Source organism: Bradyrhizobium centrolobii (genome assembly GCF_001641635.1).
In the GTDB taxonomy this organism is placed as follows: Bacteria; Pseudomonadota; Alphaproteobacteria; order Rhizobiales; family Xanthobacteraceae; genus Bradyrhizobium; species Bradyrhizobium centrolobii.
Window position 1 is genome coordinate 1 of record NZ_LUUB01000057.1, and the last position, 49,105, is coordinate 49,105.

Annotated in this window: 34 protein-coding genes and 5 pseudogenes; 11 read left to right on the forward strand and 28 right to left on the reverse strand. The window is 58.5% G+C overall.

All coding sequences use genetic code 11. The annotated features are described in order from the left end of the window. Positions 1-165: 165 nt before the first annotated feature. Positions 166-1,494 carry a group II intron reverse transcriptase/maturase gene (ltrA, locus tag AYJ54_RS18105; RefSeq protein WP_082905706.1) on the reverse strand — a complete coding sequence of 443 codons (1,329 nt, stop codon included), beginning with the start codon at positions 1,492-1,494 and terminating at the stop codon, positions 166-168. Between the two features lie 513 nt (positions 1,495-2,007). Between ltrA and AYJ54_RS18115 the strand changes: the two are divergent. The 4 genes and pseudogenes from AYJ54_RS18115 to AYJ54_RS18135 form a co-directional block, all read left to right on the forward strand. Next, positions 2,008-2,274: pseudogene (locus AYJ54_RS18115) on the forward strand (transposase domain-containing protein); the annotation flags it as partial. 44 nt (positions 2,275-2,318) lie between these two features. After that, the gene (locus tag AYJ54_RS47315) at positions 2,319-2,873 is read left to right on the forward strand and encodes a YecA/YgfB family protein (protein WP_245329062.1); all 555 of its coding nucleotides are present in this window, start codon (positions 2,319-2,321) and stop codon (positions 2,871-2,873) included. A gap of 3,161 nt (positions 2,874-6,034) precedes the next feature. Then, the gene (locus tag AYJ54_RS18130) at positions 6,035-7,099 is read left to right on the forward strand and encodes an HlyD family secretion protein (protein WP_430641437.1); all 1,065 of its coding nucleotides are present in this window, start codon (positions 6,035-6,037) and stop codon (positions 7,097-7,099) included. 28 nt (positions 7,100-7,127) lie between these two features. Further along, a complete protein-coding gene (locus AYJ54_RS18135; protein WP_063700783.1) occupies positions 7,128-9,284 on the forward strand; it encodes a peptidase domain-containing ABC transporter in 2,157 nt (718 codons plus the stop codon). A 123-nt stretch (positions 9,285-9,407) separates the two neighbouring features. Here AYJ54_RS18135 and AYJ54_RS52445 read toward each other — a convergent pair. The 3 genes and pseudogenes from AYJ54_RS52445 to AYJ54_RS54005 form a co-directional block, all read right to left on the reverse strand. Beyond that, a pseudogene (locus AYJ54_RS52445) lies at positions 9,408-9,594 on the reverse strand (P-type conjugative transfer ATPase TrbB); the annotation flags it as partial. A 122-nt stretch (positions 9,595-9,716) separates the two neighbouring features. Continuing rightward, complete coding sequence (locus tag AYJ54_RS47335) at positions 9,717-10,334, reverse strand: GNAT family N-acetyltransferase (protein WP_082905709.1); 618 nt, start codon at positions 10,332-10,334, stop codon at positions 9,717-9,719. Between the two features lie 249 nt (positions 10,335-10,583). Next, a complete protein-coding gene (locus AYJ54_RS54005) occupies positions 10,584-10,766 on the reverse strand; it encodes a LysR substrate-binding domain-containing protein (RefSeq protein WP_082905710.1) in 183 nt (60 codons plus the stop codon). 7 nt (positions 10,767-10,773) lie between these two features. Between AYJ54_RS54005 and AYJ54_RS18145 the strand changes: the two are divergent. Further along, positions 10,774-11,453: pseudogene (locus AYJ54_RS18145) on the forward strand (ATP-binding cassette domain-containing protein); the annotation flags it as partial. 92 nt (positions 11,454-11,545) lie between these two features. On the opposite strand, the gene AYJ54_RS18150 reads toward AYJ54_RS18145, so the two are convergent. The 3 genes from AYJ54_RS18150 to AYJ54_RS18160 form a co-directional block, all read right to left on the reverse strand. Next, positions 11,546-11,875, reverse strand: coding sequence for a helix-turn-helix domain-containing protein (locus tag AYJ54_RS18150; protein WP_051311156.1), 330 nt, complete (start codon positions 11,873-11,875; stop codon positions 11,546-11,548). A gap of 11 nt (positions 11,876-11,886) precedes the next feature. Next, positions 11,887-13,218, reverse strand: coding sequence for a type II toxin-antitoxin system HipA family toxin (locus AYJ54_RS18155; RefSeq protein ID WP_063700788.1), 1,332 nt, complete (start codon positions 13,216-13,218; stop codon positions 11,887-11,889). An 837-nt stretch (positions 13,219-14,055) separates the two neighbouring features. Then, positions 14,056-14,376 carry a hypothetical protein gene (locus AYJ54_RS18160; RefSeq protein ID WP_136623778.1) on the reverse strand — a complete coding sequence of 107 codons (321 nt, stop codon included), beginning with the start codon at positions 14,374-14,376 and terminating at the stop codon, positions 14,056-14,058. Between the two features lie 1,357 nt (positions 14,377-15,733). Here AYJ54_RS18160 and AYJ54_RS47350 point away from each other — a divergent pair. Next, the gene (locus tag AYJ54_RS47350) at positions 15,734-15,979 is read left to right on the forward strand and encodes a hypothetical protein (protein ID WP_082905713.1); all 246 of its coding nucleotides are present in this window, start codon (positions 15,734-15,736) and stop codon (positions 15,977-15,979) included. 328 nt (positions 15,980-16,307) lie between these two features. On the opposite strand, the gene nifA is transcribed toward AYJ54_RS47350, so the two are convergent. From nifA to AYJ54_RS18235, 14 genes and pseudogenes are all read right to left on the reverse strand, one after another. Further along, positions 16,308-18,134, reverse strand: coding sequence for a nif-specific transcriptional activator NifA (gene nifA, locus AYJ54_RS18165; RefSeq protein ID WP_082905717.1), 1,827 nt, complete (start codon positions 18,132-18,134; stop codon positions 16,308-16,310). Between the two features lie 732 nt (positions 18,135-18,866). After that, on the reverse strand, positions 18,867-19,811 hold the full coding sequence (fcl, locus tag AYJ54_RS18175; protein ID WP_063700790.1) for a GDP-L-fucose synthase: 945 nt from the start codon (positions 19,809-19,811) through the stop codon (positions 18,867-18,869). Then, positions 19,792-20,860 (reverse strand): annotated as a pseudogene (gene gmd / locus AYJ54_RS18180) (GDP-mannose 4,6-dehydratase). Before gmd ends, fcl begins: the two are co-directional and overlap by 20 nt. Before the next feature lie 361 nt (positions 20,861-21,221). Then, positions 21,222-21,863: an FkbM family methyltransferase gene (locus tag AYJ54_RS18185; protein WP_082905714.1), complete on the reverse strand. Its 642-nt coding sequence runs from the start codon at positions 21,861-21,863 to the stop codon at positions 21,222-21,224. Positions 21,864-21,981: 118 nt separating this feature from the next. Then, positions 21,982-23,160, reverse strand: a complete 1,179-nt coding sequence (gene noeE / locus AYJ54_RS18190; protein WP_063700791.1) for a nodulation protein NoeE — start codon at positions 23,158-23,160, stop codon at positions 21,982-21,984. 105 nt (positions 23,161-23,265) lie between these two features. Then, positions 23,266-24,270 carry a nodulation protein NodZ gene (locus tag AYJ54_RS18195; RefSeq protein WP_063700793.1) on the reverse strand — a complete coding sequence of 335 codons (1,005 nt, stop codon included), beginning with the start codon at positions 24,268-24,270 and terminating at the stop codon, positions 23,266-23,268. Between the two features lie 48 nt (positions 24,271-24,318). Then, entirely contained in the window at positions 24,319-26,385 is a 2,067-nt protein-coding gene (locus tag AYJ54_RS18200) for a carbamoyltransferase family protein (protein WP_063700794.1), read from the reverse strand. Between the two features lie 511 nt (positions 26,386-26,896). Continuing rightward, entirely contained in the window at positions 26,897-27,685 is a 789-nt protein-coding gene (locus AYJ54_RS18205) for an ABC transporter permease (protein WP_063680000.1), read from the reverse strand. Then, the gene (nodI, locus tag AYJ54_RS18210; protein ID WP_347337219.1) at positions 27,678-28,649 is read right to left on the reverse strand and encodes a nodulation factor ABC transporter ATP-binding protein NodI; all 972 of its coding nucleotides are present in this window, start codon (positions 28,647-28,649) and stop codon (positions 27,678-27,680) included. The genes AYJ54_RS18205 and nodI overlap by 8 nt, the downstream gene beginning before the upstream one ends. Next, complete coding sequence (gene nodU, locus AYJ54_RS18215) at positions 28,583-30,298, reverse strand: nodulation protein NodU (protein ID WP_063700796.1); 1,716 nt, start codon at positions 30,296-30,298, stop codon at positions 28,583-28,585. The genes nodI and nodU overlap by 67 nt, the downstream gene beginning before the upstream one ends. 21 nt (positions 30,299-30,319) lie before the next feature. Further along, the gene (nodS, locus tag AYJ54_RS18220) at positions 30,320-30,922 is read right to left on the reverse strand and encodes a nodulation methyltransferase NodS (RefSeq protein WP_063700798.1); all 603 of its coding nucleotides are present in this window, start codon (positions 30,920-30,922) and stop codon (positions 30,320-30,322) included. 35 nt (positions 30,923-30,957) lie between these two features. After that, entirely contained in the window at positions 30,958-32,313 is a 1,356-nt protein-coding gene (gene nodC, locus AYJ54_RS18225; RefSeq protein WP_063700800.1) for a chitooligosaccharide synthase NodC, read from the reverse strand. Between the two features lie 15 nt (positions 32,314-32,328). Next, a complete protein-coding gene (gene nodB, locus AYJ54_RS18230) occupies positions 32,329-32,985 on the reverse strand; it encodes a chitooligosaccharide deacetylase NodB (protein ID WP_063700802.1) in 657 nt (218 codons plus the stop codon). Next, positions 32,982-33,578 (reverse strand): NodA family N-acyltransferase, encoded by a 597-nt coding sequence (locus tag AYJ54_RS18235; RefSeq protein ID WP_063680034.1) that lies wholly within the window; start codon positions 33,576-33,578, stop codon positions 32,982-32,984. Before AYJ54_RS18235 ends, nodB begins: the two co-directional genes overlap by 4 nt. An 888-nt stretch (positions 33,579-34,466) precedes the next feature. Here AYJ54_RS18235 and AYJ54_RS18240 point away from each other — a divergent pair. Next, positions 34,467-35,411 carry a LysR family transcriptional regulator gene (locus AYJ54_RS18240; RefSeq protein ID WP_063700817.1) on the forward strand — a complete coding sequence of 315 codons (945 nt, stop codon included), beginning with the start codon at positions 34,467-34,469 and terminating at the stop codon, positions 35,409-35,411. A gap of 125 nt (positions 35,412-35,536) precedes the next feature. Here the strand turns inward: AYJ54_RS18240 and AYJ54_RS18245 are convergent, their stop codons facing one another. From AYJ54_RS18245 to metC, 3 genes are all read right to left on the reverse strand, one after another. Further along, positions 35,537-35,995 carry a MerR family transcriptional regulator gene (locus AYJ54_RS18245; protein WP_082905716.1) on the reverse strand — a complete coding sequence of 153 codons (459 nt, stop codon included), beginning with the start codon at positions 35,993-35,995 and terminating at the stop codon, positions 35,537-35,539. Positions 35,996-36,205: 210 nt separating this feature from the next. Next, positions 36,206-36,406: a hypothetical protein gene (locus tag AYJ54_RS18250; protein WP_245284093.1), complete on the reverse strand. Its 201-nt coding sequence runs from the start codon at positions 36,404-36,406 to the stop codon at positions 36,206-36,208. Positions 36,407-36,918: 512 nt separating this feature from the next. Then, a complete protein-coding gene (gene metC, locus AYJ54_RS18255) occupies positions 36,919-38,217 on the reverse strand; it encodes a cystathionine beta-lyase (protein ID WP_245315715.1) in 1,299 nt (432 codons plus the stop codon). A gap of 1,013 nt (positions 38,218-39,230) precedes the next feature. Here metC and AYJ54_RS18260 point away from each other — a divergent pair. Together AYJ54_RS18260 and AYJ54_RS47360 are read left to right on the forward strand one after the other, a co-directional pair. After that, on the forward strand, positions 39,231-39,452 hold the full coding sequence (locus AYJ54_RS18260; RefSeq protein WP_063700806.1) for a hypothetical protein: 222 nt from the start codon (positions 39,231-39,233) through the stop codon (positions 39,450-39,452). 1,741 nt (positions 39,453-41,193) lie between these two features. Next, positions 41,194-41,568 carry a hypothetical protein gene (locus tag AYJ54_RS47360; RefSeq protein ID WP_430641435.1) on the forward strand — a complete coding sequence of 125 codons (375 nt, stop codon included), beginning with the start codon at positions 41,194-41,196 and terminating at the stop codon, positions 41,566-41,568. A 439-nt stretch (positions 41,569-42,007) separates the two neighbouring features. Here AYJ54_RS47360 and AYJ54_RS18270 read toward each other — a convergent pair whose 3' ends face one another. Further along, positions 42,008-42,427: a DUF7694 domain-containing protein gene (locus AYJ54_RS18270; protein WP_063680008.1), complete on the reverse strand. Its 420-nt coding sequence runs from the start codon at positions 42,425-42,427 to the stop codon at positions 42,008-42,010. 663 nt (positions 42,428-43,090) lie between these two features. Here AYJ54_RS18270 and AYJ54_RS18275 point away from each other — a divergent pair. Beyond that, entirely contained in the window at positions 43,091-43,441 is a 351-nt protein-coding gene (locus tag AYJ54_RS18275; protein WP_063680009.1) for a hypothetical protein, read from the forward strand. 408 nt (positions 43,442-43,849) lie between these two features. On the opposite strand, the pseudogene dctA reads toward AYJ54_RS18275, so the two are convergent. Together dctA and AYJ54_RS18285 are read right to left on the reverse strand one after the other, a co-directional pair. Next, positions 43,850-45,181: pseudogene (gene dctA / locus AYJ54_RS18280) on the reverse strand (C4-dicarboxylate transporter DctA); the annotation flags it as partial. 277 nt (positions 45,182-45,458) lie between these two features. Then, positions 45,459-46,337 (reverse strand): electron transfer flavoprotein subunit beta/FixA family protein, encoded by an 879-nt coding sequence (locus AYJ54_RS18285; protein ID WP_063700818.1) that lies wholly within the window; start codon positions 46,335-46,337, stop codon positions 45,459-45,461. 724 nt (positions 46,338-47,061) lie between these two features. Between AYJ54_RS18285 and AYJ54_RS18290 the strand changes: the two genes are divergently transcribed. Beyond that, positions 47,062-48,048 carry a clostripain-related cysteine peptidase gene (locus AYJ54_RS18290; RefSeq protein WP_063700810.1) on the forward strand — a complete coding sequence of 329 codons (987 nt, stop codon included), beginning with the start codon at positions 47,062-47,064 and terminating at the stop codon, positions 48,046-48,048. On the opposite strand, the gene AYJ54_RS18295 is transcribed toward AYJ54_RS18290, so the two are convergent. Beyond that, positions 47,981-49,105 carry an ISL3 family transposase gene (locus AYJ54_RS18295; protein WP_430641436.1) on the reverse strand — a complete coding sequence of 375 codons (1,125 nt, stop codon included), beginning with the start codon at positions 49,103-49,105 and terminating at the stop codon, positions 47,981-47,983. The two genes, AYJ54_RS18290 and AYJ54_RS18295, sit on opposite strands and share 68 nt — an antisense overlap.

Here is a 49,105-nt window from a genome sequence, read left to right on the forward strand (position 1 = left end):
GGTAGAGTCGACGACTGGCGCGGTGACCGTAGGTAGCGAGGCTTTACTGTTTCCGGCTGCTTTCGCCAGTTGCCGGTGTCGCAGTTCGCACCATAGTTCCGTTTCCAGTCGCCGCTCGTCAAACCGGGCATGCGGATTTGCCGCACCCGGCTTTCACTTGTCTCATCAGGCCTTCGCGCTCGATCGGTCGTTACGACGAGTCGGGATGCGGAAGAGTTTGAGGGTATCGTGCAGGTAATCCTGCGGATACTCTTTGAAGCCCCTGCCACGTTTTCCTGTTCGTTGTATCAACCAGTGCCGCAGACGCCGATCGACGTATTGCCTGATGAAGTCATAGGTCTTCATGACAGGGCCTTGGTCGAAGTAACCGCACCAGCCACGAAGAAGGCGACTGATGACGGCGACGGTGTTCTCCGGTGTGTCCGGGTACCACTGTGGCGTCGTGCGTTCGTGGATTCGTCGGAGCAATCTCATGACCGCTTTCTTGGACGGACGCGTGCCGATGAAGGCTTGTCCATCCTTTCCGTAGAACCGCCCGATCGTGTAGCCTAGGAACGTAAATCGTTCCGACGGCAATAGAGCGATGCGGGTCTTGGTCTCGTTCACCTCCAGCCCGAGCCTGCTCATCAGTACCGTCATTCGCTTCATCGCCGCCTCGGCTTGGCCGGGGCGGCAGCAGATCACGAGATCGTCGGCATAGTTGACGACGTAGGCGTCGAGTTGTTCTTGGTGTCCGTGGTCGCGCCAGGCCAGCAGAAAGCGTCGGAAGTAAATGTTCGCCAGCAATGGACTCAGAGGAGAGCCTTGCGGGGTCCCTTTCTTAAACTTTCGCGCATCTGCCGTCTGTATCGTCCGTCTTCCGCTCCGTTCAACTACCGGGACTGTCAACCAGCCTTTGATGGTCGAGAGGAGTCGTCCATCGGCGATCCGTCGTGTCAGGCATCGCATCAGCGGACTGTGTGGAATCGACGTGAAATAGTCGCGTAAATCTGCATCGACTACCTCGCGGCGTCCCCGGTCCTTGATATGCCAAAACACGCGGCGCACGGCCATCTTGGCGTCAAGCTTCGGGCGAAATCCGTACTGGTTGTCCAGCAGGTCCGCGTCGAAGATGGGACCGATCACTAAGACCGTGGCCATCATGACGATTCTGTCACGAATACACGGGATTCCGAGTGGTCGGCGTCCGCCATTGCTCTTTGGTATCCATACTCTCAGAAGGGGCTTGGGACGGTAAGTGCCCTCCTTCAGCTCCTGTCTGACACTTTCCAACCACTGCTGCTGTCCCTCGGTTTCGATCTGTTCGAATGTTATGCCGTCCACCCCGGGGGCACCGTCGTTTTCACGGCACCTTTGGTAAGCTTCTTCCATGACATCCGGTCGGCAGATTTTGTCCCACAGAGAGTAAAAGCGGTATGTCGGTTCGGTCTTAGCTTTCGTCTGTAGCGAGCTCTGCAGCTTCTGAACGCGCATATCCGGTGTTGTTAGACTCATCGTCAATCGCCGTGCTCTTTGCTTCGTTCTCTCGCTTGAGGCAAGTCAGGGTCCCTTCCCTCTTCCGGCGTTACCCGGTGTCATAGGTAGTACGGACCCATCCGCCATCTGCCGCTGCCGACGCTGGCCCTCACGGGTTCGTCGTTGTCCGGATTCGTCATCCTTCCTCGGCGACAGACTTCCCTTGTTGCCCACTGTCCATGTCCCGCGCGTGCTGCCACCACTACCCCGGTGGGATCCTGGGGTGCTTTTCTCGCTCGCTTCCCCCCGGACGTCGGCCTTCCCCGTTGCTATGGCGGGTCGGCTCCCACGATGACGCTTTCGGAGCCTGCTCGGTGTTCACTCGCAAGTTGCGGCCCGCGCGGACCGATGACCCCCAGAAGGGGCCTTTTCTCAGAGTGCTTCAGGTCATTCGTCGCCTCCTGACCCGCTCCGAGTACTTCCGGCTGGAGCGAGAGTTTGCCGGCCTGGACTTCCACCAGGGAGAACAGTGCGCCTTGGCAAGGCACACACAGCAACACAGTCGAGCGTTCCATGCGCCCGATTGCGATGGGAAGACGCAACTCATTGTTCAGCGGCAGCGAGGGCGGCGCCGAGAGCTGGGCGATCCTGGCTTCGCTCGTGAACACGGCAAAACTCCATGAACTCGACCCGCAGGCCTACCTGACCGATGTGCTGGAGCGCATCGTGTCCGGGCGAACCAGAAGCCATCAGCTGCGCGAGCTGCTCGCCTGGAACTGGAAGGCGGCGCGCCATCGCACCGCACAGGCTGCTGCATGAACGCGCGTCGCCATAAAGCAGCATCGTCGATGGCGTCAGCCGCGATGCCGCTTGCGGAGCTCGAGCGATGGCTCCAGGCTCGCGTCGATCGGCATCCTGCCGCCACCAGCATTCCCATGCTCGACGGCTATGCCGCCGCGATCGTAGCCGGACCGGTGTCGATGAGCCCGCTCGGCTGGATCTGCCCGCTGCTCGCCATCGACGCCGATGCTTTCAACCACGGCGGCACCCCGGAGTTCGCTGCGATCTCCGCTGTCGCGCTGCGCCATAACGAGATCAGCAACACCCTCTCGACCGCGCCCGATCGGTTCGAGCCGATGCACCGGCGCGAAGTCAATGGCGATATCGATCCGCGTCCGTGGTGTCAGGGCTTCTATGCCGCGATGCAGCTCAGACCGTCGGCGTGGGCGCCGTTGCTGGACGCCGGCAACGTCAATCACGGCCTGCTGCTGCCCATCCTGCTGCATGGTCGCGATGATCAGAGCCGTCCGCCGCTCGGATCACCGCAAGGCGGCCGTAACGCCTACGCCGAGATCCCGGCGGCCGTCGAGGCCTTGCGCCAGTATTGGATGCCTATCCGCTACCCACGCACACGCTGATCACCGCGGACGTGGGAGCTCATACCGGTTACCCTTGAGTCGCTCTCTTTTCGCGCCGGCAGGAGCCGCCGACTGGCGTCGCTGAATGATCTAATCATTTGAAAAGGAGACATCAATGAAGACCGATATGTCAGGCTATGGTGTAACCGAACTAACTTCTGAAGAGGCGTCTGCAACTTCGGGAGGAGGGTTATTTTGGCCAATCTTTTTCGGAGTTATGGGCCTAGTAGGCCTTGCAGCTGTCATTATAGGGGCGGAATGGCTAATAAGGACGCGCGGTTAGAACATAAGTAGTGCAAACATGGCGGCGCCGCGCCCTCGGGGTCGAGAGCGCGCGAGGCGGGCGGCAAGTAGATTCAGTCGCATGAACATGACGTCGCCGGATCGCTATTTCTTCATGGTCCTGGACTTGCACGATCTTGCTCGTTGCCGCTCTCCCGCCGCGCACGCAGTTCAGCCCTTTCTGGGGCTTTTTCCTGGTTGGCATGACGGTTGAATTACTCTCTTTTCGCGACGGCAGCGGCTGCCGACCGGCATCACTGCCTGATGCTCTCATTTGCAAAGGAGATAACAATGCAGACCGATATGTCAGCCTATGGCGTAGTCGAATTGACCCCTGAAGACGCATCCGCAATTTCGGGAGGGTGGTTCTGGGCGGCTGTGGCAGTTTTGGCGGGCCTAGCAGCAGCCATTGCAGCTGGACTCTTCCTCCCTTGACCCCCCATTCATGCGAGAAGCCTAGAAAGTCGAATGCGGCTCCGGCTGTCGCGAGATGACGCCAACCTTGGCGTTTGAATTGGAAGTCTACGAAGCGGATCTTGGTCGGATGGAGTTTGAGCCATACCGCCGAGCCATTCGTATGTCGATACCCCCGGAAATCCCAAGCCCTAATAGAGGGACGCGCCAAGCTGGGGCCGAGCGGGACGTGTTCACTGATACACCCAGCTTGCTCGGCTTGGAGACGCAGCTGGAAAACGCAATGTCGGCATGAAGAGCCTGCACGCTCTCAATCTTTTGGCAGCCAGCGACACTGTCGTTACGGCCTCGGCATTGCGATTGAGGATGAGGTGTTCAGACCGAAGATTCGCGACCGCTTTCAGGAAGAGATTGTCCGAGCTGGCAGTGTCGCGCACTCGCGTATAGATCGTGCGCGCGGGCGCCAAGTACATCCAACCGCATCGAGTGACCTCATGAATCGCAACTTCTTCGTAGTCTGGGCCTGCACCATCTACTCGCCGCCGCTCTCCTACCTTGCGTTACCCGCTTGTCGGGTTTGTCGCGTCCGCGACACCGTGATGTTCGGCCGTCGCACCGCTGCCCCTCAGTTAAGCCGTTGAATAGAATACAGAACGGTTCTTCCGAAGATTTTTTTTCGCCGTTGGCACGACTCTTGAGTTTCTCTCTCGCGTGACCTCGGCGACTGCCGACCGGCATCGTTGACGGATCTACTCGTTTGAAAAGGAGACAACAATGAAGACCGATATGTCAGCCTATGGTGTAACGGAACTAACTCCTGAAGAAAAATCCGCAACTTCGGCACGAGGGTCCTGGCCGATTTTGGGAGTTGTGACGGGGTTAGAAGCAGCCTTATACACGCGTGAATTCGCGACATTTTGTCGTCCCGCCCCCGCCTATCCCCACCAGGGCGTTTGAACGTGAAGTCTACGAAGCGGGTCTTGGTCGGATGGAGTTTGAGCCCATACCGACCGAGCCACTCGTATATCAATACCCCTGGAAATCCTGAGCTCGGAGCGAGCCAAGCTGGAGGCCTGGCAGGACGCACTCACTGACAACTTAGCTTGCTCAGCCTGGAGGCACAGCTGGAAAACCAAAGAGGGAGTGAAGCGCTTGCACGCTCTCCAGCTTCTGGCAGCCTGCCGCGGCACACAAGCAATGCTGCCATGACGAGCCTCGGCAATGTGATTGGGGATAAGGTGACAGACCGAATCGAGATTGTCCGGCTGCCAGTCCGCTCGCATGCCGATCGGGGCGCCAAGTTGCGTTGAGTTTGTCGCGTCCACCACACGGTGATGTTCGGCCCGCGTACCCGCGCACTCTCAGTTAAGCCGTTGGATAAAATGCCGCACGGCTCTTCGGGGCTCTTCCTGCCCGGTTGGCACGAAACTTGAGTTTCTCTCTCTTCGCGGCGGCAGGAGCTACCAATCGGCATCGCTGACTGATCTTTTCATCTGAAAAGGAAGCAATAATGAAGACCGATATGTCAGCCTATGGAGTGACCGAACTAACTTCTGACGAGGCATCTGCCACTTCGGGGGGATTTTTTGGGAAATAGCTTTCGCAATTGTGACGATGGTAGGCCTTGCAGCTGCAACTATAGCGGAAGGGGCAATACGGATCCGACTTGGCAAATAAGTGGCATAAACTCTCCTCTCTCTGCAGATTAGCAGTTTCCATGGAAACTGCTAATCGTCATAAGGAAACGCCCCCGTGACACGACCGATGTCTTAATCCTTCTGAAATTGTCGGCTACCGGCGCCATTCGCCCCACCAGAAAACCGAATCGTTCCGCCTTCATCTACTCGTTTCCGCTCTCCCCGCGTACTTGCGTTGCCTCCTGCGGTCGGGTTTGTCGCGTTCGAGACACGGTCATGTTCGGTCGGCGTACCGCCGCGCTCGCAGTTAAGCCGTTGAACAAAATGCAGAACGGTTCTTGTGGGGCTCTTCCTGCGCAGTTGGCACGACACTTGAGTTTACCTCCTTTGCGGCGACAGTAGCCGCTGACCGGCCGTCGCTCACGACGAACTACTCATTCGAAGAGAAGTCAAGAATGAAAAACGAACCCATGGAGACAGATATGTCAGCCTATAGTGTAACGGAATTAACTCCTGAAGAGGCATCTGAAACTTCGGGAGGGTGGCCGATTCTGGTGGTCGGGTTTGTGGCGGCCGCAATCGTTGCAGGCGGACTTATAGCGCGTCGGTTTCACGGGCACCGCTAGATTTGAAGAGCGTAAGTGACGCAAGTTCTCCAGGCACCATACTGAATACCGATTAGCAGTTTCGATCGGAACTGCTAATCGTCATAACCAATGAACTTGTGACATGACCGATACCTTACTTCCTCCTGAAATTGTCAGCTACACCGCGGAGAGCATCCTCTCGCGGCGATCAGGACGATCTTTGGCGATCTACAAGATCGTTATGCTTTCTGTGGTTGCAGTATTGGTGTCGCTCCCACTCACCACCATAACAGTCTCTGTTCAAAGTGCCGGTGTCATTCGCCCCACCATCGAGAAGACGCCCCTGATCGCGCCCGTGTCCGGCCGCATCTCGCGTATCCTTGCCGTTGAGAACGAGCTGGTTACCCAGAGCCGAGAGATCCTCGCCCTCGATGATGAGGTGGTTGAGGAAAAGCTGCGGGCACTTACAGGCGAAATTCGCGCGAAGAGTGATCTTGCCCATGACCTCGAAACCCTGATCTCCTTCGGCGCAGAGGCCAAGGACCCGATCGGCCTCCTGACCGAGTCCGCCACGGCCGAGAGGCTGCACTTTCTCAACCTGCTGCGGGAGAACGAATATGCTCGCAGTAACGCCGCGGCAGAACTCGATCGCGCCAAACGACTGGTCTCCGTTGCTGCAGCGCCCGCAAAGGCCGTCGACGATAAGACTTTCGTCCTCCAGAGCATCGAGGTCAAAGGCGAGATTCTCGCCCGGCGCAAATCCGCCGAATGGAACCAGCAGCTTTTCGACACGAACCTGCGCTTGAAGGAACTCACAGCCACCTTGCATCAGCTTGAGAACGAACGGGATCTGACCCACATTCGAGCCCCCGTGTCCGGTGCTCTAGAGCAATTTTCCGGCCTCACCGTCGGCGGCTATGTCCAAGCGGGGCAAACCGTCGCTCGAATCTCGCCGGACGGCGAGCTGGTGGCGGAAATCTACGTCTCGCCCAACGACATCGGCTTCGTTCGGTCGGGCCAGTCGGTGCGTCTCCAAGTGGATGCCTTCAACTACAATCAATGGGGTGTCATCGAGGCAACAGTGCTCGACGTGGCCCAGGACTTCACCCTCCACGACAAGACCCCGATCTTCAAGGTCCGCTGCGCGCTCTCTCGCAGCTACCTCGCTCTCAAAAGCGGGGTGATGGGTCAGCTGAAGAAAGGCATGACCGTGCGGGCCCGCTTCCTCGTCGCCGACCGCACTCTCCTTCAACTCCTCTACACTGAGGTTGACGATTGGCTCAATCCGCTCCTGGCGCCCCGTTAATTCTTCATTTTTCGAACAGCAAGCCGACATGTCAAGCAAGGTGATCAAGTGCAAGCAGCGCGACATCACCGATTGCGGAGCCGCCAGTCTTGCTTCTGTCGCTGCCTTCTATGGCTACAAGCTGCCGTTGTCGCGCATCCGCCAGTATGCCTCGACCGACCGCTCCGGCACTACGGTGTCGGGCCTCACGCAAGCGGCTCAAAAGCTGGGCTTCATCGCCAAGGGCGTAAAGGGTGGGTTCGACAGCCTGTACAAGATTCCCAAGCCCGCCATCGCGCACGTCATCGTCAAGGAGGTCCTGCACCACTTCGTCGTCATCCAGAACATCGATGCTCGGTGGGTCACCGTCATGGATCCCGCCTATGGCGAAATCCTGAAGCTGTCGCACGAGGACTTCAAGGCGCAATGGACTGGCGTCCTGGTGCTCCTGGTTCCGGCTGACGCCTTCAAGCGCCGCGACGAAACCACTTCACCCCTCGCCCGCTTCGCCCGCCTACTTGCGCCACATAGGGAGGTGATGGCGCAGGCTCTCATCGGGGCGCTGGTGACGACGATCCTCAGCCTCTCGACGGCAATCTACGTCCAGAAGATCGTCGATCATGTGATCACAGCGGGGAATCGCAACCTGCTCAACCTGATGAGCGTTGCCATGCTGCTGATCCTGGTGCCGCAGATCCTGATCGATCTCCTCAGACACCGGTTTACCCTGCAAACCGGCCAGAAGATCGATGTCTACCTGATCCTCGGCTACTACAATCACATCCTAAGCCTGCCGCAGAAGTTCTTCGACAGCATGCGCATGGGCGAAATCGTCGCCCGCATGAACGACGCGGTGAAGATCAGGAGTTTCCTGAACGACGTCTCGATCACCATGTTCGTCAACGTGCTGGTGATATTGTTCTCGTTCGCCCTGATGTTCGTCTACTCGTGGAAGATCGCCTTAGTCGTGGCGGCCTCTATCCCACTCTACCTCTTGGTCTATTGGACCATCAACCGGCTGAATAGGAAGCGCCAACGCGCAATTATGGAGGATGCTGCCGATCTGGAGGCGCAACTGGTTGAATCGCTCGGAGCTGTGTCCACGATCAAGACGTTCGGCATAGAGAGCTTCGCCAATCTCAAGATGGAGACCCGCTTCGTCAAGATGCTGCACTCGGTCTATAGTTCCGGCCTCATTTCGGTCTTCGGAGATAATGCCTCGACCTTTCTCTCCACCCTATTCACGATCGTGCTGATGTGGTTCGGGACGACGCTTGCGCTCGATCAGACTGTCACGCCCGGCGAACTGCTGTCCTGCTACACGTTGCTCGGCTATATCACCCGGCCGATTGCCAGTCTGATCCAAACCAATCGGATCGTTCAGGATGCTTTTATCGCGGCGGATCGCCTGTTCGAAATCTTCGACCTGGAGCCGGCAAGCGGTGGCAGCATTGATGCCACCCAGTGCGACCTAGGCGACATCCGCATGGAAAACGTCACCTTCCGCCATGGCGCGCAGCCGTGCCTTTTCCAGGATATCAACGTCACCTTTGGCCGCGGCAAGACGACCGCCGTGGTTGGGGAAAGCGGCTCAGGCAAGAGCTCCCTTGCGGCACTGTTGCAGAATGTCTACCCGCTTGAGGGTGGACGCATCCGGATCGGGCCCTATGACCTCCAGGACTTCTCGACCGCATCCCTGTGCAAGGTTGTTGCTGCGGTACCCCAATCGATCGACGTGTTCTCGGGCTCGGTGATCGAGAATATCGCCCTTGGCGAGTTCGAGCCGGACATCGAGAAGATCCTGCAAATCTGCGATCAAATCGGGTTGCGGGAGGTGATCGAGCGCTGGCCCGGTGGTCTCCAGGCCTATCTAGGCGAGAACGGCGTACGCCTCTCCGGCGGCGAGAAGCAGCGCCTTGGGTTGGCTCGGGCTTTGTACCGGGATCCGGAGATCCTCGTCCTGGACGAGGCTACCTCTTCTCTCGACCCCGTCGCCGAGGCCTTTGTCCTGGGAGTGGTCGAGGATCTGCGTCGGGCCGGCAAGATCATCATCGTTATCTCTCATCGCCTCAGCACCATTTGCGGGGCCGACAAGATCGTGGTCTTGGACAAGGGCCGGGTTGCTGCCGAGGGAAGGCATGCTGAACTGCTGACAGCTGAAGGCACCTACGCTCGGTTGTGGCGGGCGCAAAGCGGATCCAGCTGACAGGTTCAGGTGGGATCATCGCAGAGTTTTGCCGGCCGCCTCCGGGAAGCCGACTCGGCGACGACCTGTCGGAGCGCTGTGACCATGTCACTCGCAAGAGCGAGAGAACGTCAATATGTGCAATCAGGCCTGAGCGCCCGTCGCGGCGTCCAGTGAGAATGTCTCGCGATGGTCACGACCTGAAAGCACGGCGATGATGTTGATGGTTTCAGCGATGTTGGCACGCGAGGACCACGATGACCGCTTCCTGGATAGGCTGTTCGAGCCGACGCAGTGCACCGAGTGCTGTACCAGCGTCCATCGCGCCGACCTCCGCACCGAGGCCGCAAGTGGTAACGGCCGGTTAGGGCGGAAGAAGAATGCATCGATGATTTCCGGCCGCGCGCTTAGCTGCCGAATTCAGTGTACCCGGCAAACAATCTTCGCTTATTTTCAGGTCCTTTGTGCATCGCGAAGTTGTGCGTGGCGCGATGTTTCGCAGTCAATTTTTGACATTCTCATCACCAGATCCACCCGATCGGCGTACGGCTTACGGTCGAAGACTTGATAGCCCGCATCGTGATAGAATTGAATAATTCGAGAATTACTCGGGACATCATTCGTCTGACCATAGACCCAAAATGGCTCCAAACAGCTTGTTGTCTCTATGTGACTAAATACTCGGCGCGCCGTTTCGGCCAAAAGTATTGCTCCAATCCGTCTTCCAATCATATCGGGGGCGAGAGCCATCCGATGGAGATATACTCCAGGCTCCTTGTAGATCGCGTCACGATGGACCCTAAAGCCGAAGCAGAAGCCGATTAGGCGTTTGGATTTTGCAAAAGCAACGGTGCTGAAAGTCCATTTATCCGTATAAGCCCGCCGCTCATCACCTTCAGCCAGGACATCACGCTCCGTCCAAGATTGGAAGGGAATCTGATTGTGCAATTTCACAATGCCTCGCGTGTTGGCGACTGCGAGTTCCCGCGTCAATTGCCCGACGGTGAACTCTGCACCATCAATATCACGAAACGTTTGCGAAAGGTGAGTGTGTGCAATTTCTTCGCCCATCCCACACCTCGTAGTTTCTGTCGAGACCACGCTCGATCAGAAGGTCAATCATCGGCCGTCAGAGCCAAACTTGCGTTTGGCACTGTTTTGGGATCTTTGGACCACACCTGCACCAAAACCGATGAGCCCGCCGCAGTTCCTGCGCTTGATATGAAGGTTCATTAGGATCGCTGAAGCTGCCATCCAACTACCAAACCTGACAGCTCGAAATTCGCGATCCAGTCGATCTCGCCGGGTCCGCGATTTGAATTAGTCCACCAGACGATCCTCCGAGGGTTGTCGTAGCGCACAAGAACGGCGCATGAAGAAGTGTTGGACGAAGCCGCGGCCCACACCGGCCTCGACCAGCCCATGCATCGCCGAAAGCTGAGACACTTCGTAGCGAATTTCGGGCCGAAAGCCGGCGCTGGCGCAACGCTGAGCAAACCGCACTTGCCAGGTAGTGGGGGAAAGCGACTCAGGTAAGAGCTCCCTTGCAGCACTACTGCAGAATGTCTACCCACTTGAGAGTGGACGTATCCGGTTCGGCCCTTATGGCCTCCATGACCTCTCGACCGTACCACTGCGCAGCATCGTTGCATCGTTGCCGCGGTACCGCAGTCGATCGACGTCTTCTCGGGCTCGGTGATCGAGAACATCGCCCTCGGCGAGGGCGAGCCGGACATCGAGAAGATCTTGCAAATCTGCGATCAAATGGGGCTGCGGGAGTTGATCGAGCGCTGGCCTGGTGGCTTCCAGGCTCATCTGGGCGAGAACGGCGTACGCCTCTCCGGCGGCGAGAAGCAACGCCTCGCCTTGGCTCGAGCTCTGTACCGGGATCCGGAGATCCTGATTCGCGACGAGGCGACCTCCTCTCTCGACGCGGTCGCCGAAGCGTCTGTGCTACGGGTGGTTGAGGATCTGCGTCGGGCCGGTAAGACCATTGTCGTCATCTGTCACCGACTCAGTGCCATTTGTGGGGCCGACAAGATCGTGGTCTTGGACAAGCGGCGGATTGTTGCGGAGGGAAAGCATCGTGATCTCTTGAGTGCTGGAGGCACTTACGCCCGCTTGTGGCGGGCGCAAACCGGATCCAGCTCACAGGTTCAGGCAAGGACCATCTCAATATTTTCCCGATAGCCTACACTACGCGTAAGCGACGGAAGGAGTGTCGGGGCGCTGTCACGTTGCTTCGTGGCTGCTCCGAAGCCGTTGGCATTCGGTAGTTCAGACTAGCGTATGCCTGGGGGCACATGCGTCTCATCTTCCTGAGAAGCCTTCGAGGCCTCGGCGATCGGAACGAACCCAACTTGAAATCCAAATACGCGTCCAATCCTGTTCAGCGTTTCCGCGGTGGGATTTGCCGCTCCTCGTTCAAGATCGGCGATTTGGCGCGGCGTCAGCTTGAATAGCTTTGCAAATTCGAGTTGGGTGAGTCCAAGCGCTCGGCGCATCTCCGCCACTCCCTGCGGCAAACGAAGCGCCCCAGCGCGAGCCTTCGCCGCAATCGCGGTGCGACGGTCTCGAATCTCTTCCTTTGTCGGTTTACGCCATCTAGCCATATCGATTACCCCTAAGCTGGGACATTGCGTAGCTTAGCCACACCGTTCGCCATATCTTCGTTACGAATTATCGCGTTTGTCACAACCGAGTCTGGCACACCATGTTTTGTTGCGATCTCTGGAAGTGCCCGCAACAGATTTTCCTTGGCGGCCAACGCGGCCATCAGCTTCTCAGCAGGTACGTTTGGACCCGAAACCGTCTCACAGACTTCCCGCCAGTCCGGATCGATGTCCTGTCCCCCACCTTCAAGCATGCAACCCCACTTCGTAGACCTGACAATGCCCGCTGCCGCAATCTTCATCGGAGCGAAGTCGAACAAAGGGGCGAGCCGTATGCTTCCATCTGGGAACTTCCTGAGCGCGGTGTTGCGACCGTGATTGTCGGGATTTCCCATGGCCAAGTTCAGGATGTCGCGAAGCAGGTACTCCGTCGTGTCTTCCAGAGGATTGGAGGAAACCGCTTGGATTTTCTTCAGGTAGATTTCGTGCCTGCTTTGATATGCGAACTCTGCGACACCAATTGCCGAGACCAAACTCTCTTGTCCGTAGCGCAACAAACCATCGGCCGTGACCTTCCGATCAAACCGCGGAATGACGAGCACCCCGCTGCCATAGGTGTTCGTCCTCTCTACCGCTATCCCGAACTCTTTCGCGACCTCCGAATAGCCCGCCTCCGACTCCAGAATACGCTGATCTATGCCCTCGTCGCTGCGCAGAAGCTTTGCAATGATGTAGTCGACACCGTCACCATCCTGCACCATCGAATTTGGGTACCAAAGTCCGTCGCGCGATCGGGTTAGAGAAACCTTTGGCCAGTCGCCCTGCAGCCCGCTCGAGCCTGATGCAAGCATCGAAAACCGATCAGCGACCTCCAAAAATGCGTCGCTGCGATCAAGAATATCCTTCATGGTGACGCCGCCGAGCGATATGCCCTCTAAGCGCTCTACTTCCTGATCGTACGCCTCTTTGATTCGAATGTTGCCAACCGGAGAGCTGCCAGCTCTCATCAGGAGGTGGATTTGTGTAGACGGCGCGTCGACCGGAAGTTCCAGAAATCGGGCGATCCTTTCGGCATGCCGCCCTTGGGGTATGAAATCCAACAAAAACGCTGGCCAGGTCTTGGCTGAACGATCCGCCAGATCGACTGGCGCATTGACCGAGTAGGCATGCACGCCCCGTAAGGGGCGGTCTTCCGAATATGGAATAGCGCCGAACTTCGCGAAATAATCCACTTCGTAGCTCGTGCCGGAAGGGCTCTTGTAGCCCTTCTCGGGAGCTTCCAAAGTCACGAGGGCGGCGTCACGCCATTTGCCCTCAATAAAGGTCTGGATCGTCAGCTTCATTTTATCTACCCCTTATAAGGTAGAATAAAGCATCGGAAGAGCAATAATCAACCCATTATAGCGGGTTAATTTTTGCTAAACGGAACCGATCACGACCAGATTTGGCTCCTGCCGATGCGGATCGGTGGCTAGCAACGGCCCGCCAAGCTGATTTCCCGTTGGTGAGAGCAGTCGCGGGGCTGGATACGCCTGCTCGAGGCTGACCAGACAGACACGTTTGCAGATTGGCTCGGACGCTGAAAGACACCAATGCCGGTTGCCGGGTCGCCCCCCCGGATTCACCGTCCAGAACTCGGCAGCCCAGGCGATGAAAGGAGCTGGCGAAGGCGTCAGCGAGGGGTGGATTGACTACGCCAGTGATCCCAGTTGCCTTTGTTCAACTGGGCAACACCCGTGACTATCTCGCTCTGCGGCGGTGACGAGCGGACCCAGAACATCCCAAAAACCACTCGCCCTCCCGAAACGCGGATGTCATCGCCGGAGTTTTGCAGGCTTGTTGCGAGCGGATTTCGTCGCCGGCTTTGCGCCGGCGAGATCAGGCAATGGGTCTTGTTTGTGGACGGATCGAGCGCCTACCATTACTCCACGGAGAGCCGGCTGATGACGATGTTGGAACATGGCGCACAGCACTCTTCGAGGAGCCCAGCACGGGGCGCCAGTGTCGAGCGGCCCAAGCTTCCAGTCATCGCATACAAAGGAATCGCTGCCGCCAAGGCGAGCCGGCTCTGGCCGTTAACGGCCGCGCCGCAGCTCAAGCGATCGATATGCTCGTTACCCGCCTCACCACCGTATCATCAAGGGCTTCCGCCCGGCACTTCAGCTGCTCGCTGGCCTGAGCTAACTTAGCAGCCAAATAGCAATGAAGATGATGAGCGACCAAGTGGCAATGCAAAATGCCGAGGCCGCACGCCACATGTTGACTCTTACTCGATTGCGCCAATTGATCAGCTTCAACGCACAACCATTGAAGCACCGACCGCGGACCACATCGACCAGGTGCCCGTAGCTATGAAACTCGAACTGCGAGCGGTTCTTTCGAATGTAATCGATCCGCTCACGAGGTGAGAAACACCAAATCCATATCTCGTGAGCGCGCTCCTGCAACGCTGCCGTCAACCAACGAGACTCTTCAATGAGGGGATCTGCTCCCGTCGTCATGCTGTGTACTTCATTCATGCTGTGTGAGCTGGCCGCGTCAGACAAGCGAACATTCGCTGTCGACGCATGCGCAGTTTGGCCGCAGTTTGGCCGCAGTTTGGCCGCAGTTTGGCCTATTGTGCGACGACGCTACACCCTGACGTTACGTGAGATTCAAGCTGTTTTGCGCCTACCAGATCCGGTGGGTCACGGCTTCTCGCGCTTGCTCGCATCGACAATAGGTTGGGTCTCTTGGCGGTGTCCCACCCTAAAGTTCGGGGTAGTGCGTTGGCACGTTTGAAGCGTCAGCCTCACCATACAGCCATGAATTCCGGTCGCTGATCAACTCGTGACGAGACTTCTGCTTCTATCTCTCTCAATACGCGACGGCATGGACCGACGTGCATCGGAGAGAAACCTCAAGACGCACTTTTTCGGAATCTCGCCGTGCCGTGGGGACCGTTCATTTGCAGAGCTTGGCCGATTCATGAATGATGCGTTTTGTTTTTCGAAGACTGCGCGGGGGCCGTGATACGACGCGGGTTCAATGAACTTAAGAGGAATTGCTGGAATCCATGTCCCAATCTGATCCGAATCTCGATTCTTCTGCGCGCCGGGCCAGCCGCTCATACTCGTCCGCGATCCTAAGTAACCTGCGCCTTGATTTGGGGCAGGTCAGTGAGGCTGCTTTCGACCGCGTCGCTTCGGCGCGACTTCGCCAATGTTGCGGACCATAGAATGGTTGCTTTGATGCCATGAAGATACGCATGCAAGCGGAAGGCCAAGAGACTGCCAGGCAGCTTCTTACGAACTCCGCTCAATCACAGGCGCCGTTTTGGACGCATCAGATAGTCACGCCTGCCGAACCGGAGGCGATCGCGAAGTCGCGTTCTGAAGGCGATGGCACACATCCCAACTCGATACCGCCGGGCACTCACAGCGCTCACAGCTTTTCAGTCATTCGGAGCACTGAGGACAGAATGATAGGCAGAAGGTAATTCCAAAAGAATGCCATGCAGAAGAAGGAAACCTCTCTTGGCGTTCGATTTCGCAGAGCTCACCCAGAACGCGAGGACGCCAATCGTTCGAAATCGCGACAGATGCGAAGCTGCAGACGATTTCTCTGCCGAGTAGAGCTGCTTCAATTCTAAATAAAACTGCCGCAGTGCCACGCCACGTGAGACTCGCCTCACTTGATAGCGACGCAGTCATCAGCGCTTCAATAAGCGCCTGTAAACCCTCGACGCATCGATGCCTGTCAATGAGCTGAGGGCCACCAGGACACCTCGCTTTTATTGACATTTGGGCGCTCGAATTCCGACATCTCGGCCAGGCGAGGTGTGGTGGTTGACGACAGTATCTCGCTGGAGTTGCTAGAATGGATGACATTGTGCCTGAACGAAACCGGACATCCGAGCCTCTCCTGAGCGCGGCATTTGAGAAGTCATGGCGCTTCGTGGAGAAAGATCCGTTCCTGACCCACAATGCGAGGGACGTGTTGCGCGCGCGGTTGCGCGCCCATCTTGAGCGCTCATCGCGGAGTGGCGAACATAATCCTTTTCAACTGGCAAACAGCGCCATCTGGAATCTACGCAATGAGTTGGGACGGCGGCCCGGCAGCTGACGCCACGCCGCACGCAACGACTTCTCCCCTCTTTTCGGATCTGCCGCTATAGGCGCATCGAGATGAAACAAACATCTTGCTGTCGTCTTGAGGGGCCCCTGGATCACATTTCGTGCACTCGGGACAGCCTTCGCCCTCGTCCACCGAGTTCCGCATAGGGAGCGTCGACCGATTTCGAGTGACGGCGGGCGATTAGAAGGCCTTCCAGCCTGGAAAGCGCCACGCAAAACTGTTTACCGAGCCTACATCTCGGCGCGCGCTTTTGCCGCTCAACACGCTACCCCAGCGCGAGGTGTCCCGAAATGGCCAAGCTTGTTTGGTCGCCTGCTCAGAACCTCTTAATCTCTATGCCAAACTTCCGCAGCGCATAGCCAATTTGACGCGGCGTCAATCCAAGCAGACGGGCCGCCTTTGCCTGCACCCAGCCCGATTTTTCCATCGCGGCGATGAGGGTATCACGATCTGCCATGTTCGCGCTCCTTAGAAGCGAGGTATTACCCGGCATCAAGGCCACCGGTTCATTCTCGCCCGTCTGGGCTGGGCCAGGAAGTAACGGACCCGCCTCAACCGGCGCGATGACCGGCTTTGCCGGAGGCTCTCCGCACCGTACCGATCGCGGAGCCATTCCGTTGGATCCGCCCTTCCATAGCAGCGCGGAAAGGCACTGGCCGTGACGGCAGGCAAAATCGTCCTTGAGAATGGACGGTCCGGGCGCCAACGTCGCGGTACGCTGCACGCAATTTTCGAGTTCGCGAACGTTGCCGGGAAAGCCACAGCTCATCAGCACTTCCATGGCACTTGGATCAAAGGTCAGCGTACGCCCATTCTCGTGATTGAAGTTCTTTAGAAACTCCGCGGCAAGCAAGGGAATGTCGCTGCGCCTCTCACGCAAGGGAGGCAATAGCAGGGGAACCACGCTGATGCGATAGTACAGGTCGGCGCGAAACTCGTTCTTTTCCACGGCCAATTCGAGGTCACGGTTGGTCGCAGCAATCACGCGGACATTGACCTTGACGGTCTGCGCGCTACCCACCCGCTCGAACTCCTGCTCCTGCAGGACGCGCAACAGCTTTGCCTGAAAGGCGGCCGAGATTTCCCCGATCTCGTCAAGGAACAGCGTCCCCTTGTCAGCAAGCTCAAAACGCCCTTTGCGTGAATTGAGAGCACCGGTAAAGGCTCCCCTTTCATGACCGAATAGTTCGGATTCCAACACGGTCTCGGCGAGCGCTGCGCAGTTCATCTTGATGAACGGGCGTTTCGAACGCGGCGATAGCTCATGGATAGCCTTGGCGACGAGCTCCTTTCCGGTTCCGGACTCGCCGCGCAACAGCACGGTTGCGTTGGATTTTGCTACCACCGCGATCTTATCGAGAAGCCCACGTAACGGCGGGCTGATGCCAATGATGCCGTCGATATGCACCTTCCTACGCTCCCGCCTCTGGTTCTTGAATTCGGAGAGTTCCTTCTGAAGACGATAGCTTTCTGACATGAGACGTTTGCGGTCCCGGCCGACGAGGCGATGCAACTTCACTGACTGTCCAACCAATTTGGCAATCATACAGAGCAAGCGGACGTCGGGCTCGAGTGGGACCATTGGCTCGTCGTTCGTCACACGCTCGATCGACAGCGTTCCCACCACCTTTTCATCATTGACAATAGGGACGCCGATGAACGACACCCGCGTGTAATCGGAAGCGCCGAGCACGTCCAAATCTGCCGCACTGAACGCCGGATGCGTGGCAATGTTCTCGGCCACAAAGTCAGCGCCAGTGGAAACGATCTGCTCGATGGCTTTTTGCGGAAGGCGCATGCGGTAGCGCTCATCGCTCCCCTCGCTCCATCCCGGACCGACCGCAATCTCGGGCTCGTCATCATCTGCGAGCAAAGAAATCACACCATGTCTCATCTGCAGGAAGGATTGCAGAAGGTCGACCACATTCGCCAGCGTAACCTCAAGCCGAGACGCACTGGCGAGTATTTGCGTTATTTCGACGAGGCCCCTCAGTGCGGTTTCGTTCAACGCGACCACGATGGAGCGGCCGGTCTCGGCTTCATGTCGCTCGCATTCGGAAGTGGCCTGCGTTTCGACGGCGCCTTCTTCGCACTGATCATTCTGCCAGGCACCTCGTTCAAACTTCGGAGTATCGCCTTCCATCTGACAGTCCATCTCGCACCAACGCTTCGCAGAGATATCACACCTGCCTGATGCGGCGCTAAACACGTAAGCGTGCCATTCTCTACATTCCGTACGATCCAGTTCAAGTCTTGGTGCTTTGCGACCCAATGTCGCGTCCGCAAGTTTCTTGTCGGACTCCAAACATCGGCGGATTTCATACATCACGTGCGTCTGGTTTCGCACAGAGGGCCCATGCGAATTACACGTCACTTCTAGCGATGAAGAATCTGACGTGACGATCACCACACGTGAGATTTACGCATCGCAGTGAGGGAATGCACCGACACACAGAAGGTGGGGCTCGCCTTTCCCAAGGACCCTCCCCGCAAGTACAGCAAAGCCCACCGGCCGTCGTCCGGGAACAGCCCTGCCTTGTCTGCAAGCAGACCCCATGCGAGGCCCATCATCTCAAGTTTGCCAAACCCAGGGCTCTCGGTCGCAAGGTCAGCGACGAGTTTACCGTGCATCGGCGCGGCAACGAGAGGGCGTGGTGGGCCGACATGCAGATAGCGCCGCTGCCCGTCGCGAAAGACTTGTGGGCGGCAAGCCCAATCCACCGCTCGGCCAGCTGGCCCGCAACAGAAAGAACTGCTGGTTCGATCGCTGGCGGGAAAACGTCACCCCCATGAACGGGACCATTCCACTCACACCTCGCTTGTCATCCCTCACAAGATGGGCTCAGTAAGTTGAAACAGCTAACCAGATCCGGTGTCAGCCATCTCTCGGCAAATACGCTTTATATGTGCGCCTGATGCCCTCATCGAGCGACGTGCGCGCGCGCCAGCCGAACCTAGCGAGATGACTGACATCGAGCAGTTTGCGCGGCGTGCCGTCAGGCCGCGAGCCGTCGAAGGTGATCTCGCCCTGATAGCCGACGATGTCGGCGACCACGCGAGCGAATTCGGCGATCGTGATGTCTTCGCCGGTGCCTATGTTGACGAGCTCGGGACTCGAGTAAGTCTTCATGAGGTGCACGCAGGCATCGGCCATGTCGTCGACATAGAGGAATTCGCGGCGCGGCGTGCCGGTGCCCCAGACCACGACGCTTTTTGCATCCGTAACCTTGGCCTCGTGAAAGCGCCGGATCAGCGCGGCGACGACGTGGCTCAATTCGGGGTGATAATTGTCGCCGGGGCCGTAGAGATTGGTCGGCATCACGCTGATGAAGTCGCATCCGTACTGGCTGCGATAGGCCTCCGCCATCTTGATGCCGGCGATCTTGGCGATGGCATAAGGCTCGTTGGTCGGCTCCAGCGGGCCGGTCAGCATCGAGTCTTCGCGGAGCGGTTGGGCCGCCAGCTTCGGATAGATGCAGGAGGAGCCGAGGAACATCAGCTTCTCGGCGCCGTTTTGATGCGCGGCATGGATCACGTTCGCCGCGATCGCGATGTTGTCGTAGATGAACTCGGCGCGCAGCGTGTTGTTGGCGACGATGCCGCCGACCTTGGCCGCGGCGAGGAACACGACCTGCGGCCGCACGCGTCCGAACCAGTCGAACACGGCGGCCTGGTTGCGGAGGTCGACCTCGCGCCGATCCACTGTAATGAGCTTGACATCCTCGCGCGCGAGCCGGCGCACCAGCGCAGCGCCGACCATGCCGCGATGACCGGCGACGTAGACGCTTTTGCCCGTCAGCTCAAACGCTGCGCTGGGCATTTGCGATGTCTCGTTTGGCTTCCGCCAGGTCCCCCGCCACCATCTCCTCGACGAGCTGCGCGAAGGTGCGCTTCGGCGTCCAGCCGAGCACCTCGCGCGCCTTGCTGGCATCGCCGACCAGCAGATCGACCTCGGTGGGCCGGAAATAGGTCGGATCGATCTTCACCACGGTCTTGCCGCTCTTGGCATCGACGCCGGTCTCCTCGACGCCCTTGCCGCGCCATTCGATGCGGCGGCCGACCTGCGCGAAGGCGAGCTCGACCATCTCGCGCACCGAACGCATCTCGCCGGTGGCGAGCACGAAATCGCCGGGCTTGTCGGCCTGCAGGATCCTGTGCATGCCCTCGACATAGTCTTTGGCATGGCCCCAGTCGCGCTTGGCCTCGAGATTGCCGAGATAGAGCGTCTGTTCCAGACCGACCTCGATACGGGCGACGCCGCGGGTGATCTTGCGGGTCACGAAGGTCTCGCCGGATCGGGCTCTCGTGGTTGAACAGGATGCCGTTACTGGCGAACATGCCGTAGGCTTCGCGGTAGTTCACCGTGATCCAGTAGCCGTAGAGCTTGGCGACGCCGTAGGGCGAGCGCGGATAGAACGGCGTCGTCTCCTTCTGCGGGATCTCCTGGACGAGGCCATAGAGCTCGGAGGTCGAGGCCTGGTAGAACCGCGTCTCCTTCTCCATGCCGAGGATGCGGATCGCTTCCAGGAGGCGCAGCACGCCGATGGCGTCGGCATTGGCGGTGTATTCCGGGCTCTCGAAGCTGACCGCGACGTGGCTTTGGGCGGCGAGGTTGTAGATCTCGGTCGGCCGGATCTGCTGCACCAGGCGGATCAGATTGGTCGAGTCCGTCATGTCGCCGTAATGCATCAGGAACGGCACGTTGCCGACATGCGGGTCCTGGTAGAGATGATCGACACGCGCGGTGTTGAAGGAGGACGAGCGCCGCTTGATCCCGTGCACGACATAGCCGAGCGACAGCAGATATTCGGCGAGATAGGCCCCGTCCTGTCCGGTGACTCCGGTGATTAAAGCGATACGCTCACGCATTGCCCAAGCCGATCTTTCTCTCCGCTTTGTCCTAAGATGAACGCTAACAATGCACCAGAGCCCGACGCAAATGTTCGAACTGGTCGATAGCCAGATGAGGTCTCGGCCCTTTTGCTTGCTTAGGCGGGCTTCACGCGGCTTGGGATAAGCCAGGGTGTCTGCGCGCGAATTCAAAGGCCCGAAATCGGGAAGCCGTCGAGGACCCGTCAAAACTTGACATTGCTTGCTCGGCAAGGCGATCGCGTCGTCTCATTTACTTTAAAGACGGCTCGCGAGCGCATTTGGTGAGCGCTCGCGCATCTGCCAGGCGTACCAGCGTGGCAAGCACGCCTGTCGCTGGACGGGAGCAGAACGATGCGTCCTAAAGGCTCGTATTCCTGAGCAATACATCCCCCTCAACTTCCCGGGGATATTGGATCACAACCTCGAACGAGGGTAACAGTCGGAGAATGGCCTGTAGCGAGAGCTGCCCCTCATAGAGTTCCTTGTCGCTGTATTCCGTGTAGAGAAACCGAGTCTTGTCCAAGATTTCTTTGCCGCCATCGATGACGTCCGCTTCGGCCCCTTGTACATCCATCCAAATGAGATCGATTTTCTTCAGACCCGCTTCGTCGCACCAATCGTCCAGCCTCCGAGTCTCAACCGGAATGGGGCGATCAAATCGAACCCAATCATACTCGACAAGATGCTTCTTCGGTCGACGTATCGAGCCGGATAGATCCCACTCTTTGGCCTCGCCCTCTCCATTGCTTGGATGGAAGTCGATGGTTCCATTTCGATCGCTGATAGCGACCTCAAACAGCGCGACCTTGTCGAGGTGCGGCTCCATCTTCGTTTTGAACCGGGCTGCCGCTCGCGGATCCGGCTCAAAGCAATGGAGCTTGGCCTCCGGACACAGCTCGAGAAAGCATCGACTATCTGTTCCGTCATTGCAGCCGATGTCCAGAATGACAGGATCTGGCTTTTGAAGAAGCGAGATGATGTGCTCATGTACTGTTACCAAGACAAGTTCTCCTTCATGCGTTCGAAACGTCCATTGCAGTCCGCTGGATAGACCTTGGTCTGGCTCCGAGAAGCCGCGGTATTTCGTTGACAATTCAATGCGCCGGTTGAAAAACGCCTCACGACCGCTGATCGACCTTCGAAGCCGCGAGCGCCTGTTCCAAGTCGCGAACCACCGAATTGACCAGCTTCAGATTCTCCTCAACGTTGGATTTGCCGGTATGCTCTGGCCCATCCGCCCCGGAAGGATCAAGAGCCGGTGACGAGCTCTCTTCAGCTTGCTTCGGAGCTGCGCCCGCCACAGATTGAGCCGAAATGTCGAATGATGTTCCTCTCGTGCCGCCGAGCATATTCCAGCCGGTTCGAAATAGCCGACGATAGCGTTCGGTTACTGCCCGTCCCCTATCCAAAACGCCGGCTTTGCGCGCATACTGCAGTTCTTCCTCATACCCGAGATCCAGCAGGAGTTCGGGCCCAACGAGATCAGTTACCGCTTGCATCTCCTCTACGCTCAGTGCCGTTTGCCAAGCCTGGATCGAGCGAGAACCGACTGCTGTTCTCTCCAATATGTTTCGGTCTCCGAAGCTGCCGGATTGCAGGTAGTCCGTTTTCTCGGTCGCCCCCGATTCAATAGCTGCTGGATCGCAGCCAAGCGAAGCGATCAAGCGCTGGATTTCCTCGTCGGGCCCCGCCGCCAGACGTTCGTAGTGAACTACCTGCGTCTGAGGGTGGCCGCGCTGCTCGGCAAGGGCGGGAAGGCCAAGAACGAGATCTGCGAGGGAGGATGCGATAGCCGGCGTCGGCTGGCCGCGCACAAGATCGGCGAGACAGGCTCCAATGGCGGACGGGCAGCTCGCCGAGTGGAGGGGAATTCCCCATGTCGATTTGAGCGATGCGGCAATCGCATATGGATTGCGGATCAGCAGGATCCGTGGCGCTTCTGGATAGAGGGCCTCGAGGAAGCCGAGCACCATCCAATAGCGCGGCGTCTTGTCGATGAAGATGCGTTTGCTCGCCGCCGCCAAATACTGACCGTAAGCTGCATCGGCGAAGGCGCGATGGACACTTGACTGGTCTGTTCGACCGAAAAACTCGGAAGTCGCGGCCCGAATCAGGGACGAGCCCGCCGGGTGGCGGTGGTCCACCGTACCCATCGCCTCAAGGGCTAACAGTAGCCAAGGCTCTGGCGGGGCCAATATGTCAGGATGCTGCTGCAGCAAATGCGCGAGCAGCGTCGTTCCCGAGCGGGGAAGACCGAGAAGAAAGCAAACCTCGGGGAACGCCTTGGGATTACGCATCATCATTCCTTACCTTGTTGTCCGGAGCCGACCGCGAGACACTCTTGGATCTGCAGCGACACTGGAATAGGCCGAATAGGCCCCCAAGCGTGAGTGACAGCTTCGTTAAATAGATTGTCGAACGACATGATGTTCGACGGAGGCACCAGAGCACTCGTTCAACTGTTCTTCTTTCAGGATCAAACGAGCCGGATTATTCAAATCAAACTCGATAACGCGTGGCACGAACAGGCTCGCATACCGCGTGAAGGCGCTGGTCGGCGGAAAGCGGATCAGGGTCTCGCAACGACTAAGGAGATACATCTCGACGAGAGCGGAACAGCCGCCTTCAAAACCGAGCATGGCACTATGCAATGGTCCGGCCTGATGCGCCTGGAAGCGCTTTGGCACAGTGAAGAGATTCGGACACACATCTGAAATCCGATCGAGGACCCACGTACTATCAGTACACAAGAACACCTTCACAGGTCTTGGATCCGGCCGTGCCTTTGCCATGTCGACGGCATCGCGTATCTGCCGCAATGCACACTCCGGATCGGCCCAATAGGGCGCATGCCCCATAATATCTTCACCGTTACCGTGCCGAACATGAACTCCGATAACGTTATAGCCTCTAAAGTGCTCCTCGTAGATTGCCTCAACCCGTTCCCGAATCTCTAGTGTCGGCCTAAGCTGCCGAAAGATCTGTCGTTCTGCATCCTGATCGCATCGCCACATCAGACAGGCATCGCACACCACGGTGCCAGCGTCGCAATCCGCTTGGGACTCGAAAAGCTTACCAAGCTCGTCTCGCTCTTTAAAAATTTGTTCATCCGGGCGGTAGGCGCAGTCGATGTGCGGCCTATTCCACCAGGACGGAAAGAAGGGACCCGGAAATGCGACCCGATTGATCCGATCATCGCAAATGACCGGTACGCCGGCGATGTCTTCAACCGGCTCAAAAAAAACCGGAAAAGCGTTCGTGAAGGGCTGATCGAGATAGCAGGAGCCGCGCCAGTCAATGACGAGCATCCTTCTGGTCCGTTGCGCGTAACTCCAGGCCGCCGCCAGCGACCACAGGCAATCACCGAAGCCGGTGCGCCGTCTCGAAATCACAAACCGATTTTGCATCGGCTCACCACCAAGCTCGCGCCGTCGATCGTTGGTTGGGGACATGACTCAAGCCATATTCATTGCGTGCCGGTCATCCCGAGATCGCTGCTTGGTCGCGGCCGTGGATGCGAGCCGCGTTGAGGGACGCAACTGAATGCGTCGCTGCTCCCAAAGTCCGCGCAGCTCCGTAACCAGAGCTTCACGCCTGGCCATATTTGACGTCACTACATCCAGGAGATGTCCGAGCACACCCTCCCCTTCAACGCGCATCAGGAGATCGAACAAGTCATCCGAAATCCGCAACCCATCTCCGGCGGAAGCGTTCGTACGTATCTGAGAGACCGTCTCCTGACGATCGGGCGCTGTAAAGGAGCGGACACGATGGAGTGATGCGTAAGGCGGCAGCGAAACCGCCAGCGCTGACCAATCTTCAAGCGTTGCGGTCCGCTTCTTTATGAGAAATGGACCTACCACTAGACCGTCCAGCTCAGTTGTCAGGAACGTGGCGACTGCATCTGCAATCGTATCCACGATAGGCTCGGCATTGTTGTTGAAGGAGGTATTGAGCAGAACGGGAATTCCAGTTCGCTTCTTGAACTCATTGATGAGCGCCCAATAAGTTGGATTCGAGTTGCACGATACCGTTTGTAACCGCGCCGTTCCATCGACATGGGTAATGGCGCCCAGCAGGTCCCGCTTGGACTGACGCACGCGAACGACAAAATTCATGAACGGGAATTCACGCGCGCCATTTGGCAGCTCGAAATAGTCTGGCGCATCCTCCTCCAGCACCGATGGCGCGAACGGTCGATAGCCCTCGCGCTTCTTGACCATCGCATTGATGCGGTCCTTGTTCGCTGCAGGCCGGGGGTCGGCAAGAATGCTCCGATTGCCAAGTGCACGTGGCCCGAACTCCGATCGGCCCTGCACCCACCCGATCACGGCGCCGCTCGCCATCCAGTCCGCCGCCCGGCCCGCCACGTCGTCGCAGCGCTCTACTTCGAGATGCCCGGCCCATGCTTTTAGTTCCTGCTCCAACTCGTGCTCAGACGCGAGATCGGGTCCCCAGTACACCTCTTTCAGCCGTTCACGCGGCGCGGGGCGACCCACTTCGTCAGACATCATCAGCGCCGCGCCCAATGCGCACCCCGCATCGTGCGCCGCCGGCTGCACGAAGATATCCTCGAACAGCCCGGAGTACAGAAGCTTACCATTCATCGTGCAGTTGTGAGCGACCCCTCCAGCCAGACAAAGCCGCTTCAGGCCCGTCGCTTCCCGATGATGCCGGAGTAGGTGGAACACAATCCGCTCCAGCGCCTCTTGCAGTGAAGCGCTCACATCTCGATGCTGCTGGGTGAACGGCATTCCCTTTTTGCGGGGCTGGATATTGCGGAGCAAGGTGGGACCGATGCCTTCCAGGCAAACCCGGTAGCCCCCGTTCGGGTGCAATTCATAGAACTGCTCAAAGAGCTTGCGATAGACAGCAGGATCCCCGTAGGGCGCAAGGCCCATGACCTTGTACTCATCGAACAAGCCATAACCGAGATACCGGATCGTCTCGAGATAGAAGAGTCCCAAGGAATTCTGCTCGGGGAAGGCCTCGAGTTGCCTCACTTCTGTTCCAGACCCGACCGCCAAGATGCCGGACAGGAAATCCCCTCCGCCGTCGATCGAGAGAACGAGACTCTCCTCGAAGCCTGACATCGCAAATGCGCTTACGGCGTGGGCCTGATGATGACCAACGAACGAGAGCCGCGAGGCATCAACTTCGGTGCCGAATTCCTGCGCCAACAACGTCCTTAGCAATAGTTTGGCATCAAGCGGAATATTGGCCTTCGGTTGCGAGGCAAACATGCTTTCGAGCATGGCGTTGCAGTAGGTCTCTGTCGCATAGAACGCGATACGATCGAGATCGCCAAGCTGCACGCCCGCGGTCGCAAGGCAGTATCGAATCGCGCGTCCTGGGAATTTGTTGGAGTGCTTAATTCGATTAAGCCGCTCTTCTTCGACGGCCGCCAGCACACGGCCGTCCTGGACCAGAACGGCAGCGCCGTCATGCATGAACGTATTTTGCGGTCCGACCGTGTTTTCGTATACTTTGTCCAGTCCACCACTCAATCCGAGACACAGCATGTCACTCTCCAAAATAACTGGGACGCCTACCGGCCGTAGACCGTCCTATTTCACCACCGCCTACCGTCGTTTGCCGCTACGAACCTCAACCAGGCGTTACGGCCCCTGAAAGAATTCTCCATAACGCCCGCCAGCGACGTACCCGCTCTGCCGAAAGTTCTGGCTCGCTTGGTTCAGGGGCTCCGGGCAACTTCGCTCTGCTTGGTCGAGCAGCAGCCGAAGCTTTGGTCGTAAGCACCATGTCTTGGTCTTGGTTGCGGCGGGGCTTGCGAAGACAGCTACCGTCAGATCGCTCTGAAATTCCATGCTTGGTCTTGCGAGACGAAACGAGATCCTTCTCGGGGGTGTCGATCACACTCATACCGGTGCTCAGCGCTGCTCCCAGCTGCTCATTCGCCAGGACTTTGGTCGTCTGCTCTGCCCTGCTCACGGCAAGCGTACTCGCCTTCATCCCGTTGCTACCCGATTCACGACGCTGCATCTTCGGTCTCATATTTCGGCGCAACTGGCGTCAGCTCATCAGGCGTCGACGGAGAAGTACCGCCGACAACAAGAACGGCAACACTGCATAGAGACACAGCGCCCCGATATGGAAAGCTGCGCTGCCCCCTTCGTGACCGAGCATCATTGGCCGGATGAGATCGACCGACTGGGTCAGAGGCAGCAAACCAGCCACGTCCTGCAAGGCGGCAGGCAGCTGCGTCACCGGAAAGACCGCACCGCAAAGGAACACCATCGGTGTGACGATAAGCGTCTGATAGAATACGAAATAGTCGTGACTTGGCGCGAGCGACACGGCCACCATCGCCAGGCTAGCGAAGACAAATCCGCTAAGAGCAATCGCTGGCAGCCCGTAGAGAAGAAACGACCACGCTGCATAGCCCAACGTTGCGGCTACAATCGCAATGGCTGTTCCGGCCAGGACCGCCTTGCTGGCCGCCCACGCCAATTCGCCGAGCAGGATGTCGCCGAGCGTGAGCTGCGTACACAGCATCCCCTGCCAGGTCCGTTGAACGTTCATGCGCCCGGAAGCAGCGTAAATCGTCTCGAAGGTCGCCGACGTCATCGCGCTCGTCGCGACCATGCCAGCGGCCAGGAAGGCGATGTATGACGTGCCCTCAACACGCCCTACGATGGCTCCGAGGCCAAAGCCGAGACCAAACAAATTGGTCATGGGATCTGCGAGATTTCCGAGAAGCGAGGCGACCGCGACTTTCCTCCACGCAAGGTAGTTGCGTCGCCATACCGCGATCCAGTTGTAGGCGTTGGCAGGCATGGCCGTCGCATAACCCTCAAGCATCCTCCATCTCCCGCCCAGTCAGCCGCAGAAAGACATCCTCGAGATTCGGCGGGCGCTGCAGCAGTCGAAGACCCGGCCGCCCGTGGAGCTTCGCACTCACCTGGTCTGGATGCGGCGCATAACAAAATAGCGTCTCACCGCTTATTTCGACGCGCCGCGCATGCGGCCTGATCAGCGCACATAGCTCCTGCGGATCGCCGCCATAGATTTCGACGACATCGCAGCCGATTTCTCGCTCGATCAATATGTGGGGCTCGCCTTCGGCGATCTTTCGTCCGTACTCAAGCACGCACAAGCGATCGCACAGCCGCTCCGCCTCTTCCATGAAGTGCGTCGCCAAGAGGATCGTCTTGCCACGCGCCAGGAGAACTCGAAGACGCTCCCAAATCAAATGGCGCGCGTGCGGATCAAGACCCGTGGTCGGCTCGTCCATGACCAGCAAGTCGGGGTCGTTGATCAGAGCCCGCGCCAAGGTCAAGCGACGCTTCATGCCTCCGGATAGCTCACGGACGCGCGCATCTGCCTTGCCTTCGAGGCGCGCGAAGTCGAGCAGTTCTGGCGCGACCGCTTTGATCTTGCGTTCACTCATTCCGAAATAGCGCCCGAATACCAGCAGGTTTTCGCGAACGGTGAACTCCGGCTCGAGATTGTCGAATTGCGGGACGACGCCTATTCGCATCCGCGCCAGGCGAGCGCGAGCCGGCACGGGCTCGCCGAGCACGGTGATCTTGCCCGCGTCAGGCCGCACCATGCCGAGAATCATACGCGCAATGGTGCTTTTTCCTGCGCCGTTCGGTCCCAGCAGCCCGAAGCACTCCCCCGGCCTCACCGCGAACGACAGGCGATTGATGGCCGCCTTCTGGCCATACGACTTCTTTACGTCGGAAAGTTCGAGTGCTACGCTGGACATGGAGTCAGCTCGCCTGCTATTGCCCCTTCGACGGAGGCCAGCTTTTTCGTCCACAATAGCCCGTCGCACCATACGTGCTCAACGCGCCCCCATCGGCAGGCCGCTTCGGCGTCCGGGAAGAACCCACGTCCATGCTCGTTGGCGCTGGTATTGCAGAGGAGCGGAACGCCAGTGATCTTTTCATATTCAACGAGCAACTCTGCGACCTTATGCGAAGAGGTTCGAGGAATCGTTTGCAACCGGGCGGACCCATCGAGATGTACAACGGCGGGAATCTTGTCGCGCCAGCCCTCTCGCGTCTGATGATCGAACAGCATGTAAGGATCTGGCGTCCCTGGATCGAACATTTTCGGCGCGCAATCCTCAAGACATATCGGCGCCACTGGCCGGAAATGTTCGCGAAATTTGATATCGTTGAGATAGTCTTTCATTTCCGCCGATGTCGGCGCTGCTAGGATGCTTCTGCCACCCAACGCGCGTGGCCCCAGCTCGGCTCGTCCAGCGAGGAACACGACGGGCTTGTTGCTCGCGAGGATCGCGGCAAGTTCGTGCATGCTGCACGGCGCCGCCTCCCATTCGGACGATACGGCGCCATCACGCAGGGCTGGACCGCTATAGACCGACCATTCCAGAGGCATGAAGCCTTTGTCCGACACCATGGCGGCGCACGCTGCACCAATTGCCGAGCCGCTGTCATTCGGAAACGGAGGCACCCAGACGGCATCGAATAAGCCCGTTGCACGCAGGGCGCTGTTCCACTTGATATTGAGACCGCAGCCACCGGCTATACACAAATTGCGCGATCCCGGGCCCGAGTGCCGCAGCAAGGCAATCGCTATTTGTTCGACAAGGAGACGCTCGAGAAAGCAATGAAATGATGCGAGTACATCTTCGGCTCGCTTGTCTACAAGCCTGAGCGCGCTGGCCTCGAAGAACTCATGCATGGCGGCCAACGCGGACTCCGCGTTATGGATGTCCGCACGATAACGGCGAGCACGCTCCGTCTCGGCGGCAAAGTGTTCCTCGTAGAGTTGCCGAAATACCTCCACAATGTCTTCATCAGCAGAGCCGAGCGCGATGAAGGCCATTATCTTGCCCGCTGTGCCCAGATCCCAATTGGTCCGGCTGGTCTGCTTATACGGACCGAAGTGATGGCCTGCAGCGGCATAGGCATGGCCTATCATCGGAAACAGCGTCTCGACGAACCGAGCCCCGTGCGGCTCTACATAATACAGACGTGGAAAGATGCAGCCGTCCCATACAAGGCAAAATGAGGGTTCTCCGGCTTTGGCGAAAGGGCTGGTGCAATACGCGGATGCCACATGGCCTGTGACATGCGGATAGCTTGTGTACGGGAAGTTTCTGCCGTCAAGCATGAGCTTGAGGCCCTTATGCGCCGTGAGGAGGCCTTCGGGATCCCGCTCCACATACGGCGCCCCTCGAAGCGTGATAGGTGTCGTCCCGCTGAATAGCTGGAACTGTGATTCGAACTCTCCGTCCCAGCCGTCGATGACGAAATGATCAACGTCTTGTGGATCGAGACCGTGCTCTGCCAAGACAGCGACGACTGTGTCGAGATTGTCGATCGCTTGATAACGCGGATTGTTGCTTCGCTTCTCCTGCTCGACGCAAAAGACCAAGCGTCCATCTTCGATCAGGGCAATCGCCCCGTCATGCGTCAACTTGATACCGCAGATGCGCATAGTTCCCCCGTTCCAAGGTCGTCAGTTGGGTTGAATTGAATTGCGAAAGCAGGCGAGCAAGCAATCCTCGTTGACCGACTCACCCTGGCAGTGCACCCTGCCGACTTCGATCAGAGTTTCCTTCAAGATCGCGATAACGGTCTCCGCACCAGCAGCGTGACCCCAGCGCCGGCAGTTGGCATCGCGTGCCGATCCGAAAACCAGAAGTCCTTCCGGCGCGAGCATTCCCACCAGATTGCGTATGGCCGCGCGCATCTCCACTGTGTCAGCCAGATAGTAGAGAACTTCCGCCACGACGATCAGATCGAACGGTTCTGCCGCCGAGAAGCGTTGGATATCCGAGACGACCCATACCATATGAGACCATTGCCTCGTCCGCTCCTTCGCCCGACTAATTGCTCGCGGCACAACATCGACGACGGTGAGCCGCTGGCAATGGGGAGCGAGCATTTCGGTAAACGCACCGGCCGCGCATCCGACTTCGAGGGCGTTCTTGACCGCACCTGGGGTCAGCGACAGCCGAAGCATTTCGGCGTGACGCTTCCGCTCGAACGGATTGCCATCGAGACGCCACGGATCCTCGGCAGTCAGTTCCCGGTCTAACGATCGATAGGTCATGTCCATGCTCACGAGCCGTTCTCCTCGGGTCGCTTAAATGATCACTCGCCACTGCAAGGGCTGTCAGACGCCATCAAGGCCGAGCCTCGGGGATCGAGGTTGCGGCTTGCACAAGCGTCATCATACGGGCGCTCGAGGGCGTTTTTCCGGCTTACCATCTGGGTTCGCGCAATGACTTTGTCTTCATCCGGATCCGGCGCATTGGCGCCCTGGCGTGACAGCCAATCACTGTTACTCAATGTACACAGCGCATACGCCTTCACTGGAAGGAGTAGAAAGATGTTGATGGGCGTGTGGAGCGCGAAGGCAAGAAAGCGAAGCTGACGAGCGCGAATTGCTGCCACGCTACAGCGAACCATGGTCATCGACGCAATTGTAAATCCTGTCCACCACGGCACCGTGGCTGTGAGCAGCAGTTGGGTAATCGCCAAGAGTGACGAGAGGGCAAGCAGCAGTGGGCCTAGATTCTGCCCCACAACATCGAGAGTAAGATAGCGATCGAGAACGGGAAGCAGGCGCAGTCCAAGCAACGTGTCGCGGAATGTACTCCGTGCCCAGCGGAGTTGTTGCCGCAGGTACGGGGCCATGCTATCCGGCACAACCGTTTCCGCGACCGCGTCTGGAACGTACTCCGTCCTAAACCCGGCTTTCAGCATCAGGATCGTGAGATGACGGTCCTCGCCGAAGTCGCTTGGCTTTCCACGAAAGAACTGTGTCTCATACTGATCGAGCAGTAGATCCAGCGCCGAACGGCGGTACATCGCACAGGGGCCGCAGCAGCACATAACGGCGCCGAACCGAGCCTGCGCGGCGCGTTCTTCGTTACATGCTAGCCAGTACTCCATATCAATCAACTGGGTCAGCCAGCTCTCCGTCCGGTTGCTGGCCGTCAACTGCCCCATGGCCGCGCCGATCGCTGGGTCTTGCATCTTGCCTACAAGCTTTGTGACCACGTCGTTCGCCAGCTTCGTGTCAGAGTCGACGTTGAGCACGAAATCTGCGGATGAACGGCGGATCGCCGCGATCTGCGCCTTGCGCTTGCCAACGTTCTTCTGCAGCAGAATGAACTCGAATCTCGGGTCGCGCGCGAAGGCTTGATGGATGGGCGCAACATCGCCGCGGTTTGTAGAACCATCGTCAATCACGTAGACCCGCAATTCTCCCGCGTAGTCTTGGCTTGCGATGGACTGTAGGCACGCCGATAACGTCTGCGGATCCTCGTTAAAGCAGGGAATGATGACATCGACACTCGGCGGAATGTAGGAACTGGACGCATCATGAGGCGCGGACGATGGATCCGGGGACACAGCGTAAAGCGCCTGTACACTCTTATAGACCGTGGAGAGTAGCGCGTAAGAAGACACAGCGACGATGCTGGTCGTGGCAAGAAGGTCCATGTGATACTCGGCGTTTCAGTGAACTTGCGGGAGCGAACGGATTGAAAACCCTCGGTTGTGCAATGCCGGGATAAGCTGGGACACAGCCTTGAGGGTTTGGTCTCGACAGGCATGAATGCCGCGCTCCCGCTCGTCGGGAGGACATCCATCATGTAGCAGCACAATTGCGCCCGGCCGAACCGCAGTGAGCACCGCCTCGACAATCGATTCAGCGCCAGGACGCGACCAGTCTTTTGGATCTACCGACCAGTTCATGGCGGCCAGTCCAGCACTGGCCGACGCGGCAAGCGCTTCATCGGTCCAAATCCCATAGGGCGCGCGCACGTGCCGCAGTGAGGCGAGCGGACAAGCCGTCTTGATGGCTGCGCTCGCCGTCAGGATTTCATCTTGTACTTCGACGGGATCGCATCTGGAGAACTCCCGATGGTTCATGGTGTGGTTTCCGACACCATGCCCTTCGGCGATCATTCGCCGGATCAGTTTCGGATGATCCACTGCGTACGCGCCTATGACGAAGAACGTCGCTGGAACTCGATGATCTGCCAGGACGTCCAGAATATCCGGCGTGCAAAATGGATCTGGGCCGTCGTCAAACGTGAGGTAAACGTTGCGATCGGCATTGCCGCTCGCGTACTCGCTACGCACTTCAGACGACCGATCGAAATGTGTCATAGCTCTGGCCCATTGCGAGCAATTGTCGTACCCGCGGGCCAATCGCCCATCGACTGTGCAATCGGCAAGACTACGACCAGTACGTCCTCATCTCGCGTCGCGGGCACGTTGAGATAAATATCCGGTTGGGTGGACCGCACGCGCATGCCCGTGAAAACCGTCGCGAAACCGTGCCGGCCGATCCTTTCGACGTGCTTCTGCATTGCAGGCCGAACCCCACCGAATCCGAAAGGTACGCCAAGCTCCTGCAGGGTCGGATACATGAAGTGGATCGCGCCGTGATAGGTGACTCCCCGCCCTTCAAGATCTCGCCGCACCGCGTACAATCCGATTTCGGCGACCAGTACGTCGACGGTCCCAACCTTGATGAAGCGGCGCAGTACGCCGGCATGGCCCGCTATACCCTGAGAGTCGTACGCGATGACGCGCAGCTCGGGCCTTGCACCGGCCCAGCTCCGGCCGCCCTCGAACGGCTTTGCATTGAACTCACCATTGGCTCCGTACGCCTTTCGGAAAAACTCGGACAGTTCGATGTGGTCTGCGAGCTCGAGCTCGCTTTCCCAGCATAGCCTCCAGCGCATTTCAGAGCGCATGGACATCTCTCCTCTTCCTCGTCCTACCGGGACACAACACGCGTTTCGATCGCTATTGCCGTCTATCTACGTCCGATCGTCTCTTCGCGATCGCGGATGCTGGCCCATCGTGCAATTGGTCCCTCGCGCCTCCGGCTTCGCGAACGAACCTGTCTCAACGATCCCCACTTGCTGGCGGCCGCCATAACCGTTGGCGTCGGGAAGCTCGATCGAAGCCAAATTGCAGTGAGCGTCGTCACCGCCGCGCGTCCGATCATCTCCAGCTTTCGTAATCGCATCGGCCCCAGCCGACGCTCCGCGTGGCCTCACCTGGCCCCGCTTCGAGCAAGCTCTCGCACGTTCGGACCGTCGTCCCCCCGCACAGCGAGCTACACTGCTTGCGATGGCGACATGGAGCTTTTCAAACGGCGGCTTGCTTCGCGAGGACGCATCGCGGCACTTAGGACTGCATCGGTGGAGCGCGCCGCCAGCCACACTGAACGCGACCCTCGCAGTCACGGAGACCCCTGCGCCCGTCACCAGCTGATCTGCGCGCCGGAACGTCTGACAGGAGAGCCCAAGCGTTCGCTGAGCCGAAATGGCCCTGCCGAATGCAGCGACCCAACCCTCGCGTTCGTCACCTGAACGTCGTCGACCACACTGGCCACAGTTGGAGTGGCGGAGATGCCTCCAAATGCGATTACGGGCTTGCGCCAACCTCGCCACGGCGGCCGGCGTCACCGCAGGCGAAAGTTCATAACCAATCTTTATGAACTGCTGTGCCAAGTGCGCTTCTCCAAAACCTACAAACTCTCAAAATCACGTACGATTTCCCTACGTCACGTCGCGGGGATTGGTACAATCGATTGTTTGGATTAAATGCATCTGGCCTATGGATAGGTGACGGACATGGGTTTTAGAGGCCTTGATCTCAATCTCCTCGTCGCGCTCGATGCTTTGATGACCGAGCGCAACCTCACGGCAGCGGCGCGCAGCATAAATTTGAGCCAACCGGCGATGAGCGCAGCCGTTGCGCGGTTGCGTTCCTACTTTCGCGACGAGCTCTTTACGATGAGAGGACGTGAGCTCGTCCCTACGCTTCGCGCAGAGGCGCTCGCCGCTCCGGCCCGCGAAGCCCTGCTTCACATCCAGCTCTCCATCGCTTCCCGGGAGGCCTTCGACCCGGCGCAATCCGACCGCTGCTTCAAGATCGGCGTCTCCGACTACGCGACGCTCGTGTTTCTTCGGAGCGTCATAGAGCGCGTTGCGCGAGACGCTCCAGCCGTCAGCTTCGAACTTATGGGTCTCACGGACTATCCGGATCAGGCTCTTCAGCGTGGCGAGATCGATTTTCTCATCCTGCCCGAGCTTTACATGACAGGCGGCCATCCAAAGGCGAGGCTTTACGAAGAGACGTTCGTCTGCGTTGGTTGTCGCGCGAACAAGCAGCTATCGCGGCAGTTGACGTTCGAGAGGTACATGTCAATGGGGCACGTTGCGGTCAAATTTGGTCGCACGCGAATCCCCTCCATAGAGGAATGGTTTCTGCTCGATCACGGCCTCAAGAGGCGGCTCGAAGTCATCGTCCAAGGCTTCAGCATGGTCCCACCCTTACTCTTGGATACTGACAGAATTGCCACGATGCCCCTGACATTGGCCAAGCATTTCGCGAAAACGATACCCCTTCGGCTCATCAAACTTCCACTGCCGCTGTCCGGCTTCACCGAAGCCGTCCAATGGCCGGCGCTTCACAATACCGATCCAGCAAGCATCTGGATGCGACAGTTGTTGCTCGAGCAGGCAGCTCGCATGTCTCCTCAACGCGAGAACAGCCGAGCTCGCAGGCGCAACTGATCTGCCTGGTGCGCCTCTCGTCCGCTCCTCCCAAGCCTTGCGGTGCTCATCCACTCGCGCGCAGGACATACTGCGCGGTCGCGATCGCTGGCACGACGCGCTCCACGTCGCTGCCAACATCCGCGTCACTTGTTGTCGTCGTCAGTGCGGTTACGCGGCCGGCTCTGGGGACAATTGTCGGGCCGCGTCATTGCATCTAGTCGCTCAGGCAGTTCGTCCACGCTGACATTTGCTTCGGAATTCATTGCGATATCGCGCAACCGATCCCGAAGAACCGTTGCGCGCGTCACTTGACGCTCTGCTCGCTCCAACTGCTCGTTGAGCAGGGCAGGAAGTGAGGTCTTTCCCTCCACCGCCTGTCGAATCTCCTGAAGAGAGAATCCAAGCTCGCGAAGCGCCAGAATGTGACACACCCTTCTGACGCTTTCCCGGTCGTACATCCGGTGACCACCGTCTGTCCGCTGCGAGGCAGCGAGCAGCCCCGTTTCCTCATAGTGACGCAGCGTACGAACGGTTACGCCCGTCGCCTCTGCAAGTTCACCGATGCGTCTCCATCGACGCCTGAGTGTTGTTGGTCTGGTCATGTGTACCGAGCTACAACCTGACGCCGCGTAAGGTTCAAGCGATTTTGATGATGTAGTGATCTTGTGACGACCTTTTCGTAGCGCAAGGCCTACCTGATCTCGTCATCGAGTTGACCTGCGCGCGCCGGGCGCACACCGAAAGATGCACCCAACGGCCCGCCGCGTGAGATTTTATCGGCTGACGTTGCCGGGCGTGTGGACGGCGTTCAACTAGGCAGCGATGGCTGCCATCAATTTTCTCAGGACGTCCACTTCAGCCTGCCCCGCGCGCCGCAGAATGAGCTTGGCGATTTCTGCTCGATTGGCAGGGGTTCGCATGCTTTGCGGCAGCGCGCTGATTGCGTCATCAAAAATCTTGCCCAATGCAGAAAGATCTTCTGGATCATAAACACCACTGATTACCCGCAGCACTTGCGCCACCCTCCTGTCACACTTCGCGAAGGGTTCGGCACCTTGCAAGCGGTTTTGTCCGTGTTAGGGCAAAAAAGAGACTGACCAACGGCGTACAGGTCATCATACAGAATCCTTCGGTGCTGGAATCGACGCGGCGCAACACGACGACGCGTGACGTCTGCGATCGGCGAAAGCACCTGCTCCATCTTTCTCAACATACCGAGTTGGCAACGTCTCCGCCGAGGAAGTGGGCGACTGATCGGCCTCAAAACTCACTCCTCGCTACTGAGAGCGCCAGTGTGCACGCCTTTGTCCTCGGAACGTCCGCCTCATTCCGCCGGTCAGACTCACCTTCATTAGCAGCGCGTATATGGCTTACATGGAGGGCGACAACACCTTTCGACAAAGGCGCTCATTTTCAGGACTCCCAGCTGCGAGTGCTCGGTTTGATCATGCGCGCCGTACCCGAAATGATGCGGGGGTGCCGCTATCTCTCCGACGGCGTTCGAACTTTCCGACATGTAACGCTGTCACCCCCAAAACACCTCTTCGCGCTTGCGCCGGACGAAGCGCATCCGGGCCGAGTGGCTGTCAGAAATCAATTGATGAGCTCTTCTTCTCGTCGCTCGACTGCTCCGCCGGTCCCGGCGTCGTATGCTGCCTGCAGCGCCTGATGCAGGTCCGAGATCAAGTCGCCCACCCGTTCCAAACCCGCATGAATGCGAATCAGCGGCCCCGGGAGCACGAGCGACGGACGGTTCCGTTCGCTTCGGTGGATCAACCAGCAGAGCGAGGCTGTCATATCCGCCCCAAGACAGGCCGATGCCAAAGAGGCGTAAGCTATCGAACAAGACCGAGAGCTGGCGCCGGGATATCGGCTTGAGAACGATTCCGAAGAGCCCGCTGGCGCCGGAAAAGTCTCTCTTCCAAAGCCCATGACCGGGATCGTTTGGAAGAGCCGGGTGCAAGACTTTATTGACAGCCGGATGCACTTGGAGGCTCTGTGCGAGCTTCAGTCCATTCTCCCAATGCCGCTCCATGCGGACAGCTAGACTACGCAGGGCACGCAACGCGAGATAAATATCGTCTGGCGCAGCAAGCTCGCCGAATTGATGCGCACTCGATTCGATCAACGGCCATGCGGCTTCGTTCGCGGTCGCAACCCCTAAGAAGGCGTCGGAATGACCCACGATGTATTTCGTTGCAGCATGGATGGAAATGTCAACGCCGTGCTCAAACGGCCTGAAATACAGAGGGGTTGCCCAGGTATTATCCATGATCACAAGCGCATTTGCCCGATGGGAAATTGCGGCAAGTGCGGGCACGTCCGGAACCTCGAAAGTGAAGGACGAGGGTGACTCCAGATAGACGGCCCTGGTCTTCGCGTTCATCTTGGCCGACAGATCCGATGGCTCAGTCGGAGAGAAATATTGGACTTCGATCTGCAGTTTGGTGAGGACCTCATCGGCAAACGACCGGACGGGCGTATAGACGCCATCGCTGATCAGTACACGGTCGCCAGCCTTTAAACAGCCAAGCAGCGCGTGGGTGCACGCAGACTGCCCCGATGGGAAGAGAATTGAGCGATAGCCGCCCTCCAACTTGCAGATGGCGGCTTCAAGCGCCCGCGACAACGGCGAGCCGAAGCGCCCGTAGCTCGGATAATCTTTGTTTTGCTTCTCCCAATCTTCCAGGGTCTCGGCCAGAATGGTTGACCCTCGGTAGACCGGCACGTTCACCATGCCAGCATGTTCAGCCGGCGTACGGCCGAGATGGCAAAGCAGGGTCTCAATGGCAGGCATATCTCTGTCATCCCTCAGACGCTTCATGGCAGCCCGCTCTCCGTCCCTTGTGCTCTGACAAACGGCCTGCTCACCGCATCTGAGCACTCCGACCGAATCGCTTCTGCAAAAATGGCGCCACTCCCGATGCGGCTCTTCAATGACGCTTTAGCGCAGAGTGATCTCTGAAAGCGGCTGAGGTCCGTCTGGAGGTGTTCAAATATTAGCGCGCAGCAACAGATCCGCCCTCAACGTTGGCGCTTCACCAAAACGCGCACTCAAGCTAACAGTGATGGTCTACTGCCCATCCTTCAGCTTGAGAACTCGATTCTCCACACAGGGCCGTTGGCAGGCACGATTTTCCCTCTCGGTCCTTTTGAGACTACATTGTTGTCGTTTGTCGCAATCACTTCGCATTGTGCCGAGTACGACATCGCCCGGACGACACGGAAAGAGCTTGATCCGAACGTCGCGTCAGGTTGTACACTGCTTGAATTGAGGGGCGCCGAGCCCCAGAAATGCGTGCTAAGATGACGACGAATAGCGCCTATGTCTGTCCAGTGGCTGCCCGCTGCATGTTCGATAAGTTCTCGAAACTTCCGATCCGGCAACAGCTTTTCAACCTGCTGACGTGGGCGAGCCGCTGCTGCGTGGGTGAGCACAAGCGGCAGAGGCTTGAAGGACATTCTTTCGCATCGCGGTCGCCAGCCAATGTCGAATTTACCTCTGACAATCTTGTTTCGACGGCTTGCACGTGCCTCTTCGGCTCGACGGCGGCAATTCGCTAGCGTATCGCGAGCCGCGGCTTCAACGTCTTGCGGCCGAAACGACGCGCACATCGGATCAAACCGCTGTCGCAGTACCGGCGGGAAGAGAGCGAACTCGGAGCTCCGCTCCACGTCGTATTCACGCCCGAGCTAGGGCCGCTCTTCAAAACCAATAAATCGGCGAGCCCCCCTTGTCCATGCAACTAACCTACCGAGACACGGTCGATCGTGCGGCCTTGCTCTAGAAATTCAAGAGCCAAAGGCGCAACAGAACAGATTTGCGGAGAACTACAAATGGTGAAATGGATCTTTAGGACACGCGCGGGAAAGGCTCAGATCGTCCCAACCCCGAAGGGCTTCGCAATCGTGTTTGCTGGTGAGACGTTGGACTACCGCAATTCACCGGCAGCGGCGGCGGAGGCTCTGGCCAATGGAGCTTGTTACTGGCCCTCGGCCGGCGATCCTTCCAAGATGGGATTTCCCGAAGGCATCGGCGGATGGCAGCGGGTCTCGTGACCTTCCGAAGGGCGCCATAGCATTCGACTAGGTCGGTTTGCGATGCCCGTTCCTTGCGTTCTTGGCGACGATGAGACCAGGTACGAGATGCCGTCGTAAGCTCGTCGCGGCCGCCAGGGACACGGCACGTCCCTTCCCCGCCAATCCGTCGACAGGTGTCGTACGCTCGTGCCGACGACGGCTATGCGCTTCTGCACCATCGGCCAAAAGTCGAGAGCTCCGCAAGCCGGTCGTCTCCGGTTATCAATCCACTAACCCACTAGAATGCGCGTCGCTTGGGCATTTGAATTGGGCGCCCCATCGATCGGGCGCGAGGCTCTCCGGAAGACGGCTCAAAACCATAGCGGTCACGTCGCTTCTGAAAACGCCATGCGCGCATGACGCACGTCCCTCCAACGCTCAGGAAGCAAATCGGAAGTAGAATCAGGAATAGGGCCATCTGAAGATCTTGGTTGGGAAACGCGTGCACCTTCTTCGGACGCGCGAGGGAATGAAAGGCATCTTCGTGCGGCGACGAAAGACAGCTTGGTCTGTTGTACAACTTAACGTAACGTGCGTTTCAAGTGCAAAACGATCGCAGGAAGCAGGCTCGATTCTATGGCATGAAACATCACCGCCTCACTTGTACCACCCTACTTCGTTGCTTGACGCACAACATCACCATGTCGGAACAGTGGGTCTTTTCATCGCGGAACAGCAATGGCCACCGAGCCCCTTTGGAGCGACGCGTCGCCCTCTTCGCACATGGCTAAACCTGCCGCAGCGGAGCAATTCATCACGGTGTTTTCACGGCATGCACGTGAAAATGCCGCTCTTGCTTGGAATTGGCTTCAGTCACGTTCTGATGCTCGGCTGGGTTCAGGTCAGCATGGATCAACCGCCTTCGTCAGAGGGCTGTTTTTGGCGGTTCAGGACAGGCCACTTCGAGGCGAAAGCTGAGACATGAACGTCCGAGAACTCATTGAGCTTTTGTCGGGATGTGAACCGGATGCGGAGGTCGTTATCCCCGACTCGTCTGCGCCCTGTGGCGCCTTCGCCGCCGTGAGATCTCTCCAGACTGGTTGGGCCTACAACTCACAGGTTGCCGCCGATGAAATGGGCTTCTGGATCGATGGGCTCAACTACGCCGAGCCGCCGCGTGGGAGCTATATCATTCGCGGAGTACGGCTTCTCGGCACGAGGTGTGGATCCGTACTAACGATTCAGTAGCTCGATCGAGCGAATGCTCGTCTGCCGCAAATGATACCCACGATCGATCTGCCTACCTGTCCGCCATGATTGTCCATTGGCACCGGACATCGGTCTAGCCGAAAGGTCTCGCGAGTACGGTGGCCGATCTGCTCTGATCAGTTGACCCGTTCTGGTCGAACGCTTGGCACCTGGGCTCGGATGTTTCTTCGGCCCGGCGGACCTGTTTGATCGCCCCGCGTCATTCAGCGCGGCTTCGCTTTCGCATGTTCCTTGATGAGCAGATCAATAATGCATAGTCGCGAATCGCAACCTCCCGCGAGGTCGTCGTCCGGTGTTGCACAGTGATACCAGCGCGGCTGATAGTGCTGCGCCGACCGTTGGCCCTTGATTGATATCCGGCGAATGGTCGCCACACCCCGCATACACGACGTCGACGTGGGCAAGTTGTCGATAGCGACCCTATTCGCGTTTGCAATACAAGGTTTGGATCGGGAGTCCTCAGCCACCGCTTAACACGCGACTTTCCTATCGCGCACGGCACGACTAATGCATGCAACGATTCGAGCATCATGAACGGTTCCGAATGAAACCCGATAACCTGAATTCAATGTCTGCCGAGGCTTTGTGGCGGCTGTACGAGAACGTCGTCCTCATATTGACGCAGCGCATGACAGCGGATCGAACGCGGCTAGACCAGCGGCTGCAGAAGATCCGAGCAACCGACAAACTCGTTCGTCCCAGCCGCTCGCACACGTTTGTACCCCGAGGTACCGAAACCCAAAAAACAGTGCAGAGACCTGGTCCTGGCGCGGCAAATTGCCACGATGGCTCAGCGCCCAACTTCGTGCCGGTCGAAAGCTCGCCGATTTCCTGGCCGATCAATCCCCTGCGCGACGCCGCCGACGCAACGCCTAGCAACCGCTAGATCGTACCAGCGGCAGAAGCTCTGTACTGACCGGGCGAACGGCCGCGCCGGGGCGCGCAATACCGTCAGCCACTCATTGAACTCCGCAAGCGCTTCGAGGAGACACTGAAGTCGATTTGGACGGTCGCCGGCAAGCAACAATTGAGCTCAGGAGCGGGGATCGCATCCGATGAGCTTATCCTCATGCCAGTGGCTGCTCGCCGGAGCCTGATGGTGGCTCGACGCAACGGCGGGTCTCATCAGATCACACGCTAGTGGACGTTGTCCCGAGCTGCGCGTCCTGAGAGGTGGCGGCTCTCGGGCATTCTCGATCGTTTCCCTGCATAGTACTTGGCAACGTGACGTTCGCTTGCGTGCCTAGCGTCCCCCTAACTGACGTAGTTTGATTTCGCGATGGACCTTTGACGTTCCCTCATCGAGGACAATTGGTTCGAAGCCATTAGCGTAGCGATTTCATCTGTGCAGCCAAGATTGCCGCTTCGGATGGGCCAAGCCCAACGATGCCGACAAAAGCCGGTGGGGGCGTTGGAATCTCCTGATCAGTCGGCCTCCATAGGTGCAGACAGTAACTACTGTTGTTGACGTACTCGGAATGGGGCGGATGGAGCTGCATCACGCACTCCTCCTCGTCCCAGAACAGATCCTTGACAAAGCACATTTCTTCCCAGTTCGGACAGCGCCGGGACGTCGAGACGGAGACATGCTCCCATCGTGGGCGACGCAATCCGATGATCTTGAGTTGGCAGCCACACGGTCCCTGCACATAGAAAAGCCCGCAGGGGCCTGACCCCGGCGCGCTGGCAAACGGCCCGTGGCGTAGCCGACCGGCCTCAAGCTTGTCGATGATCTGCGCTCTCATATTTGCTCCTACAGCCAATTTTCAATTCGATGCCGATCGCTTTCTGCTCAGAGAGCTTGCGTCGAGCGCAATCGCCGCTATTGCGTGATTTTCGGGTACGACAATTCGGCTCCGACCCTATGCTGGTTGTACGCAATCGTCGGCCAGCCCGTTTTCTCCATAGCTCTGATGCACGCCCATCCGGCCACGCGTCCAGTTTTCCTCGCGCGCCAGGCGAACCCTGTGTTTAGTGTGGCGGACGATAGTCCGTTCAGGCTCGCCTGAATGCGAGCTGTCGGGATCACTCGGATCAACTCGGCCTTAGCCGGAAGATACCTCTCAAGTGTAGCGGCCTCGCCTCACTCCATTCCTCGAATTTCCGACAAGCTTGGTAAGATACGGCCGGCGCGCGAGAGTCCGGATGATCATGAAACTCCTCCTGGCTGGTTCTGCCCTGTTCATGCAAGCCGTCGAGCGTGAACTCCGTGGACGGCCGACACATGCAAGCCAAACCCGACACGATGCCCAATTGCAGGTTTCGCTACATTCGGGACGTCTACATCCTGACGCTACGTAAGATTCAAGCCATTCCCATTGGATTAGCTGACTCTCTCACCTGGAGGCCTGCACAGGATCTGCCAATTGCCGCACTTGGCTGGCCGTGCGAGAAGAGCTGGATTTGCGATGGAGAAGGAGCGTTTTCGCAAGATCTCAAGAAGCTACAGCGACGATAGACGCTTCCCTACTCCGGCCACGAATGTTGCGCAGAAGTGGCTAACGCAGGGGAACAAAATCATGTCAACGCGCCGCGCTTGGGTCCTCGATGCGAGCACGCATCGCGACGTGGAGATGGGGCGCCTTCGGACTCAACTCGAAGAACTGAATAGGCGGCTCACTGAAATCGAACGTCATATTCGGTATCTGTCGGAGATCGAGCCTGCGAGGGCAAGAGCAATCATGCTCTGCCGCGAACTTGATAATATTTGCGCCTCGGCTGAGGGCATCGAAGCCCTGACAAATCTCCTCCGGAAGTAATTTGAACCGCCCCGACCGAAGCAGTTCGTCCCCACGACGGCACGATCAGGACCGCTCCGTCCTGATGACGGTCCGTCGGTCGATGTCCAGGCGCCGTCGCCCGGTCAGGGATCATCGATCAGTCGGCCTGCCGAAGAAACCGCATTCCGACTAGCCAGCTCTCCCGTGCCCCGCACTGCCCGCACTTAGCTGCGGCGTTTAGGGACCAGCGTGTCGCGATCGGTCATTGCCCAGGTCTTTGAGCCGCCCCTCTTGTCGAGGCCCGTCCTGTGCTCTCGGCGCGTCAGGCCAGCGCCGCAAGACCGGCTTGCCGGGCTGCCTCAAATGGCGGGTCGAATCCAACCGGCCGGAGTCGCACTGGCCATTGTCGGGCCCATGATGACTGACGGCGCTTGATGGCTCCTTCATTGTCACGGCTGCCTCCATATCGACCGGATCGATCGACCGGCCTAGCGCCGCCTTAAGCTTGTCGCGGTCGAGCTCGCCCTCCCACCAGGCGACGATCACACAGGCAACGCCGTTGCCGCAGAGATTAGTCAGCGCGCGACATTCGCTCATGAACTTGTCGATGCCGAGCACGATCGCCATACCCGGCACGAGGCGCGGATCGACCACGGCGAGCGTCGCCGCGAGGGTAATGAAGCCCGCGCCGGTGATGCCGGAGGCGCCCTTCGAGGTCAACATGGCGACGATCAGAATGGTCAGTTGCTGGCCGAAAGTGAGATCGTAACCGAGAGCCTGCGCGATGAACAGCGTCGCCAGCGTCATGTAGATGTTGGTGCCATCGAGGTTGAACGAATAACCCGTGGGCACCACGAGGCCAACCACCGACTTCGAGCAGCCGAGGCGCTCGAGCTTCTCCATCAAGGACGGCAGGGCGCTCTCGGAAGACGAGGTGCCGAGCACGATCAGCAGCTCGTCCTTGATGTAGGCTATGAACTTGAAGATCGAAAAGCCGGCAAAGCGCGCGATGAAGCCGAGCACGACGAACACGAACAGCGACGCGGTGACGTAGAACGTCGCGATCAAGCCGATCAGGTTGAGGAGCGCACCAGTGCCAAACGTGCCGATGGTGTACGCCATCGCGCCGAACGCGCCGATCGGCGCCGCGCGCATCACGATATAGATAACGCCGAACACGGCTTGTGAGGCGTCGTCGATGAAGGCACGGATCTTGCGGCCTCGCTGGCCAAGGCTCATGAGCGCGAAGCCGAACAGCACTGAGCACAGCAGAACCTGCAAGATCTCACCCTGCGAAAATGCACCGACGACCGTATCAGGAATAATGTGTAGGAGGAGATCAACGGTCTTCTGCGTCTTTGCCTGATCGGCGAACTTGGCAACCGCTTGCGCGCTGGCGGCGGCGCTACCAAAACCCGCACCGGGCTTGACCAGATTGCCGATGAGTAAGCCGATGAGGAGCGCAAACGTGGATACCACCTCGAAATAGACGAGCGCCTTGACGCCGATACGGCCGACCTTTTTGGCGTCCTGGATGTGCGCAATTCCGGAGACCACCGTGCAGAAGATGATCGGCGCGATCACCATCTTGATCAGCTTGACGAAGCCGTCGCCCAGCGCCTTGATCCACTCGCTCCTGGCTAGATCCGGCCATAGCGAGCCAATCGTCACTCCGAGCACGATCGCGATCAGCACCTGGATATAGAGGACCCTGTACCAAGCTCTTCCTGCGCGTTGCGGCGGTGCGATGGGCGCTCCGCTTGCCTTCCCGTCGGCCATGTCATTGTTCCTCCCACTGGTTTTTTTGTCCCTTCCACTCACACCCAATCTCAGTTGGGCCGGCAGAGGGCTTGTATCGGGCCGGTCATTCACTGCTGCATGTGTTGCTTCCTCTCGATTTTATGACGCGTGGAGGAGGACGTTTTCCTCCTCAATTGGCACGATCGATCTTAAGATGCAGGGGCGACCTGATCGCCTCCATGCCAGGGCTCCTTGCCGGCCCGGGATTGTTCCGCAATCTCGTGCTGCCGCCCGCTCGGCTTGGGACGCGTGGAGGTCATCGGACGGCTCCTTGCGAAGGCGAATTGCCCACGTCACCAACACGCGCCACAACTGCTAGCTCAGCCTCAAGCTTAGGCCGGTGCTGGAATATCGCATCGATCAGAGCTGACGCCGGTTCATCGGCAGCTTCCACGAGCACTGCCTTTTCGGCACGGGTCGATGGCGCAAAGACCCGCTTCACGATCGTCGGCGAGCCCTTGAGGCCGCATTTCGAGATGTCCTCCACTCCGGCATCCTGGGCACTCCACCTTACTATGTCCGTGCGCGCCGCCCGCAGCGCGTCCATCATACCTCCGCGCCGGATCTCGTTTGTCCCCTCCAGCATGGTGATGAGACACGGCAGCTTTGTACGCAACACCTGTAGGCCTCCCTCCGCGCGCCTTCCAACCTCGATGGTCCGCATCTTTAGATCTAGAGATCGGATCTCGGCGACATAAGTGAGTTGCCCAATCCCAAGTCGCTTTGCGATGCCCGGCCCGACTTGCGCTGTATCGCCGTCGATGGTCTGCTTGCCGGTGAATATGAGGTCCGGCAGGCCGTATTCCTCGCCAATTCTGCGGATGGCTGTCGCAAGCGCGTAAGTGGTCGCCAGCGTATCGGCGCCCGCGAAAGCGCGATCGGTGAGCAACACCGCACGATCGGCACCATATGTCAGGGCCCTTCGTAACGACTCCTCGGCGGCCGGCGGCCCCATGGTCAACACCGTGATCTCGCCGCCGACCTTGTCGCGCAGCTCCAGCGCAGCCTCCATGGCAAAGAGATCGTAAGGGTTGATGATGGTCGGCACCCCCTGGCGCATAATGGTGTTGGTCACGGGGTGCACTCGAATCTGCGCGGAATCGGGAACCTGCTTTATGCAGACGACATTGTGCATGAAACTCTCCAAACCGGAGTAACACTGAGCAGACCAGCAAGTGTCGTACCAGTGGGGGACACCCCAGTGTCACACTGAAACTTGCTGCAGCAGATCGGTCGGACAGCCGCGTCTTAAGTATCGACATGATTCTCAACCCGCGTCGAAGATACGACAATGCGTGTCGCAAGCCTTAAGCCTGCCGACAGCTTCCAAGGTCGTGAATGATGCGGCTCAACAGCGCAGAGGTCCGGCGTCACCTTTGCGGACGATGTTTTTCGGTAGAGCTTTCGCGCCGCGTTCTGCAGGCTCAAATGCTGCCGTTGTTACGTCGGGCAGAACCTTATGGTCGCGGTCGACGCCCTGAAGCAACGCATCAACGTCTATTGGGCCGCAATTTGTTAAGCCCCGGGAGAGCGAAATGGCGATGGAGGCTAAACACGGCGTCGAAAACGTACGTGCGTTTCGTGGCATTGATCTTTTGCAAGCAATTGGCACCATCACGCCCGGCATTTGGAAGTGCCTGAGCGACAGGGCGCCACTTGTCGGTCGATCATTTGTTCGAAACAACCCAATAGTGTTGGGCTTGCGACAGCGCCCGATCTGGGGTGCACGCTCGCACCCGTTTACACACCTTCATTTGTGCTCTGGTCGCAACTGGCACAGCCGTTGCAAACCCTTGACTGAAGACGATGGACGCGACTGTTGTCCTGACACCTCCCCAGCACAAGCCGCTTGAAGGGCCATGATGCTCAAACAGTGCTTATCCTCTTTGCTAGCGCTTGGCCTTCTCTTGATCCACCCTTCCGGCGCCGCCGAAACTGCTAGCGGCACGGCTGAGTGGACGATCATGGTGTTCATGAACGCCAAAAATAATCTGGAAGCCGACGCGATTGCCACTTTTCGGGACATCGCAAGCGTCGACAGCACAGCAAAAGTCAATCTGGTCGTCGAGATGGGCCGCCCCCAGAGACACTACACGAGCGAGGCCGAGGCATGGTCCGGAGTTCTGAGATTCCTCGTAAAGAAGGGGCAGAAGCCAATTCCTTCTGCTGCAGTTGCCGATTTGCGAAACTCCTCGGGTGTCTCCGACCTTGGATCGCGGCGCGCACTCGATGACTTCGTCAACTGGTCTGTCGACAAATTCCCAGCCAAAAAGTACATGCTGGTCATCTGGAATCATGGTCAGGGCTGGCGCTTCCAGGTGGCAGACCAGTCGAAGAAGCGCATCGCCATACCTGAGCAACTTGGCGGCCAACCGCGCTCTGCCACGTTGGCGGCCGCGTCCGAGAGCGTCCCAAAAGTCGGCGGATATCGCGCCGTATCCTTTGACGAAGAGACACGATCATTCTTGTACATTAGCGACGTGCAGGAGAGCGTCGGATCGCTCGCCCAAAAGTTGAATCGAAAGCTCGACGTGATCGGTTTTGATGCCGGCATGATGGCGATGATCGAAACAGCTTACGCCTTTCGAGGCTCCTCCACGCTTATGATCGCGAGCGAGGAATCCGAGCCCGCCGCCGGCTGGAACTACGCCGCAGCATTGACACCTCTGGTCGCCAATCCTGCTATATCGCCTCTTGAACTCACCAATCAAATTGGGTTCTTCCGCATATTTGGTGCAGGTCTCCTCTTCGCGTTTCATCGTGAGCGATTGTGCGTTGTCAGGCGGTGGCCAGTAGCCTGTTTCGGAGCAGTGCATATCCTGAACGGCCATACATCTGGCGCTTGATCGTCTTGAGGCGGTTGATCTGTCCTTCGACGGGGCTGGTGCTCCAGGGTTGGGTGATGGCTGCCCGAACAGCCGCGATGTCGCGGCCGATGCCTTCTGCAAGCGAAGCCAGTTCGCTGCTCGAAGCATCCTCGATCCATTGCTCGAGATTCGTATCATCATGCCCCCGTATCAAGGCCGCAAGACGTCGAGCAAGCTCACCGGCGTTGGAAAGCTCCGGCGCAACCTGATGGAGATGGTGAAGGAACCGCTCGGTCTGCTGATCGAGCGATCGAGACTCTTTGCTCAGGAGCCGTGCACAGTTGCGGCGCGAGGGCGGTCGCCATCGCACATTTGGCGCGGACGTCGGTGAGCCTTGCTGGCGGGCAGCAGTCCATCGGTAGATGGTCGTTTTGCTGCCTTCAAAACCGCGGCGCTTGATTTCGGTCCACAATTCCAGCGCGCGGCGTTCACCTTCCTCCCAGCGCTTTTCCAAATAATCTCGGAAAGGATCAACGAGGACGGAGCGCGCGGGTGGCCGCCGGTGCTCAGGCTCACCGCCCGCAGCAAGCCAGCGCTCGACCGTCCTCACGCTCATGCCGATCCGCGGCGCGATCCCGCGCGGCGACAGGCCGTCGGCGCGCAAGTCGAGGATTTCAGCATAGAGTGAACGGCGATGGTTGCGCCGCGCGCGGCGCAGCTGATCAAGCTTTGTAGAAGGCTCTATTGGTGGTTCGAGCTTGGTTTGATCTTCGACCATATCCGCAATCGTGGCCTTTCCAGCGATACCGATCGCCTTGCGATGACGGCAAACAGCCAAATGCAGCGCTTCACCCAGGTTTTGGAGAAGATGAAAACGGTCGGCGACCTGCGTCGCCTCGGGGGCACCACGACGGGCGCCCTCAGAATAAATGCCGGCACGATCGCGCGCGATCACTTCGATGCCGGGATGGCGTCCCAGCCAGGACGCGACCGCATTGGCATTCCGATTCGGCAAAAGATCGATAACGCGATTGCGCTCCAGATCGCAGATGATGGTGCCGTAGCGTTGCCCCTTGCGCCAGGCCCAGTCATCGAT

Excerpts from the sequence above, each read along its gene's own strand:
- AYJ54_RS18260 (WP_063700806.1), top strand. The coding sequence starts at position 39,231 with ATGGTGAAATGGATCTTTAGGACACGCGCGGGAAAGGCTCAGATCGTC.
- AYJ54_RS18275 (WP_063680009.1), top strand. The coding sequence starts at position 43,091 with ATGGAGAAGGAGCGTTTTCGCAAGATCTCAAGAAGCTACAGCGACGAT.
- AYJ54_RS18205 (WP_063680000.1), bottom strand. The coding sequence starts at position 27,685 with ATGCTTGAGGGTTATGCGACGGCCATGCCTGCCAACGCCTACAACTGG.
- noeE (WP_063700791.1), bottom strand. The coding sequence starts at position 23,160 with ATGCGTAATCCCAAGGCGTTCCCCGAGGTTTGCTTTCTTCTCGGTCTT.
- AYJ54_RS47360 (WP_430641435.1), top strand. The coding sequence starts at position 41,194 with ATGCAACGATTCGAGCATCATGAACGGTTCCGAATGAAACCCGATAAC.
- AYJ54_RS18160 (WP_136623778.1), bottom strand. The coding sequence starts at position 14,376 with ATGACGACGGGAGCAGATCCCCTCATTGAAGAGTCTCGTTGGTTGACG.
- AYJ54_RS18270 (WP_063680008.1), bottom strand. The coding sequence starts at position 42,427 with ATGAGAGCGCAGATCATCGACAAGCTTGAGGCCGGTCGGCTACGCCAC.
- nodU (WP_063700796.1), bottom strand. The coding sequence starts at position 30,298 with ATGCGCATCTGCGGTATCAAGTTGACGCATGACGGGGCGATTGCCCTG.
- AYJ54_RS18195 (WP_063700793.1), bottom strand. The coding sequence starts at position 24,270 with ATGCAAAATCGGTTTGTGATTTCGAGACGGCGCACCGGCTTCGGTGAT.
- AYJ54_RS18135 (WP_063700783.1), top strand. The coding sequence starts at position 7,128 with ATGTCAAGCAAGGTGATCAAGTGCAAGCAGCGCGACATCACCGATTGC.
- AYJ54_RS18285 (WP_063700818.1), bottom strand. The coding sequence starts at position 46,337 with ATGCACAATGTCGTCTGCATAAAGCAGGTTCCCGATTCCGCGCAGATT.
- AYJ54_RS18155 (WP_063700788.1), bottom strand. The coding sequence starts at position 13,218 with ATGAAGCTGACGATCCAGACCTTTATTGAGGGCAAATGGCGTGACGCC.
- AYJ54_RS18245 (WP_082905716.1), bottom strand. The coding sequence starts at position 35,995 with ATGACCAGACCAACAACACTCAGGCGTCGATGGAGACGCATCGGTGAA.
- fcl (WP_063700790.1), bottom strand. The coding sequence starts at position 19,811 with ATGCCCAGCGCAGCGTTTGAGCTGACGGGCAAAAGCGTCTACGTCGCC.
- nodB (WP_063700802.1), bottom strand. The coding sequence starts at position 32,985 with ATGACACATTTCGATCGGTCGTCTGAAGTGCGTAGCGAGTACGCGAGC.
- AYJ54_RS18290 (WP_063700810.1), top strand. The coding sequence starts at position 47,062 with ATGATGCTCAAACAGTGCTTATCCTCTTTGCTAGCGCTTGGCCTTCTC.
- nodS (WP_063700798.1), bottom strand. The coding sequence starts at position 30,922 with ATGGACATGACCTATCGATCGTTAGACCGGGAACTGACTGCCGAGGAT.
- AYJ54_RS47315 (WP_245329062.1), top strand. The coding sequence starts at position 2,319 with ATGCCGCTTGCGGAGCTCGAGCGATGGCTCCAGGCTCGCGTCGATCGG.
- nifA (WP_082905717.1), bottom strand. The coding sequence starts at position 18,134 with ATGGAAGGCGATACTCCGAAGTTTGAACGAGGTGCCTGGCAGAATGAT.
- AYJ54_RS47350 (WP_082905713.1), top strand. The coding sequence starts at position 15,734 with ATGGATGACATTGTGCCTGAACGAAACCGGACATCCGAGCCTCTCCTG.
- AYJ54_RS18150 (WP_051311156.1), bottom strand. The coding sequence starts at position 11,875 with ATGGCTAGATGGCGTAAACCGACAAAGGAAGAGATTCGAGACCGTCGC.
- nodC (WP_063700800.1), bottom strand. The coding sequence starts at position 32,313 with ATGGACCTTCTTGCCACGACCAGCATCGTCGCTGTGTCTTCTTACGCG.
- AYJ54_RS18235 (WP_063680034.1), bottom strand. The coding sequence starts at position 33,578 with ATGCGCTCTGAAATGCGCTGGAGGCTATGCTGGGAAAGCGAGCTCGAG.
- AYJ54_RS47335 (WP_082905709.1), bottom strand. The coding sequence starts at position 10,334 with ATGGGCGAAGAAATTGCACACACTCACCTTTCGCAAACGTTTCGTGAT.
- AYJ54_RS18240 (WP_063700817.1), top strand. The coding sequence starts at position 34,467 with ATGGGTTTTAGAGGCCTTGATCTCAATCTCCTCGTCGCGCTCGATGCT.
- ltrA (WP_082905706.1), bottom strand. The coding sequence starts at position 1,494 with ATGAGTCTAACAACACCGGATATGCGCGTTCAGAAGCTGCAGAGCTCG.
- AYJ54_RS18200 (WP_063700794.1), bottom strand. The coding sequence starts at position 26,385 with ATGCTGTGTCTCGGATTGAGTGGTGGACTGGACAAAGTATACGAAAAC.
- metC (WP_245315715.1), bottom strand. The coding sequence starts at position 38,217 with ATGAAGCGTCTGAGGGATGACAGAGATATGCCTGCCATTGAGACCCTG.
- AYJ54_RS18130 (WP_430641437.1), top strand. The coding sequence starts at position 6,035 with ATGCTTTCTGTGGTTGCAGTATTGGTGTCGCTCCCACTCACCACCATA.